At 47.3% G+C, this 57,671-nt stretch carries 47 protein-coding genes, 6 tRNA genes and 1 riboswitch (2 of these 54 cut by a window edge); of the genes, 35 read left to right on the top strand and 18 right to left on the bottom strand.

Going from position 1 to position 57,671, the window contains the following annotated elements; translation table 11 throughout:
- The 7 genes from EYR25_RS00275 to EYR25_RS00305 all read left to right on the top strand — a co-directional run.
- Nucleotides 1–74 (top strand) — tRNA-Lys (locus EYR25_RS00275) (it extends 2 nt beyond the left edge of the window).
- Between the two features lie 36 nt (nucleotides 75–110).
- Nucleotides 111–201, top strand: a tRNA-Lys gene (locus EYR25_RS00280).
- A 36-nt stretch (nucleotides 202–237) separates the two neighbouring features.
- A tRNA-Lys gene (locus tag EYR25_RS00285) sits at nucleotides 238–313 on the top strand.
- 36 nt (nucleotides 314–349) lie between these two features.
- Nucleotides 350–425 (top strand) — tRNA-Lys (locus EYR25_RS00290).
- A gap of 35 nt (nucleotides 426–460) precedes the next feature.
- Nucleotides 461–536 (top strand) — tRNA-Lys (locus EYR25_RS00295).
- A 35-nt stretch (nucleotides 537–571) separates the two neighbouring features.
- Nucleotides 572–647 (top strand) — tRNA-Lys (locus EYR25_RS00300).
- 167 nt (nucleotides 648–814) lie between these two features.
- Entirely contained in the window at nucleotides 815–1,978 is a 1,164-nt protein-coding gene (locus tag EYR25_RS00305; RefSeq protein WP_133178137.1) for a DcaP family trimeric outer membrane transporter, read from the top strand.
- A 55-nt stretch (nucleotides 1,979–2,033) separates the two neighbouring features.
- Here the strand turns inward: EYR25_RS00305 and EYR25_RS00310 are convergent, their stop codons facing one another.
- From EYR25_RS00310 to acs, 3 genes are all read right to left on the bottom strand, one after another.
- Complete coding sequence (locus EYR25_RS00310; protein WP_011072684.1) at nucleotides 2,034–2,294, bottom strand: GrxA family glutaredoxin; 261 nt, start codon at nucleotides 2,292–2,294, stop codon at nucleotides 2,034–2,036.
- A 60-nt stretch (nucleotides 2,295–2,354) separates the two neighbouring features.
- Nucleotides 2,355–4,127 (bottom strand): DNA repair helicase RadD, encoded by a 1,773-nt coding sequence (gene radD, locus EYR25_RS00315; RefSeq protein ID WP_133178138.1) that lies wholly within the window; start codon nucleotides 4,125–4,127, stop codon nucleotides 2,355–2,357.
- 226 nt (nucleotides 4,128–4,353) lie between these two features.
- Nucleotides 4,354–6,306 carry an acetate--CoA ligase gene (gene acs, locus EYR25_RS00320; RefSeq protein ID WP_133178139.1) on the bottom strand — a complete coding sequence of 651 codons (1,953 nt, stop codon included), beginning with the start codon at nucleotides 6,304–6,306 and terminating at the stop codon, nucleotides 4,354–4,356.
- Between the two features lie 175 nt (nucleotides 6,307–6,481).
- Between acs and EYR25_RS00325 the strand changes: the two genes are divergently transcribed.
- The gene (locus EYR25_RS00325) at nucleotides 6,482–9,922 is read left to right on the top strand and encodes a hybrid sensor histidine kinase/response regulator (RefSeq protein ID WP_133178140.1); all 3,441 of its coding nucleotides are present in this window, start codon (nucleotides 6,482–6,484) and stop codon (nucleotides 9,920–9,922) included.
- A 49-nt stretch (nucleotides 9,923–9,971) separates the two neighbouring features.
- Here EYR25_RS00325 and EYR25_RS00330 read toward each other — a convergent pair whose 3' ends face one another.
- On the bottom strand, nucleotides 9,972–11,573 hold the full coding sequence (locus EYR25_RS00330; protein ID WP_133178141.1) for a methyl-accepting chemotaxis protein: 1,602 nt from the start codon (nucleotides 11,571–11,573) through the stop codon (nucleotides 9,972–9,974).
- A gap of 270 nt (nucleotides 11,574–11,843) precedes the next feature.
- Entirely contained in the window at nucleotides 11,844–13,202 is a 1,359-nt protein-coding gene (gene bioA / locus EYR25_RS00335; protein WP_133178142.1) for an adenosylmethionine--8-amino-7-oxononanoate transaminase, read from the bottom strand.
- Nucleotides 13,203–13,324: 122 nt separating this feature from the next.
- On the opposite strand from bioA, the gene bioB reads away from it, so the two are divergent.
- The 4 genes from bioB to bioD all read left to right on the top strand — a co-directional run bounded on the left by bioB (nucleotide 13,325) and on the right by bioD (nucleotide 17,557).
- Entirely contained in the window at nucleotides 13,325–14,377 is a 1,053-nt protein-coding gene (bioB, locus tag EYR25_RS00340; RefSeq protein ID WP_133178143.1) for a biotin synthase BioB, read from the top strand.
- 220 nt (nucleotides 14,378–14,597) lie between these two features.
- Nucleotides 14,598–15,818 carry an aminotransferase class I/II-fold pyridoxal phosphate-dependent enzyme gene (locus EYR25_RS00345; RefSeq protein ID WP_133178144.1) on the top strand — a complete coding sequence of 407 codons (1,221 nt, stop codon included), beginning with the start codon at nucleotides 14,598–14,600 and terminating at the stop codon, nucleotides 15,816–15,818.
- A 161-nt stretch (nucleotides 15,819–15,979) separates the two neighbouring features.
- Nucleotides 15,980–16,807 (top strand): malonyl-ACP O-methyltransferase BioC, encoded by an 828-nt coding sequence (gene bioC / locus EYR25_RS00350; protein ID WP_133182685.1) that lies wholly within the window; start codon nucleotides 15,980–15,982, stop codon nucleotides 16,805–16,807.
- 54 nt (nucleotides 16,808–16,861) lie between these two features.
- Complete coding sequence (bioD, locus tag EYR25_RS00355; RefSeq protein WP_133178145.1) at nucleotides 16,862–17,557, top strand: dethiobiotin synthase; 696 nt, start codon at nucleotides 16,862–16,864, stop codon at nucleotides 17,555–17,557.
- A gap of 71 nt (nucleotides 17,558–17,628) precedes the next feature.
- On the opposite strand, the gene EYR25_RS00360 is transcribed toward bioD, so the two are convergent.
- The 3 genes from EYR25_RS00360 to pepE all read right to left on the bottom strand — a co-directional run bounded on the left by EYR25_RS00360 (nucleotide 17,629) and on the right by pepE (nucleotide 21,963).
- Nucleotides 17,629–18,597, bottom strand: coding sequence for a DUF3187 family protein (locus tag EYR25_RS00360; protein ID WP_133182687.1), 969 nt, complete (start codon nucleotides 18,595–18,597; stop codon nucleotides 17,629–17,631).
- A 667-nt stretch (nucleotides 18,598–19,264) separates the two neighbouring features.
- Nucleotides 19,265–20,803, bottom strand: coding sequence for a glucan biosynthesis protein G (locus EYR25_RS00365; protein ID WP_133182689.1), 1,539 nt, complete (start codon nucleotides 20,801–20,803; stop codon nucleotides 19,265–19,267).
- 449 nt (nucleotides 20,804–21,252) lie between these two features.
- On the bottom strand, nucleotides 21,253–21,963 hold the full coding sequence (gene pepE / locus EYR25_RS00370; protein WP_133178146.1) for a dipeptidase PepE: 711 nt from the start codon (nucleotides 21,961–21,963) through the stop codon (nucleotides 21,253–21,255).
- Nucleotides 21,964–22,249: 286 nt separating this feature from the next.
- On the opposite strand from pepE, the gene htpX reads away from it, so the two are divergent.
- Nucleotides 22,250–23,113 carry a protease HtpX gene (htpX, locus tag EYR25_RS00375; RefSeq protein WP_011717429.1) on the top strand — a complete coding sequence of 288 codons (864 nt, stop codon included), beginning with the start codon at nucleotides 22,250–22,252 and terminating at the stop codon, nucleotides 23,111–23,113.
- A gap of 326 nt (nucleotides 23,114–23,439) precedes the next feature.
- On the top strand, nucleotides 23,440–23,790 hold the full coding sequence (gene cctA / locus EYR25_RS00380; protein WP_039978509.1) for a tetraheme c-type cytochrome CctA: 351 nt from the start codon (nucleotides 23,440–23,442) through the stop codon (nucleotides 23,788–23,790).
- Between the two features lie 68 nt (nucleotides 23,791–23,858).
- Here the strand turns inward: cctA and EYR25_RS00385 are convergent, their stop codons facing one another.
- Entirely contained in the window at nucleotides 23,859–24,605 is a 747-nt protein-coding gene (locus EYR25_RS00385) for a cytochrome b/b6 domain-containing protein (RefSeq protein ID WP_023267886.1), read from the bottom strand.
- A 296-nt stretch (nucleotides 24,606–24,901) separates the two neighbouring features.
- On the opposite strand from EYR25_RS00385, the gene EYR25_RS00390 reads away from it, so the two are divergent.
- On the top strand, nucleotides 24,902–25,537 hold the full coding sequence (locus tag EYR25_RS00390) for a LuxR C-terminal-related transcriptional regulator (RefSeq protein WP_011717426.1): 636 nt from the start codon (nucleotides 24,902–24,904) through the stop codon (nucleotides 25,535–25,537).
- A 126-nt stretch (nucleotides 25,538–25,663) separates the two neighbouring features.
- On the opposite strand, the gene EYR25_RS00395 is transcribed toward EYR25_RS00390, so the two are convergent.
- A complete protein-coding gene (locus tag EYR25_RS00395) occupies nucleotides 25,664–27,430 on the bottom strand; it encodes a M61 family metallopeptidase (RefSeq protein ID WP_133178147.1) in 1,767 nt (588 codons plus the stop codon).
- A 145-nt stretch (nucleotides 27,431–27,575) separates the two neighbouring features.
- Between EYR25_RS00395 and hinT the strand changes: the two genes are divergently transcribed.
- The 6 genes from hinT to tsgA all read left to right on the top strand — a co-directional run bounded on the left by hinT (nucleotide 27,576) and on the right by tsgA (nucleotide 31,709).
- Nucleotides 27,576–27,932, top strand: a complete 357-nt coding sequence (gene hinT, locus EYR25_RS00400) for a purine nucleoside phosphoramidase (protein WP_011623075.1) — start codon at nucleotides 27,576–27,578, stop codon at nucleotides 27,930–27,932.
- Nucleotides 27,929–28,456 (top strand): PaaI family thioesterase, encoded by a 528-nt coding sequence (locus EYR25_RS00405; protein ID WP_011717424.1) that lies wholly within the window; start codon nucleotides 27,929–27,931, stop codon nucleotides 28,454–28,456. Before hinT ends, EYR25_RS00405 begins: the two co-directional genes overlap by 4 nt.
- Nucleotides 28,443–28,907: a PaaI family thioesterase gene (locus tag EYR25_RS00410; RefSeq protein ID WP_133178148.1), complete on the top strand. Its 465-nt coding sequence runs from the start codon at nucleotides 28,443–28,445 to the stop codon at nucleotides 28,905–28,907. Before EYR25_RS00405 ends, EYR25_RS00410 begins: the two co-directional genes overlap by 14 nt.
- Before the next feature lie 130 nt (nucleotides 28,908–29,037).
- Complete coding sequence (locus EYR25_RS00415; RefSeq protein ID WP_011623072.1) at nucleotides 29,038–29,430, top strand: YcfL family putative periplasmic lipoprotein; 393 nt, start codon at nucleotides 29,038–29,040, stop codon at nucleotides 29,428–29,430.
- Nucleotides 29,431–29,779: 349 nt separating this feature from the next.
- Nucleotides 29,780–30,484, top strand: coding sequence for a purine-nucleoside phosphorylase (gene deoD / locus EYR25_RS00420; protein WP_011717422.1), 705 nt, complete (start codon nucleotides 29,780–29,782; stop codon nucleotides 30,482–30,484).
- A 49-nt stretch (nucleotides 30,485–30,533) separates the two neighbouring features.
- Entirely contained in the window at nucleotides 30,534–31,709 is a 1,176-nt protein-coding gene (tsgA, locus tag EYR25_RS00425; protein WP_133178149.1) for an MFS transporter TsgA, read from the top strand.
- A 55-nt stretch (nucleotides 31,710–31,764) separates the two neighbouring features.
- Here the strand turns inward: tsgA and EYR25_RS00430 are convergent, their stop codons facing one another.
- Nucleotides 31,765–32,445, bottom strand: coding sequence for a Crp/Fnr family transcriptional regulator (locus EYR25_RS00430; protein WP_133178150.1), 681 nt, complete (start codon nucleotides 32,443–32,445; stop codon nucleotides 31,765–31,767).
- A gap of 214 nt (nucleotides 32,446–32,659) precedes the next feature.
- Nucleotides 32,660–32,770: riboswitch (TPP riboswitch) on the top strand.
- A 53-nt stretch (nucleotides 32,771–32,823) separates the two neighbouring features.
- Between EYR25_RS00430 and EYR25_RS00435 the strand changes: the two genes are divergently transcribed.
- The 8 genes from EYR25_RS00435 to EYR25_RS00470 all read left to right on the top strand — a co-directional run bounded on the left by EYR25_RS00435 (nucleotide 32,824) and on the right by EYR25_RS00470 (nucleotide 40,315).
- Nucleotides 32,824–35,025, top strand: a complete 2,202-nt coding sequence (locus tag EYR25_RS00435) for a TonB-dependent receptor (RefSeq protein ID WP_133178151.1) — start codon at nucleotides 32,824–32,826, stop codon at nucleotides 35,023–35,025.
- A gap of 95 nt (nucleotides 35,026–35,120) precedes the next feature.
- Nucleotides 35,121–35,381 (top strand): YkoF family thiamine/hydroxymethylpyrimidine-binding protein, encoded by a 261-nt coding sequence (locus tag EYR25_RS00440; RefSeq protein WP_086902132.1) that lies wholly within the window; start codon nucleotides 35,121–35,123, stop codon nucleotides 35,379–35,381.
- A gap of 68 nt (nucleotides 35,382–35,449) precedes the next feature.
- Entirely contained in the window at nucleotides 35,450–36,115 is a 666-nt protein-coding gene (gene pnuC, locus EYR25_RS00445; protein ID WP_039978502.1) for a nicotinamide riboside transporter PnuC, read from the top strand.
- 90 nt (nucleotides 36,116–36,205) lie between these two features.
- Complete coding sequence (locus EYR25_RS00450; RefSeq protein ID WP_133178152.1) at nucleotides 36,206–37,465, top strand: phosphotransferase; 1,260 nt, start codon at nucleotides 36,206–36,208, stop codon at nucleotides 37,463–37,465.
- Nucleotides 37,466–37,575: 110 nt separating this feature from the next.
- Nucleotides 37,576–38,448, top strand: a complete 873-nt coding sequence (locus tag EYR25_RS00455; protein ID WP_133178153.1) for a DUF6279 family lipoprotein — start codon at nucleotides 37,576–37,578, stop codon at nucleotides 38,446–38,448.
- Between the two features lie 50 nt (nucleotides 38,449–38,498).
- The gene (locus EYR25_RS00460) at nucleotides 38,499–39,092 is read left to right on the top strand and encodes an HvfX family Cu-binding RiPP maturation protein (RefSeq protein ID WP_133178154.1); all 594 of its coding nucleotides are present in this window, start codon (nucleotides 38,499–38,501) and stop codon (nucleotides 39,090–39,092) included.
- A gap of 128 nt (nucleotides 39,093–39,220) precedes the next feature.
- Nucleotides 39,221–39,769: an NAD(P)H nitroreductase gene (locus tag EYR25_RS00465; RefSeq protein WP_133178155.1), complete on the top strand. Its 549-nt coding sequence runs from the start codon at nucleotides 39,221–39,223 to the stop codon at nucleotides 39,767–39,769.
- Between the two features lie 48 nt (nucleotides 39,770–39,817).
- Entirely contained in the window at nucleotides 39,818–40,315 is a 498-nt protein-coding gene (locus tag EYR25_RS00470; protein ID WP_165953533.1) for a GNAT family N-acetyltransferase, read from the top strand.
- A 93-nt stretch (nucleotides 40,316–40,408) separates the two neighbouring features.
- Here the strand turns inward: EYR25_RS00470 and astB are convergent, their stop codons facing one another.
- Nucleotides 40,409–41,743 carry an N-succinylarginine dihydrolase gene (gene astB / locus EYR25_RS00475; protein WP_133178157.1) on the bottom strand — a complete coding sequence of 445 codons (1,335 nt, stop codon included), beginning with the start codon at nucleotides 41,741–41,743 and terminating at the stop codon, nucleotides 40,409–40,411.
- 331 nt (nucleotides 41,744–42,074) lie between these two features.
- On the opposite strand from astB, the gene topA reads away from it, so the two are divergent.
- Nucleotides 42,075–44,711, top strand: a complete 2,637-nt coding sequence (gene topA / locus EYR25_RS00480) for a type I DNA topoisomerase (protein WP_039978511.1) — start codon at nucleotides 42,075–42,077, stop codon at nucleotides 44,709–44,711.
- 436 nt (nucleotides 44,712–45,147) lie between these two features.
- On the opposite strand, the gene zomB is transcribed toward topA, so the two are convergent.
- Nucleotides 45,148–45,927 carry a flagellar motor control protein ZomB gene (gene zomB / locus EYR25_RS00485; RefSeq protein ID WP_023267901.1) on the bottom strand — a complete coding sequence of 260 codons (780 nt, stop codon included), beginning with the start codon at nucleotides 45,925–45,927 and terminating at the stop codon, nucleotides 45,148–45,150.
- A gap of 227 nt (nucleotides 45,928–46,154) precedes the next feature.
- Here zomB and cysB point away from each other — a divergent pair, with 227 nt between their 5' ends.
- Complete coding sequence (gene cysB, locus EYR25_RS00490) at nucleotides 46,155–47,129, top strand: HTH-type transcriptional regulator CysB (protein ID WP_023267902.1); 975 nt, start codon at nucleotides 46,155–46,157, stop codon at nucleotides 47,127–47,129.
- 77 nt (nucleotides 47,130–47,206) lie between these two features.
- Here cysB and EYR25_RS00495 read toward each other — a convergent pair whose 3' ends face one another.
- From EYR25_RS00495 to ppsR, 4 genes are all read right to left on the bottom strand, one after another.
- The gene (locus EYR25_RS00495; RefSeq protein ID WP_023267903.1) at nucleotides 47,207–47,869 is read right to left on the bottom strand and encodes a response regulator transcription factor; all 663 of its coding nucleotides are present in this window, start codon (nucleotides 47,867–47,869) and stop codon (nucleotides 47,207–47,209) included.
- Nucleotides 47,870–48,090: 221 nt separating this feature from the next.
- Entirely contained in the window at nucleotides 48,091–48,522 is a 432-nt protein-coding gene (locus tag EYR25_RS00500; RefSeq protein ID WP_133178158.1) for an acyl-CoA thioesterase, read from the bottom strand.
- A gap of 150 nt (nucleotides 48,523–48,672) precedes the next feature.
- Nucleotides 48,673–49,737, bottom strand: coding sequence for a 3-deoxy-7-phosphoheptulonate synthase (locus EYR25_RS00505; RefSeq protein ID WP_023267904.1), 1,065 nt, complete (start codon nucleotides 49,735–49,737; stop codon nucleotides 48,673–48,675).
- Nucleotides 49,738–49,918: 181 nt separating this feature from the next.
- Nucleotides 49,919–50,731 (bottom strand): posphoenolpyruvate synthetase regulatory kinase/phosphorylase PpsR, encoded by an 813-nt coding sequence (gene ppsR, locus EYR25_RS00510; RefSeq protein ID WP_023267905.1) that lies wholly within the window; start codon nucleotides 50,729–50,731, stop codon nucleotides 49,919–49,921.
- Nucleotides 50,732–50,855: 124 nt separating this feature from the next.
- On the opposite strand from ppsR, the gene ppsA reads away from it, so the two are divergent.
- The 4 genes from ppsA (at nucleotide 50,856) to EYR25_RS00530 (ending at nucleotide 57,470) form a co-directional block, all read left to right on the top strand.
- Nucleotides 50,856–53,225: a phosphoenolpyruvate synthase gene (gene ppsA / locus EYR25_RS00515; protein ID WP_133178159.1), complete on the top strand. Its 2,370-nt coding sequence runs from the start codon at nucleotides 50,856–50,858 to the stop codon at nucleotides 53,223–53,225.
- A 99-nt stretch (nucleotides 53,226–53,324) separates the two neighbouring features.
- Nucleotides 53,325–56,366, top strand: a complete 3,042-nt coding sequence (gene ydiJ / locus EYR25_RS00520) for a D-2-hydroxyglutarate dehydrogenase YdiJ (RefSeq protein ID WP_133178160.1) — start codon at nucleotides 53,325–53,327, stop codon at nucleotides 56,364–56,366.
- A 54-nt stretch (nucleotides 56,367–56,420) separates the two neighbouring features.
- Nucleotides 56,421–56,912: a DUF1285 domain-containing protein gene (locus EYR25_RS00525; protein WP_133178161.1), complete on the top strand. Its 492-nt coding sequence runs from the start codon at nucleotides 56,421–56,423 to the stop codon at nucleotides 56,910–56,912.
- 138 nt (nucleotides 56,913–57,050) lie between these two features.
- On the top strand, nucleotides 57,051–57,470 hold the full coding sequence (locus EYR25_RS00530; protein ID WP_023265487.1) for a MarR family winged helix-turn-helix transcriptional regulator: 420 nt from the start codon (nucleotides 57,051–57,053) through the stop codon (nucleotides 57,468–57,470).
- 23 nt (nucleotides 57,471–57,493) lie between these two features.
- Here the strand turns inward: EYR25_RS00530 and EYR25_RS00535 are convergent, their stop codons facing one another.
- Nucleotides 57,494–57,671: the 3' portion of a hypothetical protein gene (locus EYR25_RS00535; protein ID WP_023265486.1), read on the bottom strand. Its footprint extends 170 nt past the window's final position; the window shows 178 of its 348 coding nt (coding positions 171–348); the start codon falls outside the window, past its right edge; it ends in the stop codon at nucleotides 57,494–57,496.

Below are 57,671 nucleotides of genomic sequence, written 5' to 3' on the forward strand. Positions count from 1 at the left end.
GTCGTTAGCTCAGTCGGTAGAGCAGTTGGCTTTTAACCAATTGGTCGAAGGTTCGAATCCTTCACGACCCACCACTTTTCTGAAAGTGTAAAATTCAGAGTCAGATAGATGGGTCGTTAGCTCAGTCGCTTATTTTATAAAGCTAGGGCAGTTGGCTTTTAACCAATCAGTCGAATGGTTTAAATCCTTAACGATTCACCACTTTTCTGAGAGTGTAAAATTCAGAGTCCAATAGATGGGTCGTTAGCTCAGTCGGTAGAGCAGTTGGCTTTTAACCAATTGGTCGAAGGTTCGAATCCTTCACGACCCACCACTTTTCTGGAAGTGTAAAATTCAGAGTCCAATAGATGGGTCGTTAGCTCAGTCGGTAGAGCAGTTGGCTTTTAACCAATTGGTCGAAGGTTCGAATCCTTCACGACCCACCACTTTTCTGAGAGTGTAAAATTCAGAGTCCTTAGATGGGTCGTTAGCTCAGTCGGTAGAGCAGTTGGCTTTTAACCAATTGGTCGAAGGTTCGAATCCTTCACGACCCACCACTTTTCTGGAAGTGTAAAATTCAGAGTCCTTGGATGGGTCGTTAGCTCAGTCGGTAGAGCAGTTGGCTTTTAACCAATTGGTCGAAGGTTCGAATCCTTCACGACCCACCACTCTAAAATTCCCTAGTAAACTCCTTTTTAGCTTGCAATCCTAAAGTATTTTCGCGTTATATTCAGCATTTTCTACTTTTGTCTCATAGACTTATTGCCAATGTTGCTCGCTTGTTAAATTGTCCATATTGGCTGCGGACAAATAATAACAACTGGGGAAACATAAAATGAAACAAGCAAAACTTAGCTTGCTTTACTCTGCAACCTTATTGGCATTTATGGGCTCTGCCAATGCGGCTTCTTTAAAAAATACTGACGTTGAATTTGGTGGCTATATCAAGGCGGACGTAATGTTCAGCGATTATGGCAATGGGGCACCCGATTCGGGGGATTTATCCCGTCAGTTTTATGTACCGGGTACCATTTACGGTAAAGAAGGCAATGGTAACCAAGTGGTGGATTTCCAAGCCCGTGAAACGCGATTCAATTTTAAGGCGGCAACGGACCTTGATGGCCATAGCTTGTCGGGCTTTATTGAACTGGATTTTATGACCCACACAGATGGCAATGAGCGGGTGTCTAACAGCTATTCACCACGTATCCGCCATGCCTATGTATCCTATGATAATTGGACCGTAGGTCAAACCTGGACCACTTTCCAAAACCCTGCGGCCTTGCCCGAAAACCTCGACTTTGTGGGTGCTGCAGATGGTACGCCCTTTGCTCGTCAATCGTTACTGCGTTATACCCATGGCAACTTCCAATTTGCGATAGAAAACCCTGAAACAACGGTAACTCCGAATCAAGGTGGCGCACGCATCACCAGTGGTAATGGTGTCGTGCCTGATGTGGTGGCGCGATACAATCTCAAGACGGACGGCGGCGCCTCATTCTCGTTTGCAGGTATTGCTCGTCAACTCAATTTAGAAACCAAAATCGGTGCGACCCAAATCGATAGTTCAAGCTTTGGCTACGGTGCCAGTGTGGCGGGGATTATCCCTATTGGGAAAGATGATCTGCGCTTTACCGCAACCTATGGTGACGGTTTAGGGCGTTATATGGCGCTTAACTACATTAATGCCGGTGTGTTAGATGCTAACGGCGATATTGAATCCATTCGTACCTTCGGCGGCTTTGTGTCTTACCGTCATTGGTGGAACGAACAGTGGCGCACCAGTGTGACACTTTCTGGCATGCAGGCGGATAATGATGTGGCTTTAACGGGCACAGGGGTGAATAAGGATGCCTATTCTGGCTATATCAACCTGTTATATTCCCCTAGTAAACCATTGACCTTTGGTGTGGAATATATGTACGCCCAGAACAGCAAAGAGAATGGTGATGATGGTGATTTAAGCCGGATCATCTTCTCGGCCAAATACGTGCTCTAAAAAATAATTTAGATAAAAAAGGAGACCTCAGGTCTCCTTTGACATCATATTAGGATTAACCTAACAGATTGTTATCGCGAACATATTGTTCGAAATCGGTGCAACCACCTACGTGTTTTTCATCAACGAAAATCTGTGGCACAGTTTCGACTGGTTTGCCGACAGTCTTCTCGAGATCCGCTTTAGAAATCCCTTCGGCGTGGATATCCACGTATCTAAATTTAAAGTCATCACGTTTTTCAACGAGTTGCTCTGACAATTGTACTGCTCGCACGCAATAAGGACAGCCAGGACGGCCAAAAATAACAACGTACATAATAGCTCCTTAGGATTACTTTAAGCGTTTTATACCATAGCGCTAACCGAATTGATAATGTCAGATGTGTTTATTTTCAGTTTGATAGCGCCCTTGGTAGTCGAAATAGCTTTCGAGCAGATCCCAGCCTTTTTTGTGCTTTTTCAGCAGTAACAGATCCGGCATTCGAAAGGCGGCGCTATCGGCAATCAGCTCAGACACGTTTTTGTATTGCTTAGGTTTAAGACCCGGCGTGCGGCTATGGGGGAAAATAAACAACGCATACAAGGCACGCCATTGGGCGGGCGTTTGCAGTTTAAAGCGTCGATTAAACTCGTTTCCTTCAATGTCCAGATATTGCACCTTAAGATCGCCCGCATCATCCATTAACGTCATATGCTGGCAGCGGAACAGATGATGGTGCTGCTTGTTCAATACTTGCTTAAGGCGTTTGTCTGGGTCGATTAAGGTCGACTGGCAATGCTGGCAAATACGCGCTGCTATGTCGTTCTCTTGTCCGCAATCGGGACAGGATTTAGATCTAAATCGAAAGTCACATTGCTGCTTTTGCCCATGACGCTCGACTATGCCCTGACAGCGACGGCCAAAGTGTTCGATAATATCGCCATCATTATCGGTTAATCCCCAAAAGATATTGGCAAACTGGCAGACAGGGCAGTGCACTTGTACTGGAACCGATTTGCTATTGGGCTTAGCTTGGCCGACTTCTGGAAAATACAAATCATAGCCATTGGCTGCGTAATCAATCACTAAACAATCTTTTTTACCTTCACATATCCTAAGACCACGGCCAATCATTTGCTGAAACAAACTCACGGATGCGGTGGGGCGTAAAATGGCAATCAAATCCACATGGGGCGCATCGAATCCCGTGGTCAATACCGCCACGTTGACGAGGAACTTAAGTTCCCTCGCTTTAAAGCGCTCGATAAGCTCATCACGTTCATTATCTGGCGTTTGCGCCGTGACGATTGCCGTTTGCTCGCTGTGTTTCTTGTTCAGCTGGCTGACAATTTCTTCAGCATGGCGCACCGTCGCCGCAAAAATAATGATCCCCTGGCGGTGGTGACTCAGTTCAATCAGTTGCCTCACAATCGCCGTAGTTGCTCGTCCAGCGTGATTTAGCAGCGCATTGACTTGGGCCTCGGGATATTCGCCATTGTCATTGGGCTTGATTTGGCTGAAGTCATATTGAGCGCTTAAACCATCAAACAAGGTGGGCGCGGTTAAATAACCTTGTTTAATCAGCGGACGGATGGGGAGCTCGAAAATACACTGCTCGAAGATCCCAAGTTCAGGCGAGCCAACTTTGCCATGGTAATGGTGTTTGTAAATCCAGCCCGTACCGAGCCGATAGGGAGTGGCCGTTAGGCCTAATAACCTCAGCTTGGGATTACGCTGCTGTAAATGACTTAAGATCTGCTGATATTGGCTGGTTTTTTCGAGGCTGACTCTGTGGCACTCATCGATAATCACTAGCGAGAAGGGTTCATCGAATTGATTTAAGGCGCGCGCGGCGGATTGGATACTGGCCACGACGGTTTTGCCGTCAGTCGATTTTTGATTTAACCCAGCGGAGTAAATGCTGGCCTCAGTCGTCAGTAATCCGATCTTTTGCGCGTTTTGGGCAACCAGTTCCTTCACATGGGTTAAAACCAGCACTCGTCCTCTGGCGATACGGGCAAGCTCGGCAATAACGATACTTTTCCCGGCTCCTGTTGGCAGGACTAACACGGCGGAATCGGTGCTTTTTTTAAAATGCGCGATGGCGGCATCGACGGCTTGTTGCTGGTAATCCCTGAGGGTAACGCTTGGGCTGGAATTAACTGACACGCTGTTAGATATTCTTGGTCGATTGAGTTTGGCGCCAAGCTTAACACAGAACCAAAAAAATGCCCCTTGGTTGGAGGGGCAACTAAGAGAAAGGGGCAATCAGGCACTTTCTCAACAGGGTTTGCTTCATTTAAAGGAACCTGTACTCGACGGAGCAAGGTTCAAACGTACAGGAGCTAAAGCTGCGCTTAACCATGATAAGTCACGATTAAGCGCGGGATAACGATTACTCGTTACGATTCAAGCGAGTTTCAATCAAGGTCTCAATCACGGCTGGATCGGCCAGTGTTGATGCATCACCTAAGTTGGTCACTTCGTTCGCGGCAATCTTACGCAGGAAGCGGCGCATGATTTTGCCAGAACGTGTCTTAGGTAATCCTGTTGCCCACTGGATAAGATCCGGTGTGGCCAGGGCACCAATTTCTTTGCGAACCCATTGGCGCAGCTCTTGGCGAAGTTCTTCACTCTCTTCTGTGCCGCGGGTTAACGTCACATAGGCGTAAATACCTTGGCCTTTAATATCATGGGGATAGCCCACAACAGCGGCTTCAGCGACCAGTTCGTGTGACACCAGTGCACTTTCTACTTCTGCGGTACCTAATCTGTGGCCGGAGACGTTAATCACATCGTCCACACGGCCGGTGATCCAGTAGTAACCGTCTTCATCGCGGCGCGCGCCGTCACCGGTAAAGTACATGCCACGGAAGGTTTTGAAGTAGGTCAGCACGAAGCGTTCATGGTCGCCATATACGGTACGCATTTGGCCTGGCCATGAGTCGAGCAGCACTAAGTTACCTTCGGTTGCGCCTTCTAAAATGTTACCCATGTTATCCACGAGCGCCGGTTGTACCCCAAAGAAAGGGCGAGTCGCCGAGCCAGGTTTGGTATCGGTTGCACCTGGTAATGGCGTAATCAAAATGCCGCCGGTTTCGGTTTGCCACCAAGTATCGACAATTGGGCAATGCTCATGGCCGATGACCTCGTGGTACCAACGCCAAGCTTCTGGGTTGATGGGTTCACCCACAGAGCCCATGATGCGCAGCGAGCTGCCATCATACTTGTCAAAATGCTGTTTACCTTCGGCCATCAGTGCACGGATAAGTGTCGGTGCCGTATAGAGAATATTCACCTTGTGACGGTCAATCATTTCGCCTAAACGCGCTGGGCTTGGGTAATTAGGGATCCCTTCGTGGATAAGCACGGTCGCACCGTTCGCGAGTGGGCCATACACCATGTAGGAATGACCCGTGATCCAACCCACATCGGCGGTACACCAGTAAATCTCACCAGGTTTGTAATCGAACACATACTCGTGGGTCATAGAGGCATACACCATATAACCGCCGGTGGTGTGCAATACGCCCTTGGGATTGCCGGTTGAACCTGAGGTATAAAGTAAGAAGAGCGGATCTTCAGCGCCCATTTCTTCGATGGCGCAGTGCTCGGATGCGGTTTCAACCAGAGAGTGCCACCACACATCGCGGCCTTCGACCCAGTCAACCTTGCCGCCAGTACGTTTAAGCACAATCACCTTCTCAACGCTGGTGACATCGGGATGTTTCAGCGCATCGTCGATGTTGCGTTTGAGTGGGATCGCGCGGCCACCACGCATACCTTCATCGGCGGTGATGACGACCTTAGATTTACCGTCGATGACCCGTGAAGCGATGGAGTCGGGTGAAAAGCCACCAAAGACCACCGAATGCACGGCACCGATGCGGGCACAGGCCTGCATAGCCACTGCCGCTTCTGGCACCATTGGCATATAAATGGTCACAATATCCCCACGACGCACGCCTTGGCTGCGTAGGGCGTTGGCAAACTTACACACTTGTGTGTGCAGCTCACCGTAGGTGATTTTACGTTGTTCGCTGGCGTTATCGCCTTCCCAAATGATGGCAACGCGGTCGCTGTGCTCTGCTAGATGGCGATCTAAGCAGTTGGCTGAGGCGTTTAGGGTGCCGTCGTAGAACCAGTTAATCGATAAATTATGATCGTCAAAAGTGGTTTTTTTGATTTTAGTGTATGGCTTTATCCAATCGATCCGTTTGCCGTGCTCTCTCCAGAAACCCTCTGGATTGACAATCGACTCTTGGTACATTTTTTTATATTGATCGTTATTTACAAGTGCATTGGCAGCGATATTGCCGGAGACTTTGTAGAGAGACTGCGAGCTCATAGGGCTTCCCTTTCTAAAAATTGCGTGGTCTGAGTATGGTATGCAAGGGGGCGTCAACTCCATTAGACCTTGGTCTAGTTTTAAAATCTCCTTTATATTTAGGCTGTTGCACTCGAAAATCTGGCTAGATTTCAGCCATTATTTATCGCACAATAATGGAAAAAAGAGCAAAAATATGAATCTAACCTTAGTCGTCGCCGTTATTGCTATTTGTTATGTCTCACTTTTATTCCTTTTAGCCTGGGGCGCGGAGCGTTGGTTTAGCGGCGTGACCAAGAAGCTGCAGGTCGGCATTTATGGCTTAAGTCTGGCGGTTTATTGCTCTTCCTGGAGTTTTTTAGGTACGGTTGGACAGTCGGCTAAGGATTTTTGGTCCTTCATCCCGATTTTTATCGGTCCTATCATTATCTTCACATTAGGGTTTGGTATGCTGCGCAAGATGGTCCTCGTGTCCAAGGCGCAAAATATTACCTCGGTCGCCGACTTTATCGCCGCCCGTTACGGTAAGTCACAAACCTTAGCGGCCATTGTTACCCTCATCGCTTTATTTGGCATCATGCCCTACATTGCCCTGCAACTTAAGGCGATGGTGTTTAGCCTTAACCTGTTTCAGCCCGCAGACGATCCTTTAAACGGCATTACTATTCCGCTACTTATCACAGCATTGCTGGCGATTTTTGCCATTCTATTTGGAACGCGTAAGCTCGACGCCACCGAGCATAATCCCGGCATGATGTTAGCGATTGCTTTCGAGTCTTTAGTCAAACTCGCGGCGTTTTTGCTGGTTGGGATTGTGATTAGCTTTGGGGTGTTCGACGGTTTTGGTGATATCTGGCAGCAGGCGAGCGAAAAAGCCTTAATTAATTACCCAAATCCTCGAATCGAAGCCTTAATGCCTGAGCTACTCGTCGGCATGGCGGCGTTTTTATGTATGCCACGGCAATTCCATGTGATGGTGGTGGAGTGTGCCGATGAATCTGTGTTGTCCAAGGGACGCTGGTTATTCCCGCTGTATTTAGCTTTGTTTGGCTTATTCGTTGGGCCATTGGCCTTAGCGGGTAAATTGATCCTCGGCGATAGCGTTGCTGCCGATACTTATGTGATCAATTTACCTCTTGCGTTGGATCATCCTCTGCTCGCCGTGATTGCGCTGTTAGGTACGTTATCTGCCGCGACGGGGATGGTGATTGTGGCGGTAGTGACGATAAGCGTGATGGTGAGTAACGAGTGGTTGGTGCCTGTTATGCTACGCACGGGCAATATCCGTGAGAAAAACTTCAGTCAATTTTCGCAGATGCTGTTAAATGCGCGCCGCCTAGCCATCGTCATCATCCTTGGGTTGGGTTACGGTAGTTATCTGGCACTGGCTGACAGCGATTCGCTATCACACCTTGGGATGTTATCCTTTGGCGCCTTTGCCCAATTAGCGCCAGCGCTTGTTGGCGGACTTTACTGGAAACACGGTAATCGTGCTGGGGTATTTTTAGGCTTAACTGTCGGTTTTAGCTTGTGGTTTTACATCATGCTCAGTGGCATGACAAATAGCCAAAGCGCGACAAGTTTAGTGTCGGGCAATATCGACCTATTAGATGCTATTACGCCTAATGTGCGCGATGCGCTTACGGCCTTGTTTGCCAATATTGCCTGTTATGTGTTGGGCTCGATTTGGTTTAGGGCGGGGGTAGCCGAGCGTATTCAAGCCAGCGCCTTTGTTAGCCCCGGTAAGCTTAAAAATAATGCTAATAAAAAAAATGGCCCTATCTCCCAGCAGGATTTATTGATCTTAGCCAGTCGCTTTGTTAGTCCAACTCGCGCCTATGAAAGCTTTAGTCGATTCTCTACTGAAGCCGTTAAAAGTGACAGTTGGCATAAGGCCGCGACTCCTGAGCTTATCGCCCACACCGAACGCTTACTCGCCGGGGTGCTTGGCGCTTCGAGTGCCTCCTTGGTAATGGACTCGGTTTTACAGGGGCGCGACTTGGCCTTGGATGAAGTCTTTAGTCTAGTGGATGAAGCTTCGTCCAAAATTATGCTCAGCCAAGATATGCTGCGTGGTGCTATCGAACATGCCTACGAAGGGATGAGTGTTATCGACAGTGATCTCAACTTGGTGGCATGGAACTACAAATATGTCGAATTATATCAATATCCTGAAGGTTTTTTGCAGCAAGGAATGCCCATCAGTGAAGTCATCCGCTTTAATGCGGCGCGGGGATATTGTGGCGAGGGTGATATTGAGTCGCAGGTTGAAAAACGCGTGCAGCATATGCGTAATGGCACGCCGCATACTTCAGAGCGGCAACGCAAAGACGGCAAAGTGATAAAAATTCAAGGCAATCCAATGCCTGATGGCGGCTTTGTGATGACCTTTACCGACATTACCCAATACCGCGAGCAGGAACGCGCTCTACTCGAAGCTAATGAAACCCTTGAGACACGTGTTAAAGAGCGTACCTACGAATTAGCCATGCTAAACAGTGAGTTACTTGAGGCCAAAGCGCAGGAAGAAATGGCGAACGCTTCTAAGAGTCGCTTCTTAGCGGCGGTAGGGCACGATTTAATGCAACCCTTAAATGCGGCGAGATTGTTTACTGCTTCTTTGTCCCAATACCCTAATTTGGACCGCGAGGCGCGCACAACCTTATCCCATGTGAATAGCTCGCTTAAAACCGCTGGCGAGTTGCTCACCGACTTATTGGATATTTCGAAGCTCGATTCCGGCATGGTGGAGGTCAATCGCCGCGACTTTGCGATATCCGAGCTGCTCAATGGGTTATCGGTCGAATTTGAGGCGATGGCGGCGGATAATCAAATTCGTTTTAAGATGATCCCCTGTAGCGCGACGGTTAACTCTGACCCTTCGTTACTCCGGCGCGTACTGCAAAACTTCTTAACCAATGCTTACCGTTATGCCCGAGGCGGGCGGGTGCTGTTTGGTTGTCGCCATCGCGGTAGTGAGTTAGAGATCCAAGTGGTCGATACGGGTTGTGGTATTGATGAACACGAAACCCGTGAAATCTTCAAAGAGTTTAAACGCTTAAATAATCCGCGTAGTAAAAGTGTGAGTGGTCTTGGCTTAGGTCTGGCGATTGCCGATAGGATCAGCCGAGTACTAAACCACAGTATTCAAGTGTCTTCACAGCTTGGACGTGGTTCGGTGTTCTCTATTAGTGTGCCTTTAGGGGAAACCGTGCGTCAGCCACAGGTGAAGGCCTTACCATCGCTATTACAACCTTTGTCTGGCATTAAAGTGCTGTGTATTGACAACGAAGAGGCCATTCTGGCGGGGCTTGAGAGTCTACTCAGCCGCTGGCAGTGTGAGGTGATTTGTGCAAAGGATTTAGCCGATGCACGCATAAAGTTAGGCCTAAAAGGGGTGGCGCCGGATATTGTTTTAGCGGATTTCCACTTGGACGATGGCCAAAATGGTGTCGATGCGATGGATGGGATCCGTGCGCTCTATGGAAAAGAGTTACCGGGCATTTTAATCACGGCGAATACTCGCAAAGAGCTGGTGGAAGATGTGCAGCGCCGTGGTTATCACTATATGGCGAAAATGATTAAACCCGCGGCGCTGCGGGCATTGATTTCGAGCCTAGTCAAGGCGAGTCGTTAAATAACAGGCCAGCATAAGGATGTTGGCCTGTTAATGAATTGCATCGAACTTAGAGCTTAAACGCCGCCAGTTTGGTATTGAGATTCAGCGATAACTCTGCGAGGCTTTCGCTTTCTTGAGCAAGATAAGTAGCTGATTCAGACACTTCAAGCGCCGAACTATTAATCCCGCAGACGTTACGGTTCATTTCTTCTGCCACTGCACTTTGCTCTTCGGCCGCGGTTGCGATTTGGGTTGCCATATCGCTTACATGTTTAATATGGGCCACGATAAGCGATAAGTCATTTCCCGCTTTTGCGGACTGGCCAACGCTTTTTTCGGCAAGATTACGGCTGGTATCCATCGCATTAGCGGCACTGACTGCGCGTTGTTGGAGTAGCGAAATCGTATTTTGGATTTCTTCTGTGGATTGCCTCGTTCTGCTGGCTAATTGCCGCACTTCGTCGGCCACTACAGCAAACCCTCGACCTTGCTCACCAGCACGAGCTGCTTCAATGGCGGCGTTTAACGCCAATAAATTGGTTTGATCCGAAATGGCACTGATCACCGCCGTCACCTCACTGATCTGCATCACTTCTTCTTTTAACTTGTTCACTTGCTGCGTGGCTTGTTCCACTTCTTTGGCAAGCGCATGAATACCATCGACACTGGCGTGCACGTCCTTATCGCCAAGTCCGGCCTCCCATGTGGCTTCTTTGGTATCTTTAGCGGTACTTTCGGCATTATTGGCCACATCGGCAATGGTGGCACTCATCTCATTCATTGCCGTCGCTAATTGGGCGAGTTGGTCCCGCTGATTGTTTACCGCTTGATTGGTTTCTTCGGCGGTTGATGCGATGCGTGAAGCCGCTTGGGCGACATTATCTGCTCCCGCACTGGCCTCTGTTAGCGCTGCGCGGATAGCTGCCATACTTTGGTTAATATTGTGGGCCAAACTCCCAAGCTCGTCTTTACCCTCCACACTTATACGAGTCGTGAGATCCCCTTTGGAAATAGTCTTCATTGCCTTATTGACTTGATCTAAGGGGCGGGTGATGGAATGACTGATAACATATCCCAGCAAGGCCATGATTATAATCAATCCCAATGTGGTGCTTCCCATCAGCAAATATTCATGCCAAATCGTATTTTCGATGTCCTGCAGCAACATACCAGAGCCGATAATCCAGCCCCAAGGTTTAAATCCCACGACTAAGGACATTTTTTGCGCTTTCTTACCTGAGTTGGTTACCCATGGATATTGGAGCATTCCCTGCTGACCATCACGACCGAGTTTGACCATATCAAACCAGTATTGCTCGTTGCCGTTATTACCCATTTGTTGGCCAACGAGTTCTTGTTTGATTGGATGCACTACAACATGGCGAGATTCATCAATCACAAACAGGTAATTGTCGCCATCGAAGCGCATATTGTTGAGCATGTCTTTCGCAGCTTGTTGGGCTTGTTCAGTAGGTAAGGTTTGCTCTAAAGATTGAATTCGACTGAGGGCGAGACTAAGCACTGCGTTTAGCCGGGCTTCGCGCTCTGTGACTAAATTATGCTTTAAGGTAGTGACTGAAAGCGTTAGTAGAATTAACGCCCCGATGAGAGCTGTAATGACTTGCAGAATCAGTTTTCGACTCACAGAGATATCAGCGAGTTTGAACATATAATCTCCTTATTTTATCGCGCACCCTAGGCTGTTCCTCAGTTCAGGTATTTATCTATGCTAATGGGAATATTTTGTTTGTTTAAGCGATATAAGCATTGCCATCTTTGACAAAATTTCCAGTTAACATATTAAAAAATGTCTTAAATAAAAAGATCTTAATTAAGAATTTAATTAAATGATGTGAGGCGGTGATGGGCGGGAAAGAGTCTATTGATGTTCACAATCAAGGCATCGCAGTGGCTTTCACCACTACGATGCCGAGATTCGCTAGCCGTGGCTGATGGTGATGTCTTGGCTTGCGGATAACTCATCTAGGTTATGCTTGGGCAGTGTGATGGTGGCCGCCACTTGCTTCATCGCTTGGGTGAGTTTGGTCAGCTGAGCCGAACTTATCACATAGGGCGGCATAATATAAATCAGGTTGGCAAAGGGTCTAACCCATACGCCTAAGTCGACAAATTGCTGCTGCAGCTCGGCGGTATTGACCGCTTGGTGCATTTCGAGCACGCCAACCGCGCCGAGCACGCGCACCTCTTTCACGCTGGGAATATCGATGGCATCGGCAAGCTCGCGCTGCATTTGCTGCTCGATGGCGGCAACCTGTGCTGGCCACTCCTGCTGATTGATTAAATCTAAGCTGGCGCAGGCGGCGGCGCAGGCGAGGGGATTGCCCATAAATGTCGGGCCATGCATAAAGACACCTGCGGGCGATTGGCTAATGCCTTGGGCGACGTTATCCGTGCACAAGGTGGCGGCAAGACTGATATAACCGCCCGTTAACGCTTTGCCCAGGCAGAGAATGTCGGGCGTGATGTCGGCATGTTCATAGGCAAATAACTTACCAGTTCGGCCAAAACCCGTGGCGATTTCATCGAGAATAAGCAGCACATTATATTCATCACACAGGGCGCGCAGGCCACGTAAATACTCGCCGCTGTAGAATCGCATTCCCCCAGCGCCCTGCATAATCGGCTCGATAATTACGGCGGCAATGTCTTGATGTTGCTCGCGTAAAATGCGCTGCATTGGCGCTAAATCATCTTGGCGTAATGGCTCACCAAAAGGCGTTTGTGGCGCGTCGACAAAACACTGTTTCGTGACGGCCTCACCAAACATGGTATGCATGCCACCTTCGGGATCGCAGACACTCATGGCGGCAAAAGTATCGCCATGGTAACCCTTCTTCACCGTAAGAATGCGCTGTTTTTGGGCTTTTTGCGCTATAGGCAAATCTTGCCCTTGCCAATATTGCAGCGCCATTTTGATGGCGACTTCGACGGCAATTGAGCCTGAGTCGCAGAGAAAGACTTTAGTGAGGGGCTCGCAGGTCATCGCCAGCAGTTTTTTGCAGAGTGTAATGGCGGGCTCATGGGTAATGCCGCCAAACATCACATGGCTGAGTTGGTGCAGCTGCCGCTCCATCGCCGTTAATATCGCCAGGTGTCCGTAGCCATGTACACAGGCCCACCAGGAGCTGGTGCCATCGATAAGCTTACGGCCATCGACCAATTCCAGCTCGCAGCCTTGGGCACTGTGTACCCCAAAAACAGGAAGTGCGCGGGTCATGGAGGTATAAGGATGCCAAATATGGGCGCTATCAAAATCAAAATCGAGTAAATTGCGCATAAAAGCTCACAGTGTTGATTGAAAATTAATCAGTGGTAAACCTGTATCACTGGTTGGCGTTGACAGTTTAAGGGCTGAGGTTATCCTAGCCAAGGTAAAATACAAAAATAAAAGGGTGTTCAATGTCGCAGTTGCAAGTTCGTCATGATTGGAAGCGGGAAGAAATCGAAGCCTTATTTGCGCTGCCGATGAATGACTTATTATTTAAAGCACACAGTATCCACCGTGAAGTGTACGATCCTAACGAAGTGCAGATCAGCCGATTACTGTCGATCAAAACCGGTGCTTGTCCTGAGGATTGTAAATATTGTCCGCAGAGTGCGCGTTACGACACTGGCCTTGAAAAAGAGCGCCTATTGGCGATGGAAACCGTATTGACCGAAGCACGCAGTGCTAAAGCCGCGGGCGCTTCGCGTTTCTGTATGGGCGCCGCTTGGCGTAACCCGAAAGATAAAGACATGCCATACCTTAAGCAAATGGTGCAAGAGGTGAAAGCCCTCGGTATGGAAACCTGTATGACCTTAGGTATGTTAAGTGCCGAGCAAGCCAATGAGCTGGCCGATGCGGGCCTTGACTACTACAACCACAATTTAGATACCTCGCCTGAATACTACGGCGATGTGATCACCACCCGCACCTATCAAAACCGTTTAGATACCTTAAACCACGTGCGCGCATCGGGCATGAAAGTTTGCTCTGGCGGTATTGTTGGCATGGGCGAAAAGGCCACCGACCGAGCGGGTCTATTGCAACAACTGGCGAATTTGCCTCAGCATCCCGATTCTGTGCCCATTAACATGTTGGTCAAAGTGGCGGGCACCCCCTTCGAAAAACTCGATGATTTAGATCCGCTGGAGTTTGTCCGTACCATCGCCGTGGCGCGTATTTTAATGCCTAAGTCCCGTGTGCGTTTATCGGCGGGCCGTGAAAACATGACTGACGAGTTGCAGGCTATGTGTTTCTTTGCGGGCGCGAACTCGATTTTCTACGGCTGCAAGCTGTTGACAACACCAAACCCTGAAGAAAGTGATGATATGGGCCTGTTCCGCCGTCTGGGTTTACGCCCTGAGCAGGGCGCTGTCGCGACTATCGATGATGAACAAGCGGTATTAGCCAAAGCCGCGGCTCACCAAGATAAAGCCTCGGCACAGTTTTATGATGCGGCGGCGCTGTAACTAAGGCTTATCTCCTCAGTAAAACTCGTTTTTTGGACTTGCGCTTCGTTAAGTGGTGAAGCGCAGGCCCCAAAGAGTGGTGCCGGCGGTGAGATTCAGCGAGCATTTGAGCCGTCGTTATGCCAGAGACTAAGCGAAAAACCAGTCAAGACGCCGAGTAAGCCTGCAAAGTAAAATGCACAGCAAGAAAAATTGAGCAAGACAAGTTGAGTAAGAAAAAATGAGTTCATCACTCACCTCAAAACTGGGTTCAAAAATCCTCGCCCGTCAGCAAGCGTTAGCCGAGCAAGGTTTGCTTAGGCAGCGTCAGGCGCTGTCGAGCGCGGCAGCACTCAGTAAGGATGGCCCTCAGTTTGGCTTAGCGGAGCAGCACTATCTTAACTTCAGCAGTAATGATTACTTAGGCCTATCCCGTGCTCCCGCATTGGTCGAGGCGCTGCACCTTGGCGCTAAGCAATATGGCGTGGGTAGCGGCGCATCACCACTGGTGACGGGCTACAGCGAGGCGCATTTGGCGCTAGAAACTAAGCTGTGCAAGATAACGGGATTTGAGGCGGCACTACTCTTTAGCTCAGGGTTCAGCGCCAATACTACCTTGTGTAAGACCTTGTTCGATAAGCAGGATGTGGTACTGGCCGATAAACTGGTCCATGCATCGATTATCGATGGATTACGCGACAGCGGCGCGGATTTTAAGCGCTTTTTACATAATTCCATCGAAAGTGCCGAGCGTTTATTAGAAAAGAACGCTGTATCTGCCCTTATCACTGAGAGTGTGTTCAGCATGGATGGCGATATCGCGCCGATTATGGCCTTATCCAGCCTTTGCCGGGCACATAATGCTTGGTTGATTGTCGATGATGCCCATGGCTTTGGCGTGGTGGATGCTGTGAGTGCTCAAGTTGAATCGGCTCCAGCTTCAAACCTTATCGATATCCAGATCGTGACCTTTGGTAAGGCGTTAGGTTGTCAGGGCGCCGCGATCCTCGGGAGTCGGCAGTTGATTGAATTTCTGGTCAGCAATGCACGGGAATATATTTATTCTACGGCGCTGTCGCCCGCTAATGCGGCTCTTGCCTTGGCCGCTGTTGAATACGCTGAGACCCATCCTGAGCTTAAGCAAAAATTGCAGCGCAATATCTTATTGTTCAAGCAGTTGTGCCAAGATGCGGACATTCCACTCCTAGGAAGTGACACGGCAATTCAACCTTTGATTATTGGTGATGCGACGCAAACCTTGCTGGTGGCGGAAAAGCTAAAGGCATTAGGCATTTGGGTCGGCGCTATTCGTCCACCCACAGTGCCGGTCGGCTCGGCAAGATTGCGCATTACCTTAAGTGCATCCCATAGCGAGGCGGCAATACGACGCTGCGTCAGTAGTATTGCCACTGTGCTGAAGGAATGCGCACTGCCGAGGGTTTCTGAGCGGCCTGAACGGTAAGCCAGTACTTGATTCACAATATTAGGTGAATGGCAGGGCACTTCAATGCTCGGTATTGAGTTCTTGAGAGTGAAGAGCTGGAAGATAAGAGTCTGAAAGTAAGAGCTTGAACGTAAAAGCTTCTAAGTAAAAGTTTGATGTAAAAGTGAGAATAATCTGTGATGTCTATGCCGCTTGGCGTGAGTGTTAATTCCCATCAGTCTGCCAGTCAGGTCGAGCATATTGCCGATCGGTTTTCTGCTGCGGCCAAGCGCTATCAAGAACATAACTGTTTACAGCGTTTAAGCGGTGCGAGTTTGTTGCAGGGATTTGCTGCTACAGGCGCAATTCTTGATATTGGCGCGGGGCCGGGGACCGATTTTGCTGACCGTGCAGTGGGTGACAATATCAAGGTTTATGCCCTTGATATCGCCCTCGGGATGCTGCAACAACTTCAAGCGACTTTCCCTCGCCACCAATGCGTGTGTGGTAATGCCGAGCAACTCCCCTTTGCCGATGGGAGTATCGATAGTATTTACTCTAATTTGGCTCTGCAGTGGTGCCAGGATTTTTCGGCTGCGACCAGCGAAATGGCTAGAGTCTTAAAAGCTGGAGGAGAAGCGCACCTGAGTATCGTGGCAGAAGGCAGCTTGGCGCAGTTATCCCATCTTGGTTTGAGGGTGAACGGTTTTCAATCCCTTGAAAGCTTAAAAGCCGCCTTTGATACCTCTGATTGGCAACTCTTTGATGTTCAACTTGTGCCAATGACCGTCTATTTTCACGATCTTAAAACCTTGCTCTATTCCATTAAGGGCGTGGGCGCATCGGTGCAATCATACGTACAGACCGAAAACTCTTCAGATGCTGATACTCACTCGAGCAAGTTGCGTGGCCGCCGCGATTGGCTGTCATTACTGCAGCGTGCGGAGCGGCTTCGTGAGGCTCAGGGTCTGCCTTTAACCTATCAGATCGCCCAATTTCGTGTGCGTCGCCAAGGTTGCTCGGTATAAGCCTCTAGCAACGGTTTGGCGCATGATTGGCCAACAGATTAACAAGGAAAACGCATGTTTTTTGTAACAGGTACAGATACCGACAGCGGTAAAACCTTAGTGTCGACGGCGCTGTTAACCGCATTCAATCGTGAAGCTGCTCGCACAGGCGCTGCGCACTTAAGCCTTGGGGTAAAACCTGTGGCCTCGGGATGTGAAACTACAGAGCAGGGCTTACGTAACAGTGATGCGTTAAAACTGATGTCGGCCTCATCTTTAAAGCTCAGCTACGAGCAGGTCAATCCGATAAGCTTTGAACCCGCCATCGCACCGCATATTGCCGCAAAACAGTTGGGGGTTAACTTATCTCCCGAGGCGATTTTGGCAACGTTAGATAGACAAGCCTTTGCGCAGGCTGATTTTTGCTTGATAGAAGGTGCGGGCGGCTGGCGTTTGCCCTTAGGGGGCGGGCGTTATTTATCGGAATTAGTGCAGCAGCTTAATTTGCCAGTGATCTTGATCGTGGGGATGAAACTCGGTTGCCTAAATCATGCGTTATTAACCCAAGAGGCGATAATCGCCGATGGCTTAACCGTGGCGGGTTGGGTGGCAAATTGCGTCGATCCCAATATGAGCGTGTTTGATGAAAACTTAGCATCGCTTAAAGAGATGATGACATCGCCTTTCCTTGGCTGTATTCCGCATCTTAAACAGGCTGATGCAGAACATGCTGCCCATTTTATCGATATCAAGCTCTTATTGCTGAAATAAGCTTATTCAAATAATAAGTTTGATTTAAATACAGAGGCTATATCGCCTCTGTTAGCGAGTATAGTTTTTATTTATAATTTAACGCGATAGCCAAGACTAAAGGCAATATCGGTACTGTTATCCATATTGAAATAGTTTTCAATAATAGAAAACTCAATTGCACTTGTGTCTAAGTAGTAACGGTATCCGAGTAAGATTTCATTTGAAGATTTAGAAAAATCATTTTCAGTTTCTAATAATCCCTGATAATGATGCAGTTCCATTAACCAACCATGACGTCCAGCAATATATTCATAGCCGAGATTGACTGAATAGGCATGATTATCGTAGCGTATCCCCGAGAGCACTTCAGTTCCCTGTTTAAAACTGACCGCAGCGGTTGAATGAAAATGATGTTTTTCGTAACGAAAGCTGTAATTTAACTGCAACGCTTGTTCAAAGGCTTCATTTTCAAAAGGGCCTGAGTCGACATAGTTATAGTATAAGCTACCACCTAAGGATAAACCCTGATGTTGGTTCTCAACTAATTGATAACCAACATAAAGTATAATTGCATTATTAAGCGTTTTATCCGCAATATTGGGTTGATTAATACCATCTTTGGAAAATATTTGATTTTGGTGTTTTGCGGTATTTTCACGACCATTTTGACTAAAACCAAATGCATCATGAAACCAAATGGTCACCGAGTCTAAGTGATTATCGCCACTAAAACGCCAGTGATAACTGGTGTCAATCAACCATTTATCCGTAATTTGCCAAGAGAGTCCGCCTTCTAGGATGTTGTGGTAATAATCTGCAAAATAGTCATCGGTTTCAGCCCAAACACTGGCCGCACTTGCGGATAAGTGCAGTTCTTTTTGACCTTCAGGTAATGAAAACCCAGATCTTAACATCGGCGTTAAACTGCCCGCTTGAGTCGGTGATTGTGCGTAGGTGCGTAAAGGACCATAGTTACTAAAATCGACGGTAGTAGCGAAGGCATTCGGGACAAACAGCAAAGAAAGCGCAAAGGCTAGTTTTAGGTTTGAAAACGGCATCACTTAAATATCCGTCTAGATGATGAGTTATCTAGAGTTGATAGGTTGATTAAACTAAGCATTATCGAGCGAGATAAATGGAGAATATCAAGATGAATGTTAACCTTTATCACAATATTAGCATTTTTCTTACATTTTAAATCAGCGTATAGCAGAGTAATACTAATGCAAGCCAAAGTACTCGCCCAATCATTGGTAATAAATAATATAAGACAAGTAATGTGCTTATACTTAACAATATTGTCGTTGGCCTACGAAAATACGCAGCATTTAATGTCGGTAACTTCATTTCTTCTCTAACATATTGATGATGCGAAATAACTAAACACTTAATAATAGAGAAAGTAGGTAGATATCTTGTTAAAACGTGATTTTCGCAAGTGTTCAGTTGTTTTGAGGAACTAATATAACGCTGTAGGATTGGTGAGTAAATGTTAATAGTCGCTAAATAAGGTTCAAAAACTGGAACTGAAAATCCCTATTTTTGTTAGATAAAAATAATCCTACTTATTCTACAAATACGGTGATAAGTCATCAAAATATTAAACCAGTTAACCTTAAGGCTATTAACCTGGGTGTAGAAATATTTATTTACCCATAAAAAACGCCGGATTTCCGGCGTTTTTTAGTATTAAGCAAAGCACAAATCGAGTCTTAGTTTATCGGCCTAAGGCCAATCGTCACTGTTCCAGCGATATAGCCAAGTCGCGGCGACTGGTTTTTCATCTTTTCGCAGTTGAATACGCAGTTCTGCTACATTGGTGCTTTCAGGTTCAAAGGTGACGAATACGCGGGCACCGTTAATATCTGGGTGCGCCACTATGCGAGAAGACAGAATTTTGCCTTTGCTAATACTGGCATCAATAGCAATTTTTTCAATATCTTGTGGTTTGATATTGCTGTAATCGATAAGCAACTCTTTACCTTTGGATTGCTTTTGTCCCTTGGAACTGCGGATAACACGCGCCTTAGTCGCTGCACTGGGACTATCGTTAGACGCTGTGATGCGATAGGAATAATGATAAGGTACGCTTTGCTTTAATCCTCCCTGAGGTTCCCAGTAAGTGACTATATTGTCATTGGTTTCGGCGCTCGATGGGATTTCAAGTAGTACTAACTGACCTTTACCCCAATCGTTAAGCGGCTCAATCCAAGCGGAAGGACGTTGTTGATAGTTCGCGGTCAGATCTTGGTAGTAGTCGAAATTACGATGGCGTTGGATTAAACCAAAACCCTTAATATCTTCGTCACCGAAGGCGCTGATCTGTAATTTATTAGGGTTATTAAGCGGGCGCCATAAACGTTCACCATTACCCCGATCAATTTGTAACCCTTCAGAGTTATGCACAGCAGGGCGATAATCTGGCTTATCCGGCGTATCTAAACCACCGTAGAGAAACATTGAGGTCAGTGGCGCAAGCCCTACATGGGTAATATCACGGCGGGGAAAGAGTGTGACATCCACGTCTACTCGCGTCGGTGCGCCAGGATAAATGCCAAAGCGATAGGCCCCTGTCACACTCTGACTATCCAGCAGTGCGTGGACCACAATCGCCGTTTGATACTTAGAGGGGCGTTCTACCCAAAAACGCTTAAATAATGGATACTCCTCACCTTTAGGTTGAGCGACATCGATCGCTAATCCACGGTTAGATAAACCATAGGTTTGTCCTTTGGACAGCGCTCGAAAATAGCTAGCACCTTGGAACATGATGAACTCGTCTTTTACCTCATCATCATTGATCGGGTAGTGCAGGCGTACACCTGCATATTGGCCAACCTGAGTCAGTAATTTTTCTATAGTACCGTTTGGCACACTAAAGGAGGATTCAGTTAGTTCGATAGGAATGGCCTGACTATTTTCAACCACATCAATATCGACAAGGTTTTTATATAAGAAGCCTGGGGCAAATAGTTGCACCGAAAACTTAGTCGGCGTTCCACCCCAAATTGCGGCGTTTTCTTGATAATTGATTTTGCCGTAGGTGGCGTAATCAAGATCGATTAGCTCTTTTGGGGCTTTCCTTGCTTCTTTAAACGGTTTTTGTGCCAGTTTTTGTGCTAGTTCAACCACGGTTTCATGGGTAAACGTTTTGGCATTTTTCTCTTGGGAGCTATCAGCGCCATAGGCTGGGTAAAGGCTACTTATGCCGAGCATACAAGCAAGCATAGAGCCAAGAACGAATTTCGATCTCGGTTGAGTCATTTTTTGTGGCGTAACAGGGACGAAATCATTGAATTTTACATGCTGCAGCAAAATAGAAACTCCTCACTTAAATGGGCTAAGGCAAGAGACTCGCACTTAATGAACAGCCCAAAACTCCCGATTTATAAGCAACTTAGAATGCATTTGTACGGAAAGTACTCAGGGATGAATAATAATTTAATCTTGTTTATCAAAGTGTTCGACAACGAAATTAGTGCAGATACTTAAGTGGCGCAAGTCTTTTCTCCCACAGGATAAGTATTGTTACACACTCTCTTGAAGGTGTTATTACTTGGAGTTTTATGGAGTTAGCTCTTCAACGCGCGAGACATTGTCGCCGTTTTAACTTGACATTTTGTGGCGTTTTTTCGGCCAGCCAACATGAAGATAAACTCATACTCGGTGGCCGATGATAGCAGATTAGCTTAGGCAATGCCGCCGCATAGATCTTATTTCAGCAAATGGGATAAATCGCTGCCAACCGGGATTGGGATTTCTTGCTGTTCACCGCAGAAGAGATAAGCGGGATTGTCACCAAGCAAGGATAGTGTTTCTCCCTGACGCCAGAGTGCGCTGCCTTCGACAATACCCACAACCGGCGTGATGGGGTCGACGCGGGTGAATTCGAGTAAACGCTGGGCGCGGGTTTCGCCGTTATGTCCCGGAGCGCGATAGTTCGAATAATGTGGATTTAACTGAAACGGCACGATATTCAGGGCGCTAAATGAAGGTGGCTCGATAATCGGCATATCGTTAGTGGTGCGAATGCTTAATCCTGAAACGTTAGAGCCCGCGCTCCAACCAATATAGGGTTTACCATTTTGCACTTCTTCACGGATAAGATGCACTAAATCGTACTTATAGAGCTCGTGCAATAAATGGAAGGTATTGCCGCCGCCAATCAAAATCCCATCGGCATCTTTAATCGCTTGCTGCGGATCAGGATGCTGGTGAATGCCGCTAATATCGAGTTTAAGTTCACTTAAGCCAGCCACGACTGAGGCCAAATAAGTGTCATAACTCATGCTAACACCAGCATAAGGGATAAAAATCCATTTTTGGGCATTAGCAGTGAGCGGCTTGATAAAGGGAATCGCATGGGAAAGGTAAGGTGTATCTGCGACACGGGAGCTGCTAAGCAGTAGGGCATTGATCGTCATTTTTTTATCCTGAAATCTCGGAATGTGCTGGCATGTTAACAAAGTTTAATCGCGATAAACATAGATAAACACACATGAATTTGGCTGTAACGCTGACAGCGCCTAGATTTAAGTTTGGATTAATGCACTGTCCCTAGACTCTCGCTCCATGAAAGGCAATGTCTAAACTGAGAGAAAATTAGCGAGTAAAAAAACTCTTATCTTTACCCCTTGAATTTCGATTTTTTGGACATATTATGTCTTTGAGCAAAAATAAATGGCATAAGTTTGCCGTAAAGGAGCTGATATGAAGCGTATATTTTTATTGATTGCGACTAACCTAGCTGTACTGCTGGTAGCCTCAATTGTGATGTCTATTCTGGGCGTTAACACGTCTACTATGGGTGGACTGCTTGTGTTCGCTGCAATTTTTGGATTCGGCGGAGCCTTCATCAGCTTGGCCATTTCAAAATGGATGGCGAAAAAGACTATGGGTTGTGAAGTGATCACTACTCCCCGTGACAGCACTGAACGTTGGTTATTAGACACTGTTGCCCGTCAAGCGCAACAAGCTGGGATTAAAATGCCAGAAGTGGCGATTTATCAATCGCCAGAGATGAACGCCTTTGCTACTGGTCCAAGTAAAGACAACTCATTAGTTGCCGTGAGTACCGGCCTCTTGTATGGCATGAGCCAAGACGAAGTTGAAGGCGTACTTGCCCACGAAGTGAGCCACGTTGCTAACGGTGACATGGTAACCTTGACCTTAATTCAAGGCGTGGTGAACACCTTTGTTATCTTCGCAGCACGTGTTGTTGCGGGCATTATCAACAACTTCGTCTCGAGCAACGATGAAGAGGGCGAAGGTTTAGGTATGTTCGCCTATATGGCAGTGGTATTTGTCCTCGACATGTTGTTTGGTATTTTGGCCTCGATCATCGTGGCTTACTTCTCACGTATTCGTGAATACCGTGCAGACGAAGGTGCGGCGCGTTTAGCGGGCAAACATAAGATGATTGCGGCGCTCGAGCGTTTACGCCAAGGCCCTGAAAGCTCGGCAATGCCAGCACAAATGTCAGCTTTCGGTATTAACGGCAAGCGTTCAATGGCTGAGTTAATGATGAGCCATCCACCGTTAGAGAAGCGTATTGCAGCTTTGCAAACTCGTTAATTGAGTCTAAAAGCGAATCAAAAGGAGACCAAGGGTCTCCTTTTTTATTGGGGCTTTTCTTTTTTAGCGGATTAGGTTAGGGCTGTTTTTAGTTGTGAGCGATAGGTTAAGTCGATGTAAAACTCTTATATAAGCATGTGGTTACATGATGCAGCGCACATTTTACCCTTGAGTATATTGATAAAGTTGCTTTGCGTTAGATTGGGTTGCTTATTACTCAATCCTTAGCTAAGTTAAATCGAGTCGTGCTATTTATATTAGGTTGCAAGATGGAAGTCACCCCTGACAAGAATTTCCACTGTCAATCGCCATTGGAGGATACAATTGTGAGCAAAAAACTATTAAGTGCGCTTTTCGGGGCAAGTCTTGCAGCGCTGGCGCTGTCACCAACTGCATTTGCTGCGGATCAAAAATTATCAGACTTCCACGCAGAATCTGGTGGTTGTGAAAGCTGCCATAAAGATGGTACGCCTTCGGCTGATGGTGCCTACGAATTCGAACAATGCCAAAGCTGCCACGGTAAGCTTTCTGAGATGGACGCAGTACACAAGCCACATGACGGCAACTTAGTGTGTGCTGACTGTCATGCCGTTCACGATATGAACGTAGGTCAAAAACCTACCTGTGAAAGCTGCCACGATGATGGCCGTACTCCAGCGACCATTCTGAAGAAATAAACATTATTTCTGAGTTACTTTTATCAAAACGCCAGCAATTGCTGGCGTTTTTATATGCATGATTTATCTCACTCGTCCTTGGGTTGTCCTTGGATCAGTTTTTTGCCGGAAAACATGGCCGAAATGATCCCGGGTTGACGTTTGATTTCGGTATAGACCACTGCAAACACATGCAGCACGATAAGGAGCATTAATAAATACACGGCGTAAACGTGTACTTCACCTGCCAGTCCCTTCATGGGCTTGATAGCATTGGCTTTATCGGTATCTACGCCTGTGGCATCGTAGGGTTTTAAACTACTTGGCTCAACATCCACTGCAGCTAAGTAGCTTTGTACTGTGCTGCCGAGCGGCGGATAGTAAATATCAGTACCTGCGCGGATCAGGCCTGTGATCATTATGGTGACTAGCAAGAGCATGATGGCGAGTACGGCGAATTTCCCCTTAGGATTGTGGCCTAGATACTGGGGATTTTTACCCGCGGCAAGTTCCGCTTTATAGCTTTGTAACTCGGCTTTGCTATTGGCATTGGGGAACATATGACTAAAGCGAGCGTATTTATTGCCCATAAAACCCCAAACCAGGCGGATCAGTAAATTAATTGCAAAGCCATAGCCAATGATGACGTGCAGGGTTTTAAGCCCAATTTTGCCGGAGAGTTCGGTAATGCCTAAGTCGCTGCGAAACATCATCATGCCGCCAACGATAAGCAGGGCGAGTACGAGGATGACATTAATCCAGTGAAACAGACGCGTAGGTCTGTCCCACACGCGATAGGACTGCATTTCAATAGAGTTTGGCTGTGGGTTGGACATAGTATTTCCTTATGATTTGTGTTGATTTGATCTTACGCCTTTCTATTCAAAATAGCGCATTATTTTCAGTTTAAATTCAGCCTTCTGATTGACAATGCTCAGTGCTAAAGTTGCAGAAGTTTTTGATTTGCGTACGGTAAATATTTTTATCGTAAGTCTTTTGAATCTGTTTTATCTAATGCTAATATCGTGTGCACGGTAGACTTGGAAGTCTATTGAACGGATGTTGAAGTGGTATTGAGAGATGTTTCTCCTCTCAAAATGAATAATCGTTAACCAGACAGGGAGTGAGCAGGATGTTCAAAATATTACATTGGATTGTAGTGTCAAGATCGCAAGTTCTGATGGAATTGCTGGCCGGACGCTGGCCGCAGGAGTTTCTCGTTAAGCTGTCGCAAGTCAGCCCGGATGAGATGTGCGATCAAATCAAAGATAACCAAGCCTCTATGGTGGTGATTGACCTTTCCACCGTCGATCTTCAAAAAGCCTATCAATTTCAACGCTTGCTTGCCCGCGAACATCCGAGTGTGCGAGTCGTTTATATCCAGTTCCCGAAACAAGTTGATGCCCGCTTCCTGATGCAAGCCTCGACAACGGCAGGGGTGTTTTATCTGGATGCAGGATTGACTGAAATCAGCCTTGGCCTTTCCAACATCCTGCGCGGACACAGGGTGATCCCTATCCAATTGGTGAACGGGGTGAATGATGACTTTGGACTATTCGAAGATACCGAGCCATTGACCATCCGTGAGCGCGAAGTGTTACAAGCCCTGCTGTCGGGCAGTACTAACCTCGATATCGCCAACCAATTGTTTGTGAGTGAGAGCACCATTAAAACTCACTTATACCGTGTATTCCGTAAGATTGGTGTGTCGAGCCGTGGTCAAGCCATAGCTTGGGCACAAACCTATTTACACGATGTGGTTGTGTAATCCATTGTTGATGGGTCGCTAAGCTAATATTCAATTGCACAAACAAAGAAACAAATAGAAAGGGGCAATCGTGGATACGATTGCCCCTTTTTGTGCTTTATGGGTTAAAGACTAATACATTAAAGATCAACGACCTAACCAAGCCTGCAGTTTGTCTTTATCTGTGATGCTTAAGGCAACTGTATCTTTTGGCGCCTCAGCAATAATCAGTTCTCCCGTCATCAATTCATCGCGTCTAAACCAATATAGACTTAAGCGTTGTCCGAGTGGGTATTGCTGAAGCTGCGCTTCAAATTGGCCTGTCACCTGCAGATTATCCGCCGCAATTAAGATATCTCCGGCGCTTAAACCCGCAAGGTGCGCCGGACTGCCTTGGGCGACAGTGGTCACTTTAAGGCCCATTGGTGCGGCTTGCGTCTTAGCGCCAAAGGCAATCTCATACCCTTTGGCTGAGCCTCCGCCGACATCCTGCGCGCCTTGGCTGGAGCGAAGAGTCAATTCAACCCCAAACTCGGCAAGTAATGGTGCCAGTGGAATATCGTCGGTATTGTCTAAATAGGCGAAGAGATCTTGGCAATCTCGGCCCAATAAACGTTCAACAATCATTTGATGACATTCATCTGTGGTGCCGCGATTTTGTAGGGCATATTCCTGCCACAAAATGGTCATCACATTGTCGAGATTGTATTTACCCTGGGTTTCGATCCTTAGGGTTAAATCCAGATACAGGGCAAACAGGGCGCCCTTAGTGTAATAACTGATAATGGCGTTTTGGGCGTTCTCATCCTGCTTATAGAACTTAGTCCAAGCGTTAAAGCTGGAGTCCTTAATGCTTTGTTTAAAGCGGCCTTGACTGCGATACACCCTTGTAAAGGTTTCGCTCAGCATATCTAAGTAGCTTTGTTCATCAACTAAGCTTGCGCGATAGGTTAGGAAATCATCATAATAGGAGGTGATGCCCTCATAGGCCCACAGCTGTGGCGTATAGGTTTCCGCCTCGAGTTGATAGGGTAGGAAGCATTCTGGCTTGATGCGCTTGACGTTCCAGCTGTGGAAATATTCATGGCTGCAGAGCGATAAATAGGTGCGATAGTCGTTATTAATCGGCGCATCCATCGACAGCGGTAAATCCTTGCGCGAGCACATGAGTGCCGTCGATGCCCTATGCTCTAAACCACCAAAACCACTGTCGAGCACTGTGGTCATAAACAGATAACGCTCAAAGGGCGCGGGCGTACCAAACAGCTTGATTTGATACTCGCAAATTGCCTTTAAATCTTGGCAGAGTCTCGGCATATGGGCGCGGTGGCGACCGTTTAGTACGATATCGTGTCTGACGCCGCAAGCTTCAAAACTGGCGTGGGTGAATAGACCCATCTCAACCGGATGATCGATAAGATCGTCATAGCTTTGCGCGCAAAACTCACCAAAGGCAAATTCATCACCGCTTTGGCGTGTCATGCTGGTGGCAAGGCGCCACTCGTTGAGACTCGGCTCAGTCGGCGCCGCCATTGTTACTGTGTGTAAGCCTACCTCAAAGCCGTGGGCGGCTAAAAATACACTGCTACCGTTAAAGAAACCGTGGGTCATATCCAGGTGTGCGGTGCGTACCGACAAGTCCCAAGCATAAACTTGATAGGTTAAGGTGAGTTGCGTGCTTTGATGTTCAACCGACCAGGTTTGTTTATCCAGCTGAGTGAGCGTAAGTGGCTCACCGTTAGCGCCTGTGGCTTTAAGGTCGATAATATTCTTAGCAAAATCTCGCACCATATAACTGCCGGGAAGCCACGCTGGCAGACTAAAAACTTGCTTAGGGTGAGGCGTTTGTACCGTCATGGTGACTGCGAACAAGTGCGCCTTGGGATCGACGGGAATGATGTGATAGTGGATCATAATTTATCCTGTAAAACCGCTTCGTTTTAATGGGCGTCATGCTGCCAAAAATGCGCACAACAGGCAAATGAAACGCAAAATATCTGGAGACACAAAGCGTTGAATTGCTAGTATACTATCCCAATTAACCCAAGGAGGACTCCCCATGGCCGAAGAAACCATTTTCAGCAAAATTATCCGCCGCGAAATTCCCGCTGATATTCTGTATCAAGACGAGCTGGTGACCGCTTTTAGAGACATCTCGCCAAAGGCGCCAACCCATATTTTGATTGTGCCGAATCATTTGATCCCAACCGCAAACGATATGAAAGCCTCGGATGAACCCGCACTCGGCCGGATGATGACTGTGGCGGCCAAACTGGCAGCAGAGGCGGGGATTGCCAAAGACGGTTATCGTTTGATCATGAACTGTAATAAACATGGCGGACAGGAAGTGTACCATATCCATATTCATCTCGTTGGCGGAGAGCCACTGGGACCCATGCTGAGCCAAGGTCAATGAAGGTCAATCCCGAGTTTTTTCCGCTGACTCAAATGGCGCAGCGGTTTGTCGATCAGCTCGCCCAGTGCCGTCGCTTAGGGTTAACCGTGCTCGAAGCCAGTGAGCACCATGTACTGATTGAGTTGCCCTATAGCACTGAGTTAATTGGTTATCCCGATACGGGTGTGATCCATGGCGGGGTGATCACCACCCTGATGGACACAGCCTGTGGCAGCGCGGTAGTGAGTGCGATTTTTCAAAAATATCAATCCTTAGAGATTTCGCCCACCCTCGACTTGCGGGTCGATTATATGAAACCCGCGCAGCCCCATAAGCCAGTTTATGGCTTTGCGGAATGCTATAAGTTGTCATCTAATATCGCCTTTACCCGCGCCATCGCCTATCAGGACAGCATCGATGACCCCATTGCCCATGCGGTGGGCTCCTTTATGCGTATTAGCCCCGAAATGGTGGGCGATGCCTTTAGACAAGCCTTGATGGGAGAAGCCGTGCCGCCCTTAGGAGAGACAGATGAACTCAAATAAGCCGACCGAGCCGAAAACTCTCGATGTGCAGGGGATTGTAAAACGCGCTACCGAGTTGAACGACTTTGGTCATCTACTCGAACATGTACCTTATGCTAAGTTTATTGGCATGAAGGTCGAGCGCTTTGGCGACGAGCTGATTTTCAAACTCCCCGCTAAGGACGACAATATCGGTAATCCCATCCTGCCCGCGATTCATGGCGGAGTGATTGCTGGTTTTATGGAAATGTCAGCCATAGTGCAATTAATGGTGTTTATGCAAACGGCAAAAGTGCCAAAGGTAGTCGATTTCTCGATTGATTACCTGCGAGCAGGCCTACATAAAGACAGCTTCGCCGAATGTCGTATCACCCGTCAGGGGCGACGGGTCGCCAATGTGAATATCAATTGTTGGCAAACCAATCGTAAGCAGCTTATCGCTACCGCAAGGGCGCACTTTTTAATCGATTAATCGCGAGGGCGGGGCAGGATGAGCACGTTTTGCCGATGACTATGTTAAGCATAAGTTCAGCTGGCGTCGCGTAGTGTCATTGCCCATCCGTTGTTCGGCACCTAGGTTTTTGTGAGTGAGGGAAAACAAAATGAAAGCAATTTACAGTGGATTAATCTTGGCAGCAGCACTGACACTCGGCGCTTGCACTAATACGGCGGGTATTTCGGTGAACTCACTGGGAGAAACCCGTGTCGATAGTAAGAGTTTTGCCCGTGATATCAGTGTCGAAGGGGTTGAGGCGCGCCGTGTTGGCGATCTTATCCAAGGTTCGGCGCTGATCGTCAGCAAGTCCTCAAGCGATATGCGAGTGCAATATAAGTTCACTTGGTATGATGCCAGCGGCTTTACCATCGAAGATGAAGCCACCAGTTGGAAATCGGTGAAATTACACGGCAAACAACAGCTGCAAGTATCGGCCGTGGCCCCAAATGCACAAGTGGCGAAATTCGATGTTTATGTGCGCGAGACCTATTCAAACTAAGCTTGAATCATAGGGTTGAGTTGTCACTATCGCGTTAGAGCATTTGGCACTTCAAAGCTAAGTTAACGCGCATTGATAAAGATTTACGCCACATTGATAAAGACTTACGTTTTTGAGACGTAAGTCTTTTGATTTTATCTATCCTCATCCTCACCAACCCATCTTCCTTCTGCTCGTTTGTGCGAGATGAGTTTGTCCCGTGACGGTTGCTACGCCGAGAAGCAAAATTGCGATAACTGACTCAGTTCGACGGAAAAGACCTAGCCGCGACAGAAAAGCGGACTTTAGTCCTAAAACTATTTCAGGGTTGAGCACTACTATCAGCATATTATTAGATGAGGATAGACCTATGACCGCGCACATTAACGCACAACCTACTGATTTTGCTGAAACTGTAATTATGCCTGGCGATCCGCTGCGGGCAAAATATATTGCCGAAACCTACCTTACCGATGCTGTAGAAGTCACCAACGTTCGTAATATGCTAGGTTACACAGGTTATTACCAAGGGCAGCGTATTTCTGTGATGGGTCACGGTATGGGGATATCCTCAATGGTGCTCTATGGCCATGAGTTGATTAATTTTTTTGGTGTTAAACGCATCATTCGTATCGGCAGTTTAGGCGCAACCCAAAAACACGTGCAAATGCGTGATGTGATTTTAGCGCAAGCAGCGGGTACCGACTCACCCACGAATGCCAAGCGTAGCAGTGGCTATCATATGGCTACCTCGGCCACCTTTTCCTTACTGCACAAAGCCTATACCCAAGCCAATGAAAAAGGCATTAGCGTTAAAGTTGGCAACGTATTTAGTGGCGATCTTTATTATGATCCCGACGAAGATATGATCCCGGCACTGGAGCGTTTTGGGGTGTTGGGTATCGATATGGAAGTCGCGGGTCTTTATGGCTTAGCGCATCAACAGGGCATTGAATCATTGGCCATTCTCACGGTATCCGATCACTGCCTAACGGGTGAGGAAACCACCGCCGAAGAACGCCAGTTATCCTTCAATAATATGATCGAACTCGCGCTCGCGACTGCGCTGAATTAGGTCACACGCTAACCTTGCACCTTTCGCATTTCACGATGGAATGACAAAAATGAATAATAAAATCACCTTAACCGCCATTAGTTTTCTCGCGAACTTTATTATGGCGGGTTTTGCGACGCAATTTGGGATGTTGATAGAACCCATAGCGGAGAAGTTTGCAGCCGATGTGAATGATGTGGCCTCAATCTTCTCCTTACTTAATGGTGGTGCATTGGCGGGGACCATTGCCGCCTTTTTCTTCATTGAAAAGTTGGGCATCAAGCGGATCACCTTACTCAGTTATAGTCTAGTTGCGCTTTCTGCGCTGGCATTACACCTTACCAGTTCGCTACAGCTAGTGATGCAGGCCATGACCTTAATTGGGTTCTGCGGCGGGATTGGGCTGTGTATCGCAGGCACCATTGTGGTGTCAGTATGGCAAGCCAAAATGCAGAGCACTATGTTAGTGGTGCAGGATGCGACCTTTAATGTTGCTGGGGTGGTGTTTCCGCTGATCACAACCTACGCCTTAACCAATGCCTTATCATGGAGTTACAGTTACTTAGCCGTGGGTTTGGTTGCCTTAGGCACGGTGATTATTAGCTTATTCACCAATTTTTCTCTGTGCGAGCAATCATCGAATACGGAGGAGAAACAACAATCAGAGTGGAATTTCGGCATTATCAGCGGCGGTATCGGCTTATTTTTAGGCATGCTGGCGCTGTATACCTTCCTCACGTGGGCACCGTTATTTGTAAAACAAAAATTTGATATCCCATTTGAAGAGGCGGGCAATATCATTACCCAATACTGGTCGGCCGCGTTGATTGGTGCCTTAATTTCAACCCTGATCGTGACCCGGGTAAAAATTCATCATTTCTTAGTCGGTATTATTGGTTTAGCCATGGTGATCACCTTTGTGATTGTGACTACCGACAAGTTGAATTGGATTGCTTATTTAACCTACGGTTACGGCTTTGTCTGTGCGGCACTTTACAATGCGTTTATTGCCTATGGCGTGTCGTTTGTGAAGCAAGCCAGCAGCAAGAATGTCTCCTACATTTTGATCAGTGGCAGTACGGGGGCCATGTTTAGTCCGGCGATCAGTTCGTTCTTCGAACGTATTATCGGCTTGCAAACCGTGATGTATGTGATCCCCGTGCTTTACGCCGCAATCTTTATGCTGCTGATTGCATCGAGCCGGATGAAACCTGCGATGTCTGCACAATCACTTTCGGCAAGTTAAGCTAAAGGCCCATACTTGGTTGTTATCTGCCGAGTATGGGTGTTGTCGAAGTGGGTTAAATGCCTGCTTCGACAAAAGCTTTAAGTGCACTCAGGTTTTTTATCCGAATGCCTTCTTTTTTACGCTCGATTAAACCGCGCTCTTCCAAATGTTGTAATGCCCGTCGGTAGACCCTGTCAGTGGTACCAAAACGCTCCGCCTCTAAATAACGCTTACTAAAACCATCGACGGGTAAATCGTTTAAATACTCATGGTAGATATCGAATGCCACGTTATAGCTGATGGGATAAAGCAGTCTGCGGGTAAAAATATCGACGGTATCTTGGTAATCAATCGCTATGGCACTGGCAAAAAACAGCGCCAGTTGCGGGTGTTGGCCGAGGGAATGTTGCAACTTTTCAGTGCTAATTAGCGAAATTTCCAAGGGCTCGTTGGCGATGATGTCCAGCTGGCACTGGTATTGGGTAAAAAACTCCATCTCACCAAAGAGCTGTGAATCACAATCGATAGTCCCTAATTGGAAACAACGGCCATTTCTGGCGGTGTGCCCCAACGATACGCGGCCTTGCTTGACTAACACCAGCGAGTTTATGGCTTCACCTTGCGTCATCAGGTGAGCGCCTTTTTTGAGCATTTTGACTTCGCTGATACAGCTAAGAATCACTGCTTCAATAAGAGGATAGTCTTGTTCCCATCGCTGGCTATAACGTCCCTTGGCTAACGGTTTTAGCTGCATTGAGTTGACCCTTCTACCATACTTAAAATCGTCGCCTTCTATAGCATTAGAAAGCATATTGGGTCAAATCAGCCAAAGGAGAGAAGGGCGTTTGTATCGACTGATTGTGAGCCGCCAGAGGTTTCAACAAAGGCATGAATGGCGTGAGCTAAGCGTCATTTACTGATGTGCAGTGACAAGAGTGTCTACTTTATGATTTTCGTCATGTATACTTAGCGCCGCCAAGGGGTGTTTGCCAACAAAGTGGCAGACTGAGATGTCATCAGACGAACCCTTAGAACCTGATCCGGCTAATACCGGCGTAGGAATGGGCCAATCAACAGCACACTTCTGAATCGCTTATTCGTTGCCGGATCTCAAACATGTATTTGAGGTCCTATGTCTAACAAAAAGTCTAACAAAAATTCTTCAATCTTCACCGTAGCCTTAACTCGTGCCCCCTTAGCGCTGGCCATTTCGGCTGCGTTAAGCACGGCCGCATGGGCGCAAACCGATGCTATCGATAAACCTGATCCCAGCAATGATATGGAAATCATGGTGGTGACGGCGGATTTTCGCAGTGCCAGCTTAGAGAAAATGCCATCAAGCATTACCGTTATCGATGCCCAGCAAATTCAAGATGAAAGTGCCCAGCACTTTGAAGATGTGATGAACTCCATCGCCAACTTTAACTGGTCGGGTGGCAGCTCGCGTCCTAAGTATTTCCAGATCCGTGGCGTGGGGGAGCAGGAGCAATATCAGGGTGCACCTAACTCGTCTGTGGGTTATATCATTGATGATATTGATTTATCCGGTATCGGCATGGTGTCGAGCATGTACGATCTGCAACAGGTCGAAGTGTTACGCGGCCCGCAGGGTACCCGCTATGGCGCCAATGCGTTAGCGGGCTTGATTTACCTTAAGAGCAACGACCCGACCGATGTGTTTGAACATGGCGCCGAGGTTTCTTTAGGCAATGACGATTTGCAAACCTTCAGCGGTTTTAGCTCAGGGCCGTTAACCGATTCGGGCAAATTGTTATACCGCGTGTCGCTGCAGCAGCATCAGCAAAACGGTTATCGCGACAATCTCTATTTAAATAAAGAAGATACCAATGGTCGTGATGAATTTACTGGCCGCGCTAAATTACGCTGGTATGCCACCGATAATCTGCAACTCGATTTAACCCTGCTGCATGCCGATTTTGATAACGGCTACGATGCCTGGAGCTTAACCAACGATCCTAAACATACTATTTCGGATCAGCCGGGTGTCGATAGCCAGCGCACCACGGGCGCAGGATTTAAAGCAACCTACTCGGGCGCAGAATCGTTTGAGTTAACCTCGCTGACTTCATTTGCCAATACCGATCATCATTACAGTTACGATGGCGATTGGGCGAACCCTGAGTATTGGGCCGCCAAGCAATGTGAGGATGAGGGCAATCTTGCCCCTTGTCAGTACGATTACTTCTGGGACAAAACCGGTCAGCGTAAAACCTTATCCCAAGAGTTCCGCTTAAGCTCGACCGATCAAGGCCGTATTTTTGCCGGTTCAACCGACTGGTTACTTGGGGTTTATGCGATGAACCTTAAAGAAGATAACCAACTGTATTCTGAATATAATACTTGGCCCGATGAGGTATTAGATTCCGAATATGAAGCAACCAATTACGCCGTATTTGGTCAGTTGGATACGGATTTAGGCGCCGATTATGCTTTGTCTGTGGGACTGCGTGCCGAGCGTCGCAATAGCCACTACTCAGATACCAACAATGACAATTTTGACCCGAGCGAAACCATGTGGGGCGGCCATATTGCGCTGAGCAAAGTGCTGAATGAGTCCCATAATGTGTACGCCCGTGTGGCGCGCGGTTACAAGGCGGGCGGTTTTAACATGACCTTGCCAGTCGAACTCAATGATAAAAAAGAGTTTGATACCGAAACCCTATATAACTACGAAATCGGCCTTAAATCCCATTGGTTTGAAGGGCTTATCGATACGAATCTAGCGCTGTTCTATATGGACAGACAGGACCAGCAAGTGGCCGCATCCCAGCAAGATCCGAACAAGCCACAACGCTTTATCCTCTACACTGAAAATGCGGGTAGCTCACACAACTACGGTGCCGAGTTGGACGCCACTTGGTATGCCACCGATAATCTCCAGTTTTACTCAAGCCTAGGTTGGTTAGAGACGGCGTACGGCGATTACCAGTATCAAGATAAATACGGTAGCGCTGTGGATTTAACGGGCCGCGATTTGGCCCATTCACCACACTTAACCTACAGCCTAGGCGGTACCTATCGTGCAAACTCGGGTTGGTTTGCCAACGTCAATATGAGTGGTAAGAGTGAGTTTTACTACTCAGACAGCAACGACTCGCGCTCTGAGCCATACACCATTGTGAATGCGCGTGTAGGCTACGAGGCGAGTGCTTGGTCGGCGTATTTATGGGGTCGCAACCTGTTCGATGAAGAATATGGTGTGCGTGGTTTCTATTTTGGTAATGAGCCGGATAACGGCTGGGCGGAAAAGCAATATATCCGCTACGGCGACCCACGCCAAATTGGGGTCACACTAAACGTTAAGTTTATGTAATCCCAGAAGAATGAGACATCAGATGTCAGGCTGTGTTCGCTCATTACGTCACCGCCTGACGATTGCATTATTAGCATTTGACCCAAGGAGTGAAGATGAAACTCACCGCCGAAATTAGCATGTATCCCTTTAATGAAAATTATCTCGACCCGATCAAATGGTTTATCCATCGCTTGGATAATTATCCAACGATTCAACGTGTTACCAATGCTATGGCGACGCAAGTGTGTGGCGACTATCAAGATGTGATGGCAATGCTGGCGACCGAGATGCAAGCCGCCCATGAAAAATGGGGCAAAGCTGTGTTTGTATGTAAGTTTATTGGTGGTGAGCTGAATTTAGCCCACAGCGAGTAACGCCCTAAGTTAACTTGAACGCTAAAGCGAAGTGGTTCAAGCAAGCGATATAGAGTGAGAGTAAGGCAATGACAGAATTATGGTTAACGCTGGTCAATAGTGTTAATGCTGCCCTAGGGGAAGTCCATGTGATGACCGCATGGGAAGCCTTAGCCGTGGTATTGGCCATGGCCTATTTGCTACTGGCCATGAAGGCGAGCGTTTGGTGCTGGGCGGCGGCATTTACCAGCACGGCCATTTACACTGTCTTGTTTTGGAAAGTGGCACTGCTGATGGAGTCGGTGCTGAATATCTATTACATGGCCATGGCACTCTATGGTTACTGGCTCTGGACCCAAGGTGGCGATAAACATCAAGGGGTGAAAGTGACTACTTGGCCGCTGAAAACCCATTTAAAGTTGATTGTTGCGACGGGGATTGTTTCCTTAGGCGTTGGCCATGGGATGGCAACTTTTACCCAGGCTTCCTTTCCCTATCTCGATGCGGCCACTACTTGTTTTGCGGTGATGACGACCTATTTAGTCGCTAAAAAAGTGTTGGAGAATTGGCTGTATTGGGTGGTTATCGATCTGGTGTCGATTTACCTTTATCTCAGTAAGGGACTGATGCTGACTTCATTATTATTTGTGCTCTATGTTGGCCTGGCGGTTGTAGGCTATTTCCTGTGGCGCGCCGCCCTTGCCGATAGCCGCAATCCCCATCTAGAGTCGAGCGCTGCAAAGCTACTCGGCTAACGGTGGCAGATATCAACAGATGATGGCTAACACACAAGGGCTGCGAATGTTTCATAAGCTATTCAACATGATTGTTGTGGTAAGCCACTAATGCCGCCGCACATTGGGCAGGACAAGGATGCGTTGCTTGCGGTATTAGCACAGGCAGGGCTTACTGATATCACGCAAATTCAGCCCTTAGCGGATGGATTAAGTAACCACAACTACCATATCGAAACGCCGACAGCGCATTATGTCTTGCGAGAAAACGCCAATGCCGCCGATAGCTTTTGTTCGCGGGAACAAGAGTTGTTCTATTGGCGCCATCTTGCCAAGGCAAAGCTTGCCCCCGAGTTGCTGTGGGTGAGTGGCGATCAGCGTTATTACCTAAGCCAGTTTATCTTCGCGCAATCTCTGCCAAGCCTTCCTATAGCATCTCCATTCGCGCCGCTGATGGAGGATATTGGGGGGAGGGAGGCGTTGGTTACCGAAAAGCGTATTGCCGCAAGAGGTATTGATACACTTGAGCAGCTCAAGGTGCAACGCGAGCCAACTATGGCATCAGGTTATCAAGAACTGAGCCAGCAAAATTTAAGCTTGCAAAACTTAAACTGGAACGAATTAAGCTGGAAAGATCTAGAGTCTCAATGCAGTGCGGCGACCTTTTGCTTGGGTGAAACGCACATTGAGGCTTGGTTGCAATCTCATGCCGATATCAAGCTCGCAGCAGACCCGCAGGCTTGGTATCAGTCGGAACGACTCGCTTTGTTAGACTGCTTAACGCCGAATCGCGCCCACAGCCTGTTACTGCAATTGCTGCAACAGCTACGCGTGCAAGCGACTGGGCCGTACCACATCAGTATCACTGAGCAATGGCAGGAATATCACGGGCTGTTGTTAGCCTTTTCCGCAGCGGATATGGGCGAGGCATGGCAGAGCCGATTGGCGCAATTACTCAGCATACAAACACAGATCCTTGATTGGACGGCGACCTTAGCCGATTGTTTAGTCGCGCCGCAGTTTTGCCATCGCGACTTAAATCCCCATAATCTGCTGCTAAAAGATAACCAGTTGTATTGCATTGACTTTGAGTATGCGACCGCCTCTCATCCTCTGTGTGAACTGGCCGTTGTGCTCGCAACTCACCAATTAACGCCTGCGCAGCGGTATCTATTAGTGCGGCAGTATCTGGCTGAACACCCCGGCTTAACCTCGGATGCCATCAAGGCGATACCTGCAGCCATCGAGATGTATTGGGTGTTTGCTGTGTATTGGGCATTATTGATGGCGGCGCACACCCGTGGTGAGCGGCAGCAGGAATACTTCGACTGGTTCGATCATTTCTGGCCACTTATCAGCCACACGTCTTAAGCCTTTTGTTTCTCACTGCCTCTGTTTGGTTATGGTTGTTGTGTTAAAAAAATAAACTTTCTATTAACCTCAGTGTCATAGGATGACCAAGGCTGAACGGATGCAAATTGATGAAAAAAGCTGTGTTGTTAGTGGTGTTGCTATTTGGCTTAACGGCCTGCTCGACCAAATTTAGTTATCATTTTCTCGACTGGGCCATAGGTTGGGAGTTGGATGACTATGTCAGCCTTGATAAAAAACAACAGAAGGTCGTCGATGGGCTTATCGACAAGTTTGTGCTTTGGCACCAATCCGAAGAACTCGGCCATTATGTGGCGCAGTTAACCGAAGTTGAGCAGCAGATCCAAACCAATACCTTAACTCCCGCATTGTGGGCCGAGCATGTCACGCTCGCCAAACGGCATTGGTTTCGGTTATTTGAGTTTGCACTGCCGGAAATGTTGCCGATTATCTCATCGTTAACCGATGAACAGGTGAAGCAAATTCTTACCCAGTCGCGAAAAGACGAGCAGGAATTGATTAAGGAGTTTGCCGGTAAAACCCCCGAGCAGTTACAGCAGGAGGCCGATGAAAATCTTATCGAGCAATTTGATGACTGGCTGGGTAGCGTAACGGATGAGCAAAAAACGCTTATTCATCAATATAATCAACAGCGACTGTCGACCTTAGATATGTGGCTCGATTACCGCCACGAATGGTTACGTCAATTTGAAGTAGCCCTTGGACAGCGCAGCGATATTCCGTTGCTGACCGAGCGATTGACCCTGCTGATGACGCGCCCTGATGAGCTTAAGTCGGAAAAATATCGCACCATTTTAAGGCAAAATACCGAAGCATTCGGCGGCTTGTTACTCACTATCAATGCCTGTCTGTCAGCGAAGCAGTCCAAGCATTTTTATAATAAGCTGAACAAACTTATTCAAGATCTGCGTGAATTAAATCAAGAGGGAATTGAAAAAGTGGCAAAAGCCGCGAAAGATTAATCCCGCCGCCAAGGTCTATTGGGCAACTCCATCTAATTCAGAGATTGCCCATGTTGCTTGTTAACCTTTATCAAAAATTCCTCAATGCGAGCCGTTATAGTGAGGGGCTTGCCCCCTTAGCCCTTCGGCTTTATCTCGCGCCTGTGCTAATGCAGGCTGGCTATAACAAGCTCGCGCATTTTGAAGACACTGTAGCTTGGTTTGCTAATCCCGACTGGGGACTGGGTTTACCTATGCCGACGTTAATGGCGGCGCTGGCGGCAGGCACTGAGTTTTTGGGTGCGTGTTTATTACTCGTTGGCTTAGCAACGCGGCTGATATCTATCCCTTTGATGATAACCATGCTGGTGGCGGCGTTTACTGTGCATTGGCCCAATGGTTGGCTGGCGATTGCCGATGGCCGTTCATGGCTCGCCAATGAGCGGGTACTCGAGGCGGGTGACAAGCTGGATAAAGCCAAATCCCTATTGCAGGAATACGGCAATTACGATTGGTTGACCAGCTCGGGTAACTTGGTGGTGCTGAATAATGGCATTGAGTTTGCGGCGACCTATTTTATTATGTTGCTGGCACTCTTCAGCCTAGGAGGTGGGCGTTATACCAGTCTCGATTACTTTATCGCTAAGCGATATGGCATAAAGTAAGCCAAGTGACTTTGCTTGCAACATTTTCAATCCCACTTTTGCGTGGGATTTTTTGTACCTCTTTAGCCGCAATTTGCTATGCTTGTGCCAATTTATACGCACCCATTTTTAAGAACAGGGATAATCACTTGGACGCTATCGAACTTTTACTCACCCGCCAATCCACCCCAAGATTAACCGCGCCAGCGCCAAACGAGGGCGAGCTTAAAATCATTTTAGATGCGGCGATTCGAGTGCCAGATCATGGCGCCTTAGCACCGTGGGAATTTATTATTGCCACAGGCCAAGGGTTAGACACCTTAGCGGATATCTATGTCAACGCGGCCAAAGCCAGCGGCGCCGATGAAGATTTCATCAATAAAGCCAAAGGGATGCCGATGCGCGCGCCTATGGTGATTACTGTTGTGGCGAAAACCCAACAGCACCCTAAAGTACCTGTGCTTGAGCAGCAAATCGCAGCGGGCTGCGCCACTATGGCGATGCAGCAAGCGGCATTCGCGCTCGGGTTAGGCGCGGTGTGGCGCACCGGGGATTTTGCCTTCGACGCCAATGTGAATGCGGCATTAGGCTTAGCGCCAGAGGATCAAATCGTTGGCTTTTTATACGTGGGCACACCTGCGGTAGCTGCACCGAAAAAGCCGCAAAAGGATGGCAGCCAGTACGCCCGCTACCTATAACCTGGTTTATCCCCTCTGAATGGGAGGCTCAGTATGCAACTACTCAGTATGCAAGTTGCCCAAACCCCAAGATTGCTGCTGCGGCAGTTAACGCCCGATGATGCGTCATTTATTTTGGTATTACTCAACACCCAAGGATTTATCGACAATATCGGCGATAAGGGCGTGCGTAGTTTGCAGGATGCCAAGGACTATATCGCCAATGGGCCAGCGATTAGCTATCGCGAACATGGTTTTGGCTTGTTTGCCGTGGTGCTGGCCGAAAATGGCTTTCCGATTGGCATTTGCGGCCTGATCAAACGGCCGACGCTGGCGGATGTGGACTTAGGTTATGCCTTTTTGCCGCAGTATTGGGGCAAAGGTTATGCGTTTGAAGCCGCTAAAGCCTCACTGGAGTTCGGTAAAACCTTAGGGATTGAACGGATTGTCGCGATAGTGAGCCCGCATAATCAGGCCTCTAAGTCGCTGCTGAATAAATTAGGCATGTCGTTTGAAACCCAGTTGCAGTTAACTCCTAATGATCCGCCGGTTGAATTATTTTCCTGATAAATTCTAATCACATAAATAATAAAGCCCCAACATTGGGGCTTCATTATTCCAGGGTCTCTCTGTCGCTAAACGTTACTTTTTACTGAAACATTATCGCTGGAATGGATATACGCTCCCGAGTTTCATAATTTGAGTGAGCTCATCTAGCGCGGTGCGTGATTCGATAACGAGTTGTGGATCGGCTAAATCCTGAGTTGATAAACGGTCGCGATAGTGTTTATCCACCCAAGCGTTTAAACGTGCAAATAAAGCATCGTTAAGTAAAGTGTGTTGATTTACTGCGGCAACTTCGCGCTCATTCATGGCAACCCGTAAACGCAAGCAGGCCGGTCCTCCACCATTTTGCATACTTTGTTTCACATCGAAATACAGCACTTGTTTGATAGGGGTATTTAACGTTAGTAGCTCATTTAAATACGCATAAACGGCCGGATTCTCTTGGCAGTCCGTAGGGGCTATGATGGCCATTTCGCCCGAGGGAAGGGTGATTATCTGGGTATTAAATAGATAACTCTTTACCGCATCGTTAATTGCCACTTTGGCGGTTGGAACCTCGATAAAGAATAATTCGGTGTCGAGTTTTCGTCTTATTTCATCCAATTTTGCCTGTGTATTCAAGAATGCTTGCTCATGGTAAAACAGCACATTTTGGTTACCCACGGCAATTACATCATTGTGGAATACCCCTTGGTCAATCACGTCAGGATTTTGCTGAATAAAAACACAATTATCTTCCTCAAGTTGATGCAATCTTGCTATCGCCATCGACGCTTCGAGGGTTTGTCTTGCGGGATATTTTTGTGGTCTTGGCGCATTAGGATTGGTGGCCTCTTGACCGTAAACAAACAGCTCTACCCCTGCATGACCATATTCTTGGCACAGGCGAGTGTGGTTCGCCGCGCCCTCATCACCGAAGCTATTATGCTCAGGTAAATGATTATGGTGATGAAAATAGTGGGGATCATTGAAAGTTGCTGTTAAGATGCGCCCCGTTGTGACGGGTTCGATGCTGCGATGTAACTTATCAACGAGGTTCGCGGGGGTAAAATGCAGCTTACCATCTCGTGTGTCGGCACTGGGAGACACGGTTGCCGCATTGGCCGTCCACATGCTTGATGCACTGCAACAGGCATTGAGTAGTGCAGGGGCAGTTTTAGCGGCTTGTTGTAAAACTTGGGTATCGCTGCCTGAAAAACCAATTCGGCGTAGCGTATTAAGATCGGGGCGCTCTTGCGGCGCTAACATGCCTTGGATCATCCCTAAATCAGCGAGTGCTTTGGCTTTTTGCAAACCTTGTTTAGCGGCGGCTTTAGGATTTGAGACTAAAGCGGCGTTGTTGAGTGAGGCCACATTGCCAAAAGACAAACCGGCATAATTGTGGGTTGGCCCAACGAGTCCGTCGAAATTCGCTTCAAAGTGCTTCATTGCTTATCCTTGTGATAGGGAAGGTTATTATTTATTCAAATGGTCCCTGAAGCGACCCAGTATACTGAAGGTTTTTGTGGGCACAAGCGCACGGTTTTGTGCTCAAAGCGACTTTTTCGCGATAAATGCATAACTATTTCTTGCTTGCTGGCAAATAATGAAATATTAGTTTTTAATTACGCAATATTATTTTTTTACATTTTTTCAACTTTGATTAAAAAGTGACTCGCTGGTACATATAAAAGAGGGATTAGCTTGAAACTCTCCATGCAACCCTCTATATATGGAGCCAATTTCCACCTTCTTGAGATTTTTTGGCGCAAATCAAACTATGGGTAAATCGCTAGTTATTGTCGAATCACCGGCCAAAGCTAAGACTATTAATAAATATCTTGGCAAAGAATTCATCGTTAAATCGAGCGTAGGTCATATTCGTGATCTGCCTACATCTTCTGTATCTGATGGCTCAGAAAAGGTTAAATCTGCCGCAGAAGTGAAGAAGATGTCGCCAGAAGAAAAGGCGCGATACAAAAAGGTGAAAGAACATCAAGCGCTGGTATCGCGTATGGGCGTTAACCCTGAAAAGGGCTGGGCGGCTAAATATCAGATCCTACCGGGTAAAGAGAAAGTCGTTAAAGAGCTGCAAGCCTTAGCCGATTCTGCTGACCAAATCTATCTCGCAACGGACTTAGACCGTGAAGGGGAAGCCATCGCCTGGCATTTGCAAGAGGTGATTGGTGGCGATCCTTCACGGTATCAACGTGTTGTGTTTAACGAGATCACCAAATCTGCGATTCAAGAAGCCTTTAGTAAACCTTCTGCTCTTGATACCAATATGGTCAATGCCCAGCAGGCGCGGCGATTTTTAGACCGTGTCGTCGGCTTTATGGTGTCGCCTCTGTTGTGGAAAAAGGTTGCCCGAGGTTTATCAGCCGGACGAGTTCAATCCGTGGCAGTGCGCCTCGTGGTGGAACGTGAAAGTGAAATCAAAGCCTTCGTACCCGAAGAGTTTTGGGATGTGCATGCACAGCTTAATACGCCTGCGAGCGAAGCGCTGCGCATGGAAGTGGTTAAGTACTTAGACTCAGCCTTTGAGCCAACAAACGAGCAGCAAGCGTTAGCCGCCGTCCAAGCTTTATCTTCAGCCAGCTTTAAAGTGATCGCTCGTGAAGATAAAGCGACCCAGAGTAAACCTTCGGCTCCTTTTATTACCTCGACTCTGCAACAAGCGGCCAGTACTCGTTTAGGCTTTGGGGTGAAGAAAACCATGATGATGGCGCAGCGCTTGTACGAAGCGGGTCACATCACTTATATGCGTACCGATTCGACAAACTTAAGCCAAGAAGCCTTAGACAGCGTGCGTGAGATGATCGGCAAGGAATACGGCGCCAAGTATTTACCTGCCGAACCTATTCGCTACGGCTCTAAGGAGGGCGCACAAGAGGCGCACGAAGCGATTCGTCCTTCAAACGTGCACGTAGAAGCGGCGGCATTAACCGATATGGAGCGTGATGCACAGCGCCTTTACGAGTTAATTTGGCGTCAGTTTGTCTCCTGTCAGATGACACCTGCCCAATACGATGCGACTAAACTCACGGTGAAGGCGGGGGACTACGAGCTGAAAGCAACAGGGCGTATCCTGCGCTTTGACGGTTGGACCCGTGTGCAAACCGCATTGAAAAAGAAAAATGAAGAAGACAATACCTTGCCTTCGGTGAACGAAGGGGATGTACTGTCTCTAGTCGAATTAGAACCTAAGCAACACTTTACCAAGCCGCCTGCCAGATACAGCGAAGCCTCATTGGTAAAAGAATTAGAGAAGCGTGGTATTGGTCGTCCTTCAACCTACGCCACTATTATTTCGACGATTCAAGAACGGGGTTATGTCAAAGTTGAAAACCGCCGTTTCTACGCTGAGAAAATGGGCGAGATTGTCAGTGAGCGTTTAGTCGGAAGTTTTGCCGAGCTGATGAGCTACGACTTTACCGCTAGCATGGAACAGACCCTCGACGATGTTGCCAGCGGAGAGCTGGATTGGAAAAAAGTCCTCGATGGTTTCTATGCCGACTTCACTAAACAACTCGAGAAGGCGGAATTGTCACCAGAAGAAGGCGGTATGCGCCTTAATCAAATGGTGATGACCAATATTAAATGTCCGACTTGCGGTCGCCAAATGGGGATCCGAACCGGTACAACTGGTGTATTCCTTGGTTGTTCGGGTTACGAGTTGCCACCAAAAGAGCGCTGCAAAACCACCATGAACCTAACGCCTGGCATTGAAGCGATTAGCGACAGTGAAGACGCCGAAACTGATGCGCTACGTGCCAAACATCGCTGCGGTATTTGTGGTACGGCGATGGACAGCTACCTAATCGACGAAAAGCGCAAACTGCATGTTTGCGGTAATAACCCCATCTGTGAGGGTTACGAGGTCGAAGAAGGACAATTTAAGATCAAAGGTTACGAAGGTCCACTAATCGAATGTGACCGCTGTGGCCACGATATGGAATTGAAAAACGGTCGTTTTGGTAAGTATTTCGGCTGTACTAACGAGGAATGTAAGAATACTCGTAAGTTACTGAAAAATGGCGAAGCGGCGCCACCAAAAGAAGATCCTATTTATCTGCCAGAGCTGAAATGCAGCAAGTCTGATGCGCATTTTGTGCTGCGTGACGGTGCGGCGGGGATTTTCTTAGCGGCCAGTACTTTCCCTAAATCTCGGGAAACCCGTGCGCCACTCGTTGAAGAGTTAGTGAAATATCGCGAGCTGTTGTGGCCAAAGTATCAGTATCTTGCCGATGCTCCCATCGCCGATGATGAGGGGAATAAAGCCGCGGTCAAGTTTAGCCGTAAGACCAAAGAGCAATATGTGGCGACCGAAGTTGACGGTAAAGCCACGGGTTGGTCGGCCCATTATGTGAATGGTAAATGGGTAACTGAATCGGCGGCGAAGAAGGCTAAGAAATAAGCGCTGTAACTTGGCTGTTTGCAAATGGGCTCGCTGTAAAGTGAGCCCATTTTGTTATCTGGAGTCTTGCAAAACGAGGGATTAGGTGTTGTGATATATTTGTTCGTTTAGGCATGCTTATGCTCACGAAACGCGTAATGTTACTTGGTATTCTACTCACATAACAAGCGATGCATATGGAAAGCAACAAGGGCTTACCAAACTGACTTTGTGACAGTGTTTGACTAGGTTTATGTTTTGCTCTCGTCCGTTTAATCAGAATAACGACACTGCACGACTTCGCTTTTAATAAACACCAGCCCAATTGAATAAAGCCCCAAACTAACAGTAATGGTAATTAAGTGAAATGCGCTATACAGACAAGTTTTAGACACAAAAAAGCCAAATCATTGATTTGGCTTTTAGGTTTATAAATGTCATTTGGTTTAACGATTGATCACCATTTCTTCTTAGGTTGAAATAACATATCAATATCGTCTTCTTCATTCTTGGGTTTAGGTGCACTCGGGGCTGAGAGCTTTTGTGCGCCCATAATTTCATCTAATAATGTTTTTGCCTCATCAACCTTGCGGGCAATAAAAGGATCATTAGGAGTTTGTGCTTTAATGGCATGTAATGTCGCTAATGCTTTAGTGACCATTTGTTTTGAAGATCCGTATTGCTTCATAAAGCTCGCTGCACGGGCACGAGACAGCATTGAGTCAACGTTAATTCTAAGTTGTAAACTATCGATACGATTCTCTTCTTGACCAAATATGGCAGGGTCGACTCTGCCCTTATTATGCTCAGCGCGCAAAATGGCTTTTAATTTTTTTAACGTTTGAACCAGCACTAAAATTTGTTTGTCATTATCAGGCAACCTAAAATTCTCAATAGGAGGCACTTGGGGCGGATTAGCTTGCAATGTGTCAATTTGATTTTTGAGATCGGCGAGTCGGCGTTGATAATCAGCTTGCTGTTGGCTGGTACTCAGTGTTGTAGCTATTTCTAGAGCATCTTGGACGCGGCGGTATAGCACTAACATAATATGTGTGCTGCAAGGTATCATTCCTGTATTGGATAGTACGGTTTCGGTTTCATCCAGAATGGCCCTTTGACGAGCAAACTCTACGCGACGTTCAGCCTCTGCACGTTCTTTTTGTTGCTGAATAACGTTAATTCCGATAACAAGCAGTAAAAGTGCACCGATGAGGATCAGAACCAAGGTGAATGTCATAGCTGTTCCATTATTTATCTAATTAGGGTAATGCTACAATAAATCAATAAACTAGCATAGATATCTTAGCCTAGGTTATCATTTCTGTCGTATGAAACTTAAGACTTGTGCTCTATATTCCTATTTGCTTTAATTTTTACTATATACTATAACGATTGATTATAGCTGAGACTGAGTTGTGCCATTTTCGCCAATCACTTTCAGCCTGTTTGAGACAAGGAAATAAGATGAAACTGCAACAGCTCAGGTATATTGCTGAGGTCGTCAAGCATAACCTTAACGTATCGGCCACCGCGGAAAATTTATATACCTCACAACCTGGGATCAGTAAGCAAGTTCGCATGTTGGAAGATGAGTTGGGTATCCAGATTTTTGGACGCAGTGGTAAGCATTTGACCCATGTGACACCCGCCGGGCAGCAGGTGATTAATATCGCCAACGATATCTTAGGCAAAGTCGAAAGCATAAAAAAAGTTTCCGAAGAATATACTAAGCCCGATCAAGGCGAGTTGAATATCGCCACCACGGATACACAGGCGCGTTATGCGTTACCCCATATTATTCGCCAATTTATCGACCGCTATCCTAAAGTCAACTTACATATGCACCAAGGCACGCCGTCGCAGATCAGTGAGCAAGCGGCTCGCGGTGATGCTGATTTTGCGATTGCGACGGAAGCAATGCATTTGTATTCCGATTTGATCATGTTGCCTTGCTACCATTGGAATCGCTCGGTTGTGGTGCCTAAAGACCATCCGTTAGCAACACGTAGCCATATCAGTATTGAAGATTTAGCTCGTTTCCCATTGGTTACCTATGTGTTTGGTTTTGACCGCGCATCGGAGATTGAAAAAGCATTTAACCGCGCCAACCTCGAGCCGCGGGTGGTCTTTAGTGCAACCAGCGCCGATGTGCTGAAAACCTACGTGCGTTTGGGCTTAGGGGTTGGGGTGATAGCTTCAATGGCGATTGACCCAAATATTGATAAAGATTTAGTCGCCATCGATGCGGGTCATTTATTTGCCCACAGTACGACTAAGATTGGTTTTAGAAAGGGTAGTTTCTTACGTAGTTATATGTATGATTTTATTCAACACTTTGCGCCGCATTTAACCCGTGATGTGGTTGAAAAGGCGGTGGCATTACGTGATCAGCAATTGATTGATGAAATGTTTGCCGATAAAAATCTGCCAATGCGTTGATTCTGAATATATTAAATAAAAAATGCCGCAATAAATGCGGCATTTTTTATGCGAAATTGACAACGGTCATACTCGAATTAGGTTAAATCCACTTTATCCATTTCAAGCTGACCTAAGGCAATTACAGCTTGAGTACGATTGCGTACGCCCAGTTTTCTAAAAATCGCGGTGGCATGGGCTTTGATGGTTGCCTCTGAAACACCTAAGTCATAGGCGATTTGTTTGTTAAGCAAACCTTCGGCAAACATTTGCAATACTTTGTATTGCTGTGGTGTTAGATCCGACAGCTTACTCGCCATCTTATCAGTGCTATCGTCTTCAATCGGGATAATTTCTGCATCTTTTGGCAGCCATATATCGCCAAACAACACGGCGGTTAAGGCTTCTTTCAAGGTTTCCATCGATGCCGATTTAGGTATAAAACCACTGCCACCATAATGGATTGCGCGGCTAATGGTATTGATATCCTCATGGGCTGAAATGACCACCACTGGCAGTTCCGGATAGTGGGAGCGCAGGTGGATAAGCGTCGAATAGCCATGGGAGCCTGGCATTTGCAGATCCAGCAAAACCAAATCGTAACTCACAGTTTGTGAATCTAATACTGACTGCAACGCATCGGCACTGTCGGCCTCATACCATTGGGTGTGCTCAAAGGCGCTACTGAGGGCTTGACGTAGTGCATTTCGAAACAATGGATGGTCATCGGCAATAATTATATTTAAGTTTTCTAGCTTCATGGCTTTGTTGGTTATGTTCGTGGCACGTGAAGATTAAACCCAATGTAACAGAAAAGTAATCGAGGATCCTATTGGTTTATGCAGTAAGATTGACAAAATTTTTATATGTTTCTGGTTGTTATACTTTTGTCTATCAAAAGTGGGCGGAATATTCACATAAAAATAAGCCCCAAAACCAAGGGGTTTAAGGGCTACAGTGCGTTATCTTGGCTGACTAAATCTTATTCAGCGGTCCACACCTGAGTCGGGTGACGTTGTTCGTCAACCGCAACAAAGGTGAATACGCCGCGGATCGCATGCTCGCGATGATCTTGATACATGTCTTCGACGAAAATATTCACTTCCACCTTTAATGAGGTATTACCTACATGGATCACGCGGGCGATGAGTTCGGCTAAGGTGCCGGCTGGAATAGGTTTTTTAAAGTCGATTCTATCGGAGCTGACGGTCACTAAGGTTTTACGGCAAAAGCGAGTCGCGGCAATAAAGGCGGTTTCATCCATCCACGCTAACGCTTCGCCACCGAATAAGGTGTTGTGGTGATTGGTGATAGACGGGAATACCGCCTTGATCACCCGCGCTTCGGATTGATTGATCCGCTGTTCGATGGCGTCAGAAAAGGCAGGGCGGCTAGAGTCAAGTGAATGTGGCATACGGCAACCTGAGGTTATGCATTTTTAAAGAGGCGCAATTATAGTGAGTTTTCAATTTGAATGGTAGAAAACGCCTATATCCTTAGGTATTAAGGTAAAACGAAAAGAAAAAAGGCTTCCACTGGAAGCCTTTTGCCGTGGGTCATCGACTTATTTGCCGAGAAGTTCACGTCTATCGCGGGAGGCTTTGGCCAGATCGCGCAGTAATTTCTCCGAGTCATCCCAATGTAGGCAAGCATCTGTGATGCTTTGGCCGTAGCATAAAGGTTGACCTTCAACCACCTTTTGATTGCCTTCCTGTAAGAAACTTTCGGCCATCACCCCGGCAATCGCCGTGCTGCCCGCGCGCATTTGCGCCATGATATTGTCGGCAACGACTAACTGCTTCAAGTGATTCTTTTCGCTATTGCCATGGCTAAAATCAACCACCATTCGCGGTGTTACATCGACAGACTCAAGTTTTAATCTAGCTTCTTCAATGTCTTGCTCAAAGTAATTTGGCTTTTTACCGCCACGTAAAATGATATGTCCGAAAGGATTACCATGGGTGCGATAGACAGACATGGCGCCATCTTTATCCGGTGAATAGAAGATATGTGGCACTTTTGCTGCGCGCACCGCATCGACGGCGATATTAATATTGCCATCGGTACCGTTTTTAAAGCCCACGGGGCAGGAGAGCGCCGAAGCCATTTCACGGTGGACTTGGCTTTCGGTAGTGCGGGCACCTATAGCGCCCCAAGTGATTAAGTCGGCAATATATTGACCGTTCACCATATCCAAAAATTCGGTGGCAATGGGTAATTTCAACTCTGTAATTTGCTGCAATAATTCGCGGGCAATACGTAATCCTTTATTTGGCTCGAAGCTGCCGTCCAAATCAGGATCGGAGATTAACCCCTTCCAACCAACGATAGTGCGTGGCTTTTCAAAATACACACGCATTAAAATGCAGAGATCGTCTTTTAACTCTTGGTGCAATACGGCTAAACGGCGAGCGTAGTCGAGGGCGGCTTGCGTATCGTGGATAGAACAAGGACCAATAATTACCAGCAGGCGTTGGTCTTCGCCCATAATGATGGCTTCAACTTCACGACGTTGCTGAACGAGGTAATCGGCTGCATCTTGGGTTAACGGGTACTCAGATGCCAGTTGTGCAGGTGAGATGACTTTAGCTAATAAGGAAGTACGTAATTCGTCTGTTTTAATGGTCATTCAAAATACCGAGCTTGCGTGCGGCGCTTTTCGCCAGATTGCCTCGGATTATAACGAATCGAACAGCATTGCACAGTGCCAATTGTGTTAATTGTCGGCAACTGTGCAATGAATTTGATTTAAGTTAGACCTATTTAGCCTAAATCGAGGGACTCGATTGCCTCGTTCGAAATCATCAAGATTAGAACATATGACGTTCTAAGCCTGTCACGTCCAAAATCTTAGTGGCGATTTCTTCGACCGAGTGATTGGTGGTGTCGATATAAGGAATCCGTTCACGTTTAAACATCATCTCGACTTCTTTTACCTCTAAACGACACTGCTTTAAGGACGAGTAGCGGCTGTTTTCCATGCGGCTTTGGCGGATTTCATGTAAGCGCACCGGATCGATGGTTAAGCCGAACAACTTCTTCTTATTGCGCTTTAACGCTTCGGGTAGTTTTAGGTTATCCATATCATCTTCGGTGAACGGATAGTTGGCCGCTTTAATACCAAACTGCATCGATAAATAGAGGCTAGACGGGGTTTTACCGCAGCGAGACACGCCAAGCAGGATCAAATCGGCCTGATCCATATGTTTCATGGTTTGGCCATCATCATTATCCATCGCAAAATTGATAGCATCGATTCGGGCTTCATAGCCATGATTGGCTTTTCCGTGGGTGCGATGTAACACCGGAGAGGCGCTAACGCCTAAATGTTGTTCAAGTGGTGCAACGAAGGTGTTTAAAAAATCGTAATCTATGCCTTCACTCGAATAAATAATGTCTCGAATTTCAGGTTTTACGATCGAATGGAACACTAATGGCCGTTCGCCTGTTGTAATAAAACAATCATTAATTTGCCGTTTAACGTTTTCAGCTTTTGCTAATGTTTCAACAAATGGAATTGTAAGTGACTCAAATTCTAATGGAAATTGCGAGAGAACTGCATGCCCAAAAACCTCAGCTGTGATCGCCGTCCCGTCGGAGATGTAAAATACCTTTGGTGCCATACTGACCTCTTGTAGTAATAAAATTACAAATAAAATTATAGATTTACGCTGCTTCAGCGGGAGTGTAAAATGTCGCTGCCCTCGTGTGAAGGGGCCACTGAAATAAACTTGCGGAGATAGAACTGTGCAGCAATACGTACTCTGGTATCAGGAATTAGGCATGGGTGACGTCAACTTAGTTGGCGGTAAAAATGCTTCTCTTGGCGAGATGATCAGCAATCTAGCTAATGCCGGTGTTCAAGTACCTGGCGGATTTGCGACTACTTCTTATGCGTTCAATGAGTTCCTTGAACAAAGTGGAGTAAACCAGAAGATTTATGACATCCTAGCAACATTGGATGTAGATGATGTCAATGCGCTGGCACAAGTAGGTGCACAGATCAGACAATGGGTTATCGATACCCCGTTCCAACCAGCTCTCGAGCAAGCGATTCGTGAAGCTTACGACAAACTTGCCGCTGAAACGAGCGATGCATCATTCGCAGTGCGTTCTTCTGCTACCGCAGAGGACATGCCAGATGCATCTTTTGCTGGTCAGCAAGAAACCTTCTTAAACGTGAAAGGATTTGACTCAGTACTCGTGGCGATTAAGCACGTGTTCGCGTCACTCTTTAACGACCGTGCAATTTCATACCGTGTTCACCAAGGTTATGAGCACCACGGTGTTGCCCTGTCTGCCGGCGTACAACGCATGGTTCGTTCAGACAAAGCTGCATCAGGCGTGATGTTCACCATGGACACTGAATCAGGCAACAACGATGTAGTGTTTATCACTTCATCTTTCGGTCTGGGTGAAATGGTTGTTCAAGGTGCGGTAAACCCTGACGAATTCTATGTTCACAAACCCATCCTTACTCAAGGCCATAAAGCCGTTGTTCGCCGTAATATCGGTAGCAAGCTCATCCAGATGGTGTATTCCGATGATGCTTCTCACGGCAAACAAGTGAAAATTGAAGACGTAGCTGCTGAAAAACGTCGTCAATTCTCCATCAACGACGCCGAAGTGATGGAATTGGCTAAACAAGCTATGGTTATCGAAAAACACTACGGTCGTCCAATGGACATCGAGTGGGCAAAAGACGGTAACGATGGCAAACTCTATATCGTTCAAGCGCGTCCAGAAACGGTTCGTAGCCGTGAAGACGTACAATTAATTGAACGTTACCACTTAAAGAGCCGTGGCGCGGTGATCTCTGAAGGTCGTGCTATCGGTCATAAAGTGGGTTCAGGTGTGGCTAAGGTATTAACCTCTATCGCGGACATGGATCAAATCCAACCTGGCGATGTGTTAGTAACCGACATGACTGACCCAGATTGGGAACCTATCATGAAGCGCGCTAGCGCCATCGTGACTAACCGTGGCGGCCGTACCTGTCACGCGGCGATTATTGCCCGTGAATTAGGCGTACCTGCGGTAGTAGGTTGTGGTGACGTGACCGACCGTATCAAGAATGGTCAGTTAGTGACTGTTTCTTGCGCCGAAGGAGACACTGGTTACATCTACGAAGGTAAGCAAGAGTTCGAAGTGGTGTCTAACCGCGTTGACGCTCTGCCTGCATTACCGATGAAAATCATGATGAACGTGGGTAACCCAGATCGCGCCTTTGACTTCGCTCGTTTACCAAACGAAGGTGTGGGTCTAGCGCGTTTAGAATTCATCATCAACCGCATGATCGGTATTCACCCGAAAGCGCTGCTTGAATTCAACCAACAAGACGCTGCGCTGCAGGAAGAAATCAACGAGATGATCGCAGGTTACGACTCTCCAGTTGAGTTCTATATTGCCCGTTTAGTCGAAGGTATCGCCTCAATCGGTTCTGCCTTCTATCCGAAGAAAGTTATCGTGCGTATGTCAGACTTCAAGTCTAACGAATACGCGAACTTAGTCGGTGGTGACCGTTACGAGCCAGAGGAAGAAAACCCAATGCTCGGCTTCCGTGGTGCAAGCCGTTATATCTCTGAATCATTCCGCGATTGTTTCGCGTTAGAATGTGAAGCGATTAAGCGCGTGCGTAACGAAATGGGTCTGAAAAACGTTGAAGTGATGATCCCATTCGTCCGTACCGTGAAAGAAGCCGAGCAAGTGATTGAACTGCTGAAAGAGCAGGGCTTAGAGCGTGGTAAAGATGGTCTACGCGTCATCATGATGTGTGAAGTACCGTCAAACGCGCTGTTAGCGGACCAATTCCTTGAGCACTTCGATGGTTTCTCTATCGGCTCAAACGACTTAACTCAGCTATCACTCGGCCTTGACCGTGACTCAGGCATCATCAGCCACCTGTTCGATGAGCGTAACGAAGCCGTTAAGATCCTGCTGTCTATGGCCATTAAAGCGGCTAAGTCGAAGGGCGCTTACATCGGTATCTGTGGTCAAGGACCTTCAGATCACGCCGATTTTGCCGCCTGGTTAGTTGAACAAGGCATCGATACCGTATCGTTAAACCCTGATACAGTGATTGATACTTGGTTATATTTAGCCGAAGCGCACGCTTGATCTCGGTTGTAATTTTATAAAGGTGTTAAAAAAGCCGCTTTTTAGCGGCTTTTTTTTGTTTATAATGGGCCGCATAACAATAATTGACTGAAGCCGCTCATGTTACCTCTGTTATCACACCAACAAACCTTAGAACCTGTGTATCTGGCTTATCTTGATGCTTTAGAACAAAGCGCCTACGCCGGTGATATCGATAAACGCTACAGTGCGCGCCTCGTGCAAGCTACGGATAACTCCGTCTATCAATTTTTGCCCCAGGCTGTGCTTTATCCTAAGCATCAAAAAGATATTCAAATTGCCTTGTCGCTGGCGGCAAAAGCAGAATTTGTCGGTGTGACTTTTAGTGCCAGAGGCGGCGGTACGGGCACCAATGGCCAATCGCTGACCCACGGCTTGATCCTCGATGTGTCTCGCTACATGAATCGCGTATTGGAAGTGAATCCTGAGCAGGGTTGGGTACGCGTCGAGGCGGGTGTAGTCAAAGATGCGCTAAACGATGCGCTGCGTCCCCACGGTTATTTCTTCAGTCCCGATCTGTCAACCTCAAACCGTGCCACTATCGGCGGTATGATTAATACCGATGCCTCGGGCGCGGGATCCTTAGTTTACGGTAAAACCTCTGATCACGTGCTGGCGCTACGGAGCATATTGATTGATGGCAGTGTGTTTGACACGCGTCCCCTTGACGCGGGTCTGTTATGTAACCCCGATAACGTGAGCGATAATCCGCTCGGGCAAAAACTGATTTCGGCGATTGCCGAAGTGTGCCGCGAGAAGCGTGCGCTGATCGAACAACAATTCCCTAAGCTCAATCGTTTCTTAACCGGATATGACTTAAAGAATGTCTGGAACAACGGCTTAACCCAGTTCGACCTGTCGCGTATTTTAACGGGTTCAGAAGGCACGCTGGCGGTGATCACCGAGGCGAAACTCAATATTACACCACTGCCGAGTGAGCGGGCGATGGTGAACATTAAGTATGATTCCTTCCAGTCTGCACTGCGCCATGCGCCTTCCTTAGTGGCGGCGCGGGCCACTGTGGTCGAAACCGTGGACTCAAAAGTGCTTAACCTTGCCCGTGAGGACATTGTTTGGCATTCGGTATCAGACCTTATTCAAGAAGTGCCGGGCAAAGTGATCGATGGCCTCAATATGGTGGAGTTTGCGGGCGACGCCGCTGAGGTGAGCGAAAAGCTTGCGGCACTCGAAGCCGTGCTGACCGAACAAATCAGCCGTGGTGAGTGTGGTGTGGTCGGTTATCAAGTCACTCAAGATAAGGCCAGCATTGAGAAAATCTACGGCATGCGTAAAAAAGCCGTGGGTCTACTCGGTGCTACCAAGGGACGTCGCAAACCCATTGCGTTTGCCGAAGATACCGCGGTGCCGCCCGAAATGCTCGCCGATTATATTATGGAGTTCCGTGCGCTACTCGATAGTCACAATTTGCAATACGGCATGTTTGGTCATGTGGATGCGGGTGTGTTACACGTGCGGCCCGCGCTGGATATGTGCGATGTCGAAGATGAAAAGCTGCTGAGGGTGATTTCTGATCAAGTCGCGGCGCTGACACTCAAATATGGCGGCCTGATGTGGGGCGAGCACGGTAAGGGCGTGCGCGGCGAATATGGTCCATCGGTATTTGGTGACGAGCTTTATGGTGTACTGCAAGACATTAAAGGCCTATTTGACCCTGATAATCGACTCAACCCAGGTAAGTTAGTGGCGCCCAAGCAAGCCGGTGGCCTGTGTTTTGATGTGGACAGTACCAAGCGCGGCAAGTTTGACCGGCAAATTCCGGTCGAAGTGCGCGATGCCTATCCCGATGTGATGAACTGTAACGGTAATGGCCTGTGCTTTAACTACAGCAGTTTCTCACCAATGTGTCCGTCATTTAAAGTGACTGGGGACAGAGTTCAGTCGCCCAAAGGTCGCGCGGGCTTAATGCGTGAGTGGCTGCGTTTACTTGAATCCGAAGGCGTCGATGTCAATGCGTTGGCCAGAGCCAAACCCTTAGGCATTTTGCAGCGCATGCAAAATACCATCAATGCGAAGCGCGATTACGATTATTCCCACGAAGTGATGGAGTCGCTGAAGGGATGTTTGGCCTGTAAAGCTTGCTCGAGCCAATGTCCTGTGAAAGTGGATGTGCCTAAATTTAGGGCGCAGTTCTTTAATATTTACTATCAACGTTACCTGCGTCCGGCTAAAGATTATCTGGTGGCGGGTATCGAGGACAGTTTGCCTATTATGGCGGCGGCGCCAAGGTTGACCAATTTTGCCTCGCAGAATCCGCTCAGCCAATGGGTGATCAAAAAAGCTATCGGCTATGTGGATGCGCCAGCGCTGTCGGTACCGACATTAAAACAACGGCTCGATGGTCATGCGAGCCGTGGTTATGATCTGGCGGCATTACAGGCCATTCCCGCTGATGAGCGCGCAAAATTTGTGTTAGTGGTGCAAGATCCCTTTAACAGTTTCTATGACGCAGGCTTGGTGTATCGTTTTATCCAACTGATTGAAACATTAGGATTAAAGCCCGTTTTATTACCCTTTAAACCCAATGGTAAACCCACTCATATCAAGGGCTTCTTGGATAAATTTGCTAAAACGGCGCAGTCGAGTGCAGATTTCTTAAACCAAGTGCATAAGTTAGGCATGCCTATGGTGGGCATCGATCCCGCTTTAGTGCTCTGTTATCGCGATGAATATAAAGAAATCTTAGGGGCGAATCGCGGTGCGTTTGAGGTGAAACTGGCTAATGAATGGCTCCTTGGCATTCTGCAGGATATTCCAGCTAAAGCCATGCAAGATAAACAATTTACTTGGTTTAGCCATTGCACCGAGTCTACGGCCAAGCCGAATACTGCCAATGAGTGGAGCAAAATCTTCACTCACTTTGGTGCTAAATTGACGGCGGTGAATCTGGGTTGTTGCGGCATGGCGGGTACCTACGGCCATGAGGCTGAGAATCTTGAGCGTTCTAAGACCTTGTTTGATATGTCGTGGAAAGACACATTAAGCAAGATAGACGCGTCGCAGGTGTTAGTCTCGGGCTATTCATGTCGCAGCCAAGTGAAACGTTTCGCCGGTTACAAGCCAAAACATCCATTAGAGGCTTTATTGGAGCTTGTTAAGGCTTAAGGCAATGCCACACTAAACCAGTCGTCAGGCTGGTTTTTTTATTGAGGGGACGCTATGGAAAAACACACGGACAATGTTATCGACACACTACAGGAATTCACCAGCAAGACAACGCCGGATGATGTTGTCACACAACCAACGGCACTGTGTAGTGAAGTTGCGCTATTTCGTATCCAGCTTTCCGGTGACTGGTTATATCAGAACAGCCCATTACCGACTAAGTTTGCCAAGTTATTTGCCAGTATTTTACATGGCATCGATGGCGAGCATTTTCTGATCACGCCAGTCGAAAAGGTTCGAGTTGAGGTGGAGGATGCGCCATTAGTGATTGTCGATTACGTGAAAAATGACACAGCACCTAGTTTGATGCTCAAAAGCAGTATCGGCACTGAACATTGGATTGCGGATCTCAAGCGACTAAAACTCACCGACTTTGGGATTTATCTGCCGCTAGAGCGTGGCCTATGGGGAAAATTAAGCCGCGCTTGTTACTATAATTTTGTGAATGAATTCAATTTATCCGACGACCAAGCTTCGGATGCATAAAGATTTTGATTGCAATTACTTGGATATGCTGACTAGTTTATTACAGGTTAAGTGGTAGTATTAAAACTGACTTCGGCGAATATCCTTTTGCTTGTGGTCTGTGTTGATGGGTCTAAATGGTGTTTTCGGAGGTGCTGTTTGAACCGCTATGAAAGCTTAGGCTATCTTGTTTCCCACTTGAATATTGAGCTGCAAAATGAGCTCGATATACAGCTGAAACGCTATCAGCTCGACATAAAGTTGTGGCCAGTGTTGTTTGCGCTTTGGCAGGAGGAGGGGATCACTCAGACCGAGCTGTCTAAGCGTTGCGATGTGGCCAACTATACCATGACCCGTCTGCTCGATCAGTTGCAGGTTCAGGGATTGATCACCCGTCACCAAGAGCTCGATAACCGCCGAGCTTTCCAGATTTTCCTCACCGATGAGGCCAAGGCGCTGGAGCAGGATTTGATCCGTGAGGCTGAGCGCGTCAACGAAAAGTTTTTGGCTAATCTGAGTGACGAAGAACGCACTCATTTCATCAAGTTATTGAATAAAATCAATAAATTTATTAAATAGTTCAGTCGTTTTTTCAGTATGGTTTAGAGTGGTAATAGCATAAAAAGTAGTACCAAGCTTGAACCAAGCAGCAACCCTTGTTGCAACAAACGTTGACGTTGAAGAAGGTTTTTCTTGCCTTGTTTTAAGCTAGTAACGAGTTGATTACGCTTGTAAATTCTGCAGGTTAATTCGTTTGTAAGAGGATCAATAAATAACTTG

This window comes from Shewanella decolorationis, from assembly GCF_004354305.1.
In the GTDB taxonomy this organism is placed as follows: Bacteria; Pseudomonadota; Gammaproteobacteria; order Enterobacterales; family Shewanellaceae; genus Shewanella; species Shewanella decolorationis.

Bases quoted from the DNA above. Each gene is read 5' to 3' on its own strand.
- EYR25_RS00305 (WP_133178137.1), top strand. From the start codon at position 815: ATGAAACAAGCAAAACTTAGCTTGCTTTACTCTGCAACCTTATTGGCA.
- EYR25_RS00310 (WP_011072684.1), bottom strand. From the start codon at position 2,294: ATGTACGTTGTTATTTTTGGCCGTCCTGGCTGTCCTTATTGCGTGCGA.
- acs (WP_133178139.1), bottom strand. From the start codon at position 6,306: ATGAGCTCGCAGTCTCTCTACAAAGTCTCCGGCAATATCGCTGCCAAT.
- EYR25_RS00325 (WP_133178140.1), top strand. From the start codon at position 6,482: ATGAATCTAACCTTAGTCGTCGCCGTTATTGCTATTTGTTATGTCTCA.
- EYR25_RS00330 (WP_133178141.1), bottom strand. From the start codon at position 11,573: ATGTTCAAACTCGCTGATATCTCTGTGAGTCGAAAACTGATTCTGCAA.
- bioA (WP_133178142.1), bottom strand. From the start codon at position 13,202: ATGCGCAATTTACTCGATTTTGATTTTGATAGCGCCCATATTTGGCAT.
- bioB (WP_133178143.1), top strand. From the start codon at position 13,325: ATGTCGCAGTTGCAAGTTCGTCATGATTGGAAGCGGGAAGAAATCGAA.
- EYR25_RS00345 (WP_133178144.1), top strand. From the start codon at position 14,598: ATGAGTTCATCACTCACCTCAAAACTGGGTTCAAAAATCCTCGCCCGT.
- bioC (WP_133182685.1), top strand. From the start codon at position 15,980: ATGTCTATGCCGCTTGGCGTGAGTGTTAATTCCCATCAGTCTGCCAGT.
- bioD (WP_133178145.1), top strand. From the start codon at position 16,862: ATGTTTTTTGTAACAGGTACAGATACCGACAGCGGTAAAACCTTAGTG.
- EYR25_RS00360 (WP_133182687.1), bottom strand. From the start codon at position 18,597: ATGCCGTTTTCAAACCTAAAACTAGCCTTTGCGCTTTCTTTGCTGTTT.
- EYR25_RS00365 (WP_133182689.1), bottom strand. From the start codon at position 20,803: ATGACTCAACCGAGATCGAAATTCGTTCTTGGCTCTATGCTTGCTTGT.
- pepE (WP_133178146.1), bottom strand. From the start codon at position 21,963: ATGACGATCAATGCCCTACTGCTTAGCAGCTCCCGTGTCGCAGATACA.
- htpX (WP_011717429.1), top strand. From the start codon at position 22,250: ATGAAGCGTATATTTTTATTGATTGCGACTAACCTAGCTGTACTGCTG.
- EYR25_RS00385 (WP_023267886.1), bottom strand. From the start codon at position 24,605: ATGTCCAACCCACAGCCAAACTCTATTGAAATGCAGTCCTATCGCGTG.
- EYR25_RS00390 (WP_011717426.1), top strand. From the start codon at position 24,902: ATGTTCAAAATATTACATTGGATTGTAGTGTCAAGATCGCAAGTTCTG.
- EYR25_RS00395 (WP_133178147.1), bottom strand. From the start codon at position 27,430: ATGATCCACTATCACATCATTCCCGTCGATCCCAAGGCGCACTTGTTC.
- hinT (WP_011623075.1), top strand. From the start codon at position 27,576: ATGGCCGAAGAAACCATTTTCAGCAAAATTATCCGCCGCGAAATTCCC.
- EYR25_RS00405 (WP_011717424.1), top strand. From the start codon at position 27,929: ATGAAGGTCAATCCCGAGTTTTTTCCGCTGACTCAAATGGCGCAGCGG.
- EYR25_RS00410 (WP_133178148.1), top strand. From the start codon at position 28,443: ATGAACTCAAATAAGCCGACCGAGCCGAAAACTCTCGATGTGCAGGGG.
- EYR25_RS00415 (WP_011623072.1), top strand. From the start codon at position 29,038: ATGAAAGCAATTTACAGTGGATTAATCTTGGCAGCAGCACTGACACTC.
- deoD (WP_011717422.1), top strand. From the start codon at position 29,780: ATGACCGCGCACATTAACGCACAACCTACTGATTTTGCTGAAACTGTA.
- tsgA (WP_133178149.1), top strand. From the start codon at position 30,534: ATGAATAATAAAATCACCTTAACCGCCATTAGTTTTCTCGCGAACTTT.
- EYR25_RS00430 (WP_133178150.1), bottom strand. From the start codon at position 32,445: ATGCAGCTAAAACCGTTAGCCAAGGGACGTTATAGCCAGCGATGGGAA.
- EYR25_RS00435 (WP_133178151.1), top strand. From the start codon at position 32,824: ATGTCTAACAAAAAGTCTAACAAAAATTCTTCAATCTTCACCGTAGCC.
- EYR25_RS00440 (WP_086902132.1), top strand. From the start codon at position 35,121: ATGAAACTCACCGCCGAAATTAGCATGTATCCCTTTAATGAAAATTAT.
- pnuC (WP_039978502.1), top strand. From the start codon at position 35,450: ATGACAGAATTATGGTTAACGCTGGTCAATAGTGTTAATGCTGCCCTA.
- EYR25_RS00450 (WP_133178152.1), top strand. From the start codon at position 36,206: ATGCCGCCGCACATTGGGCAGGACAAGGATGCGTTGCTTGCGGTATTA.
- EYR25_RS00455 (WP_133178153.1), top strand. From the start codon at position 37,576: ATGAAAAAAGCTGTGTTGTTAGTGGTGTTGCTATTTGGCTTAACGGCC.
- EYR25_RS00460 (WP_133178154.1), top strand. From the start codon at position 38,499: ATGTTGCTTGTTAACCTTTATCAAAAATTCCTCAATGCGAGCCGTTAT.
- EYR25_RS00470 (WP_165953533.1), top strand. From the start codon at position 39,818: ATGCAAGTTGCCCAAACCCCAAGATTGCTGCTGCGGCAGTTAACGCCC.
- astB (WP_133178157.1), bottom strand. From the start codon at position 41,743: ATGAAGCACTTTGAAGCGAATTTCGACGGACTCGTTGGGCCAACCCAC.
- topA (WP_039978511.1), top strand. From the start codon at position 42,075: ATGGGTAAATCGCTAGTTATTGTCGAATCACCGGCCAAAGCTAAGACT.
- zomB (WP_023267901.1), bottom strand. From the start codon at position 45,927: ATGACATTCACCTTGGTTCTGATCCTCATCGGTGCACTTTTACTGCTT.
- cysB (WP_023267902.1), top strand. From the start codon at position 46,155: ATGAAACTGCAACAGCTCAGGTATATTGCTGAGGTCGTCAAGCATAAC.
- EYR25_RS00495 (WP_023267903.1), bottom strand. From the start codon at position 47,869: ATGAAGCTAGAAAACTTAAATATAATTATTGCCGATGACCATCCATTG.
- EYR25_RS00500 (WP_133178158.1), bottom strand. From the start codon at position 48,522: ATGCCACATTCACTTGACTCTAGCCGCCCTGCCTTTTCTGACGCCATC.
- EYR25_RS00505 (WP_023267904.1), bottom strand. From the start codon at position 49,737: ATGACCATTAAAACAGACGAATTACGTACTTCCTTATTAGCTAAAGTC.
- ppsR (WP_023267905.1), bottom strand. From the start codon at position 50,731: ATGGCACCAAAGGTATTTTACATCTCCGACGGGACGGCGATCACAGCT.
- ydiJ (WP_133178160.1), top strand. From the start codon at position 53,325: ATGTTACCTCTGTTATCACACCAACAAACCTTAGAACCTGTGTATCTG.
- EYR25_RS00525 (WP_133178161.1), top strand. From the start codon at position 56,421: ATGGAAAAACACACGGACAATGTTATCGACACACTACAGGAATTCACC.